Genomic DNA, 56642 nt, shown 5'->3' on the forward strand with positions numbered 1-56642 from the left:
ACCTTTGCGAAGAAAAAGCTGTTCGGCTACAAATCGATGGTGTATGCCATGATGATCATCAGTATTTTATCGTTTCTTGTATGGGCGCATCACTTCTTCACGATGGGCTCCGGCGCAGATGTCAACGCCTTCTTTGCGCTCACGACGATGCTGATCGCGATCCCGACGGGCGCCAAAGTGTTCAATTGGCTGTTTACGATGTTCCGGGGAAAAATCACCTTCGAGACGCCCATGCTGTGGACGATCGGTTTTATCGTGTGCTTTATCATCGGTGGGCTGACAGGAGTGCTTCTGTCGGTTGCGCCTGCGGATTTTCAATTCCATAACAGTTACTTCCTGATCTCGCATTTTCACAATACGATCATCGGCGGCGTCGTGTTCGGTTATTTCGCCGGCTTGTATTATTGGTGGCCGAAGCTGTTCGGCTTCAAGCTGAACGAACGTATCGGCAAATGGGCGTTCTGGTTCTGGAATATCGGATTTTACGTCTGCTTCATGCCGCAATATGTGCTCGGGTTGATGGGGATGACACGGCGGCTTGTGACATACGGTTGGGATAAAGGATGGTGGGAGTTGAACCTGGTCTCCACCGTCGGGGCGGCTTTGATGGGCATCGCCTTCTTGTTCCAATTATGGCAAATCGTATACAGCATCAAGCATTTTCAAAAAGACGAAACCGGCGACCCGTGGAACGGACGCACGCTGGAGTGGTCAATTCCTTCTCCTGCGCCGCATTATAATTTTGCAACGCTGCCGCAGGTCTCGTCCCAGGACGAGTGGTGGGAGGAGAAGCAGCGCAGAGCGCGCGGGCAGCTTGCTCCGGTTCGGCCGAAGCTGGAGCCGATCCATATGCCCAAAAATTCGGGGATTCCTTTTGTGATGTCGATGTTCTGGTTTGCGGCCGGATTCGGTTTTGTATTCGACTGGCTCTGGCTGACGGTCTTCGGTCTGGCGGGGGTAGCCGTGTGCATGCTTGTTCATTCCTTCAACTACAAAACCGATTACTATATCCCTGTTGAGGAAATTAAACGCACGGAAGCTGCGATGAGGGGGTAACCAAGAATGGCTCAAGTAAACGCACATGCCCATGGTCATGTATCAAGCTCGGAGCATCACGACCATCCGGATCTGGAGGAAATGCGCACATTCGGCTTCTGGATCTACCTGATGACGGACGTGATTATTTTCGGCACCTTGTTTGCCACCTATATCGTTCTGCAGGGCAATCGAAACGGCGGGCCCGGGCCTGCCGAGCTGTTCCAGCTGGGCGGGATTATTGCAAGCACGTTCATTCTGCTAACGAGTAGCTATACAAGCGGTCTCGCCGTGCTTGCGATGCACAAAGGACAACTTAAAGCGCTCATGGGATGGCTCGGAGTGACGGTACTGCTTGGTGCGGCCTTCATTGTGCTGGAGGTCAATGAATTTATTCATCTGGTGCACGAGGGAGCGACCATTAGTACGAGCGCATTTCTGTCGGCTTTCTTTACCTTGGTCGGGACTCACGGGCTTCACGTCTCCCTCGGATTGGTCTGGATGATTGCCTTGATTATTCAGCTTGCGAAGCACGGCATTACGCCGGTAACCAAGCGTAAAGTGAACGTGATCAGCCTGTTCTGGCATTTCCTGGATGTCGTGTGGATCTTCGTATTTACGATTGTTTATTTGATGGGGGTGAGATAGATGGCGCAGCATGACCTAACTACTCCGCATGACGCCGAGAGCCATGGCACGTTCAAATCGTATACGACCGGCTTCCTGTTCTCCATCGTATTGACGATCATTCCCATTGCCGTCGTCCTGTCCGGCTGGCTTCAGGGGGTGGCGAACACCCTCGTTCTGATGGCGGCAGCCGTGCTGCAGTTCGCCGTTCAATTGATCTATTTCATGCATCTGCGGGAGGAGAAAAAGCCTCGCTATAACTTGGTGAGCTTGATTTTGGGCTTGATCATTTTGCTGCTTGTCGTCGCCGGTTCTATGTGGATCATGCTGTACAATATGGTGGCCACATGAGCAGGACGTCTGCAAATGCAGCGGCTTCGGTGAGCAGAGACAGGGGGAGCATAAGCGACTGGATTCAACTGACCAAGCCGCGCATCCTCCAACTCAATCTCGTTGCCGCGTTTGGCGGGTATTGGCTGGCTCCCCGATGGATGGCGGACTGGGGCCTGTTGTGTTGGATGCTGTTGGGCACCACGTTAACGATGGCTTCCTCGTGCGTCATAAACAATATTTGGGACCGGGAGCTGGATCGAAAAATGAGCCGGACGAAGGATCGGCCCCTCGCGACCGGCCGTTTGAACGTCAGGGGCGTGCTGGTGTACGCCCTGGCGCTCGGAATAGCGGGAGAAGCCGTCCTGTTCTGGAAAGTCAACGCGCTGTGCGGCTGGCTCGGATTGCTCGGCATGTTTGTCTATATCGTCATCTATACGATGTGGCTAAAGCGCACCTCGACCTGGAGCACGTCCGTTGGAGGCGTGTCCGGTGCCATGCCGCCGGTCATCGGTTATTGTGCGTTTACCCACGAGGCCGATGCAGGCGCGCTGCTGTTATTCGCCTTGTTATTCCTGTGGCAGCCCGCCCATTTCTGGTCCCTTGCCATTCGGCGCGTCGACGAGTACCGGGCGGCGGGCTTCCCGCTTTTGCCGGTTCGCAAAGGGGTGCCTCGGACGAAGCTGCAAATGATCCCTTATGTCGTTCTGCTTCTTCCGACGACGGTGCTGCTCTACGCGTACGGATATGCAGGCGTTATGTTCCTCACGGTCTCTTTGCTGGCCGGTCTTGTCTGGGTGTGGCACACGTTGACAGGTCCTGCAGCATCGGATAACAGGAAGTGGGCCAAAACCAACTTTCTGATTTCGGTGAATTACTTGACGGCGGTCTTTGTCATGATGATTCTGGACACTGCGGGCCGCCCAATCTAATGAGGATGAATGGGGAGGGGATCGTTTTGAGGGTGTCGCTTCCGTTTTTTCTGATTGTTGTCATGTCAGCAGTTGGCCTATCCGCGTGTGGCAGTCAGGCAACCGATCAAGGGATGACCGTTTCGGCAGATGCAAATGCAGAGGCGATCTATAAGAAGCAATGTGTGTCCTGCCATGCTGCCGATCTCAGGGGAAAAGTAGGCCCGGGCTTGCAGGAGATTGGCTCCAGGATGACGGAGCAGCAGCTGTTCGCGATCATACAGGACGGCGCGAGAGGCATGCCGGCCTTCAACAAAGTGTTAAGCGCCGAAGAAATTCAGGCTTTATCGCAATGGCTCTCGACAAAGAAATAGGGTAAGGGGGGATTCGGTGAAAAAAGCGTTCTTTTTCGTCATATTGGGATTGATCCTTGTCGTTGTCTCCGCGTGCGGCAGCGGCAAGTCCAAACAGCTTAATTACGAGGTTAAGTCTTTCGAGGCCGTCAATCAAGACGGGAAACCGGTGTCCTTGTCCGATTTGAAAGGCAAGGTCTGGATTGCGGATTTCGTATTTACGTATTGCGCAACGGTGTGTCCGACGATGACGGCCAATATGTCGGAACTGCAAAAGCGGCTGAAGTCGGCGGGCGTGAAGGCGGAGTTAGTCTCCTTCTCCGTTGATCCGGAGCGCGATAATCCGGAGGCGTTAAAGGCTTACCTCCAAAAATTTGACACCGATTTCTCGAATTGGCATGCATTAACCGGATATAAATTCGACGAGATCAAAACCTTCGTCCTGAGCTCGTTTAATACGGTTGTGGCGAAGGATACGTCCTCCGATCAAGTCATTCACGGCACTTCGTTTTTTTTGGTCAACCCGGCAGGCACGGTTGTGGCGAAGTACGACGGAATGACGGATACGCCATACGATAAAATATTAAAAGATATTCAAGCGCTGCAGCAGTAGGGGCTCTGGCGGGGGAGGAGCTGATCGGGTTGGAAAGAGTCCTACGCTCTTCTTGGACGCGGGCACTAATGCTTGTCCTAATCCTGTTCGCCATCGGCTATGCGGTATTCCAATCGCAGGCGGATAAACGCGAGGAGGTGGAGGCGGGCAAGAAGGCGCCGGATTTTGCGTTAACCAATTTGCAGGGGCAAACGGTGCGATTATCCGACTACGGCGGGACGGGAGTTCTTCTGAACTTTTGGGCCTCCTGGTGCGACCCGTGCGTCAATGAAATGCCGCTGCTCAACGAAGCCTACGGACGGTTGCCGGGCGTTGAAATCGTTGCGGTCAATATGGGAGAAACGAAGGAAAGGGCCAGCGAATTTGCCGACCGTCATCGCTTAAAGCTCCCTATCCTGCTTGATTCCCAAGGCGAAGTGAAAAAGCAATATAAAATTAGCGGCTTGCCGGCAACGTTTCTGGTTGACGACAAGGGGCGAATCGTGCAGAAGTTCTCGGGGGAGCTAAGCCGTTCCGATATCATAAATTTCATGGAACGCATTCAGCCGAAGTCTGGACGCAACTAGCCTACGAATCAAAATGTCTTAAAAGAGGAGATGCTGCTCATGCATACGCATACGTCGCTCGGAACGGGGACTAGTATCATTTTGAGGTTGGAGTACGATCAAGGAGTTGTTAACTTTGGAGCTATCGCATCGGCATTAAGCGATTCCGGTGGCGACATCGTAGCGATAGACACCAATCGGGTGAGCTCTGCGAAAACCGTAAGAGACATTACAGTCAATCTGAACGACTCGCATGATGTTGACCGCGTCGTTTCCTCGGTTGAACGGCTACCCGGGGTTAAGCTGATCAACGTATCGGACCAGACCTTTCTCATGCATTTGGGCGGCAAGCTCGAAATGCATCCCAAGGTGCCGATCAAAAATCGGGATGACCTGTCCCGTGTCTACACGCCCGGTGTAGCCCGGATTTGTATGGCGATCCATCATGACCCCTCCCGGGCCCATACGCTGACGATTAAGCGGAATACGGTAGCCGTCGTCTCTGACGGCTCTGCCGTTCTCGGACTCGGAAATATCGGTCCGGAAGCCGCCATGCCCGTCATGGAAGGCAAAGCCGTACTGTTTAAGCAGATGGCCGGCGTCGACGCCTTCCCGATCTGTCTGGACACGCAGGATACGGACGAAATTGTTGCCATCGTCAAAGCGATCGCTCCGTCATTCGGCGGTATCAATCTCGAAGATATTTCGGCTCCCCGCTGCTTCGAGATCGAAGAACGGCTCCAGAAGGAGCTGGATATCCCGGTATTTCACGACGATCAACACGGAACCGCCGTCGTCATTCTGGCCGCCTTGTTAAATGCCTTGAAGGTCGTCGGCAAAAAGCTGGAGCAGTGCCGGGTTGTCGTGTGCGGGGTCGGAGCGGCAGGAATGGCCTGCTCCAAAATATTGCTGGCCTCCGGGGTGACGGACTTGATTGGTGTTGACCGTCAAGGAGCCATCGTTCGCGGAGACGCTTATCCGCATGAGGTATGGAATTGGTTTGCCGAGCATACGAATCCGTTCATGGTTCGGGGCAGTCTCTACGAGGTGATCGAAGGAGCGGACGTATTTATCGGATTGTCCGGTCCGGGAGTACTGAAGGTCGAAGACGTGAAACGGATGGCGGCGGACCCGATCGTATTTGCCATGGCGAATCCGAACCCGGAAATTATGCCGGAGGAAGCCGAGCCCTATGTGCGTGTCATGGCGACAGGACGCTCCGATTATCCGAATCAGATTAATAACGTCTTATGCTTTCCCGGAATGTTTCGCGGCGTGTTGGATTGCAGAGCTTCGCAAATTACGGAAAAGATGAAGCTTGCCGCCGCCCAAGCGATTGCCTCCGTCGTTAGCGACGAAGAATTAAATGAGCAGTATATTATTCCAAGCGTATTTAATCATCTGGTGGCGGATCGAGTCAGCAAGGCGGTTAGCGCGGCAGCCTGCGAGGCCGGGGTAGCGCGTCGCAGCCGGGGTTCCCGCGATATCTGAAGCGTTTTGGTCCAAGTGCGTCACACGTGCAAATAAGGTCAGTAAAAAAGGTGAATGAAAAAGCTTGTATTCATGAATACAAAGCTTTCATTCACCTTTTTAGTTGGATTGGGCAAGAACGGTCCGAAGAGCTGCCGCAAATTTGGCAATGCCCGGAACGATTTCGTCTGCTTTCGGCCGTGCAAAAGTGAACCGCACATAACCGGAATCCGATCCGTAGACGCTGCCGGGAACAAAGATGACGCCATGACGAATCGCTTCTTCGAACAGCTTGTTATCGCTCACTTCGGGTATGATTTTACACCACAGATGCAAGCCTCCTTGCGGAATCGAGAAGCTGACCAGATCCGGAAGCTCTTGCCGAAGCGCGCTTATCACTAAATCCCGCTTGTAGAGCAGATGCATTCGCAAACGGTCCAGATGAGGCCGGACATACGGAGACTTCAAGAACTGCGCGGCCACCTGCTGCGGAACGACGCTAAGCCCGAAGTCCATCTGCTGTCTGGCATCCGCCAGCCGCTCGACAACGGAATGAGGAGCGACCATCCATCCGACGCGCAGCCCGGATGCCGCGATCTTGGAGAAAGAGCCGATATAGAGGACTGAGCCGATCGAATCCATCGATTTGAGCGGCTGCGGCGGCATCCCGCTATAAGCTGTCAAGCTGAAAGGATCGTCCTCGACGATAGGAAGTCCCAGCCCGCTCGCAACGTCAAGCAGCTCGATACGGCGTTCGGCATCGAGGGCTATGCCTGTCGGATTCTGGTAATTCGGATTGACGAACACCATCTTGATCCGGTGCTTTTTGTAAAGGGAGCGAACATCCTCGGGCCGGATTCCTTTCGCATCGACGGGAAGACGGAACAAGCGAAGTCCGGCCGATTGAAATATAGGCAGCGAATAGCAGTAGGAAGGGTCTTCGATGGCCACCGCATCTCCGGGAGCCAGCAAGCACTGGGTAATTAAATATAACGATTGCTGGGAACCGGATGTAATAAGAATCGACGATTCCGTCGTTTGAATTCCCCGGTATTGACTTAAATACGTGACGAGCGCTTCGCGGAGCGGCCCAAATCCTTGCGGATTGGCATATCCGAGATAGGGCGTATAGTGGTTTTCGTCCATAAGCGTATTAATCTCTTCCACCGGAGAGATGTCCGCGCCAAGCTCCCCGCTGGCAAAATCAATCAACGTATTGTCTTGTTGAAGTGCTTCCCGGACCCGGCGTAAAAAAGGCAGATTAGGCAGGAAGCTTCCGCCTTCAACATACCGGTGCCAGTTGGGGGTATGCTTCGGTGTGGCCTCCCATTTATACTTGCTAACCCGGGTTCCGCTTCCCGTACGGCTTTCCACGATCCCAAGCGCGCGCAGCTCCGCATAGGCGAGAATCACGGTGCTTCGATTGACTCCCAGTTGCTCGGCTAACTTTCGTTCGGAGGGCAGCAGACTGCCTGGCGGAAACTCGCCGTATGAAATTCTCCGTTCGATGTCATCGGCAATCTGCTGATACAGAGGCTGGGTACTGTGACGATCAGGCTGCCGCATGAGGTTCACCCCCTCTCCTGGTGATTATTATCACAAAATCATTTTCATCATAACATCGGACTTGTAAATAAAACGCCGCTCTTTTCATCAAAAGCATGGCGAATCTATAGCAATCTATTGAACATGGATGGGGACTTTGTCGATGAATTGGATGGGTTCGTTGTCGTGAGGACAATGCGGCTTCGGATAATGAAGTTTGATAGCAGGTATCGAGATCTCAGAAGAGCTGGCATCTCGGATGCCGATTCTATTCTGTACAAATATCCTACGCATTCATGATGGAAAACAGTTTTTGGGTTAAACCGCGAATAACAGGCTTCTGATCGTTGCGATAATTTTCTATTCCTATATATCCAAAAGTGTGTGAGAATTTACATTAAATAGAATATGAAGATGTCCGATATATATTAAGATAAGGAATCGGTTGTAAAAGCCAGGAGTAGTTAGCCGAAAGGGAGGTATGCAGTATGAGTATTTTATTGAGGGTTGAACGAGAAGCCGGCAGTCAGCCGATTGAGCTTGGCGATGGAAAAATTACTGGCTATAGCTATATCAACACAAGCCCGGCAGATTTTTTTGCCAAAGCTTATAATGCGGAGCATTCGATTCAGATCCGGGGAGAGATCCCACTTCAACTGCTTCCCCCTGTGGAACAAGATGCGGATAACTCCAATACGCTCTATGCATGGGCCCTTACCGAGTATAGGCCGGACAATGATTATTACCGAATCGTTACCGTACGAATCGTGAGACACGAGAAGACGATTCGAGAAGTCAAATTTACACATGCATACGTTCACGTATATCAAGAGCAAGTTAATGGTATGAAAGGTGTTTTGGATTTTGAGCTTGTCGTAAGACAGAAGCGGGATCAATTCGATAGCATTCAGTTTGGTTCGAATGATAATCAGAAGAGCGAAACAGTTTTAAGTTCTACGACATTGTTAATGTACAATGAAGTACAAAAGTCAAAGAGCGAAAAAAGGTTGCACATTGCTTCTGTCTCTGAGGTTGAGAGTTATACGAATTCTTGGGGCGAGAGTTATGCAAACCCGTTTAAAGATCGTGATCTGGATGGACCATTGGAGCCAATAGATCATAATGCTTATCGACTTTATACAAAAAAAGATAAAGAAGAGCTGGCGTTTTATTACAATGCATATGCTAGAGCTAAAAATGCAACCGAGAGACAAGCAGCACATGACACAGCAAACGGGTTAAGGCTAAAATACGTGGATTCTGTTATCCGAAAAGACTTTATTAATGGTGGGGAGTCAACAGTTTATAAGACAAAGAATGGTGGAATAGGGGATACAAAATCCGGTATAGTTGTAGAACCCTATGTAAAGGGCCAGTTTGCCATATCACTGGTTGGAAGTGTTGGATTGCAAGCGAAAATACAAAGTGGAGAGTTATCTGTATAAAAAGAATGGTGGTAAAATAGTTTTTTCAGTATTTTTATTTTTTTTGATGGCATGGGGACTTTTTACTGTTTTCAGACCTGAAATTAACTTGAAATATAATTTAGGAAATATTTTCAAAAATGTAAAAAACACTAAACTATTACTTATGAACAGTAGACTTTCAGGAGTTGTTTCAATTTTGCTAAGTATATATTTACTTTATCGGACATGGTCTGATTAAGTTTTTGAAGAGGGGCATGTAAATGATAAAAAAGAGTATTTTATTCGGTATTATCCTTTTGTTTTTCCTTAACCCTAAATTATCTTATTCGGAGTCGCTTGAGATTCCCATTACAGTTACTATGGACTACGATTTCTTGAATTTCGAGGAATCCCCTCCGAAAATGATTTCGGGAGTCACCCTCGTTCCAGTCCGGCCTTTGTTAGAGAAGCTTGGCTACAGCCTCGAATGGCATCGTGAGGATTTGACCGTTCGAGCGACTAAAACAGGAACATCCATTTTAATGAAAATTAATGAACCGAAGGTGCAAGTAAACGATAAAAGCTTAAGCTTGGAAGTTCCGCCTCAAACAATCAATAATGTTACCTATGTTCCATTAAGATTCATCTCCGAAATTAGCGGAGCTGTTGTATATTGGACTCCTAAAAATAATAATACCTCCGAACACTCCATAGAGATTCTAATAGACAAGAACTCTAAGCTTTATGGAGCGATCATTACCAGAGATCAGCAAGCGGTCAGTAGACTCTTACTTGAAGGAGCTGACCCTAATGCCAAGGCTCATACTGGGAAAACCATGTTAGAAACGGCAGTTATTTTTTATAAAGATGTAGAAATTGTAAAATTGCTGCTGGAAGCAGGGGGGGACCCTAATCAAACAAGCGGCTTTTCTCGCGGAGGATCTTTGCTTCATATTGCTGCGAGCGGAACAACACCCAAATTGGTTAAACTATTGATCGAATATGGAGCAAAGAAAGACTTTAAAGACGAAGAAGGGAACACTCCACTGCAAATCGCAAGATCGCAATATGATCATCCACACTTACTAAAATGGGCCAAGGATGCATATAAAGAAATAATTGATATTTTGGAGGAAAAATAGCGCTCTTTCTGTTCGTCGTCGGCTTTGTCGGTTTTTACTCGGCCTTATTCTTATTTGGCATCGGAACCGGACTGATGATGCTTTATGGCCGGCGCTTCCCTGGCGGTGGCCCGCGAGCAGCAAGGAGGCGTGGCCGGTCTTGTGGGATCGGTGCAGGGCATACCCGCCGTGATCGCTCCGATTCTCAGCACGAGTCTTTATCAAGTGGATAAGCATCTTCCCTTGTGGTTGTTGCCGGGGTTGTGCTGCTGATGGCGATCACGCTGCTTTCCGCGAAAAATAAGTCTGTCGGAAGCCAACTGGCTTCGGAACCTGTGGATTCAACAAAATAACGGAAAGCCGCTTTCTCCAGTATACGAAGGATCCATTGGCATTTTTGGCGAAGTCTTCTCGACTTCGCTTTATTTTGCGTTGGCGAGCTTGCTAGCTCAGGCATCGCATGCCAATTTGGAGGTTCCGGGGTATTTAGTTTAAGCGTCTGTCAGACGATGTAAATAAAAGGAGGAAATATGATGGCTGACAGCACAATAAAAGGATGATGAGCGATGTTCGAGCTTGTAGTTAAAGATGTATTCAAGATCACCGGTCGAGGGTATGTGATTGCAGGAGAAATTACCGAAAGCGGCACGATTTTAAGAAACGGAGACACTTTAATAAATAAAGAAGACAGGGAACAAAAAATTGAAGTAAACTCCATTGAAATGTTAAATTACGGATCGGCATCAAGAAAGTTGAACCATATTGGGTTTTTGACCGATATTTCAGATGAGACGGCAAAAGCCTTAGTCGGAAAAAGACTGTGCAAACAATAAAAGACTACGCTGTATTCACGCGGCGGAACAAGGAGAAGGCAAATGGAAATCCACCAAACTATCTTACGAAGATTGCTGCCCGATCATAAAGAGTTAATAGATGCATCCGCTGATGAAATTATGGATCACGTCGGTATAAACAGGTACAGACAGGAAAACATTCAACTGAAGGATGAAGAGGTCTTCTTTAGGCTTCCGGCTCTACTTCAGGACATCGTGCTGCTTATCGATTTCGATACGGAACTAATTATGAACGGCATTCTGGGATTTTTGGAAAACTCGACTGGAAAATATCTCAACGAGACAATCGAGGCGCTGGAACGCATCGGAGCGGAACATGATGCGAACGCTTTGAAAGACATCAAACGGATTCTTGAAAACTACAATTTGAGCACCGGACAGCTGCATCGCGATCTGCAGGACTTGGAGCCGTATGAAATCAATCATTTCAGGCAAGTCCATGCGATTGGGGATGATGAGTTTTTTGAAGAAATCCAGCACGCGGCTGAGAAATTAACTATCAACAGTCAGGAAGAAAATATATTCGATCATTTAATTGTTTACATCGAGACTAATAAAAGGAGCTTCGTCGAAGACGTGCAGGCTATGCTCTCCGAAAATAAAGCTTGAAGGTGACGTGACGTAACCGGATATAATCGCTTTAGTGTTTATGAGGGTTATGGTGGAGGGGGCTATTGTGAAAAGCGGCGACTATGCAACGACAGGACAAATTGCAAAAAAAACTGGGATCACGCTGCGAACGCTGCGGTACTACGACCAGATCGGTCTGCTGTCTCCTTCTCAGCACAGTCAGACGTCGGCGAGGCTGTACAGCAAAGAAGATCTGATTCGGCTGCAGAAGATTCAGACGTTGAAGTATATCGGTTTGACCCTTCAAGAGATCAAGGAGGTGATTCGCGAAGAATCGCTGTCCGGACATGACCTCCGAAGCTCGTTGACGGCGCAAAAAGAGACGCTCCGGCAGAAGCTCGCGCACATGGAAGTTGTGGTCAAAGCGATAAATCAAGCGTTGGTAATGATGAAGAACAAGCCTGAGGACGTGGAGTGGAGCAGTCTGATCGAGCTCATCCATGCGGTCCATTCGGAAAAAGATTGGGTCGAGCAGTACCATACCGCGACGCGTCTGCAAACGAGAATCCAGCTCTACGACAAATGTAGCGTCAATCCGATCGGCTGGCATCGCTGGCTGTTCGGGCATTTGATCGAGCAGTCCGGATGCACGGTGCTGGAAGTCGGCTGCGGCGACGGCGCTTTATGGACGCGGAACGTGGACCGGATTCCTGAAGCCTGGAAGGTAACGCTCTCGGACTTTTCGCACGGGATGCTTGAGGAAGCGCGAAGCAGCTTAGGGGAATGTAAAAAGCAATTCAAGTTTGTGGTGGCCGATGTGCAGGACATTCCTTTCCATGACGAACAGTTCGATATCGTTATTGCTAACAACATGCTTTACCATTTGCCGGACATGCCACAAGCGTTTTCTGAAATTCATCGCGTCCTAAAGCCCGGAGGAAGGTTGTTCGCTGCGACGATGAGCGAGCGGCATTTGCAGGAAGTCGAGCAGCTCGCTGTGGCGTTCGATCCCGAGATCCGTGTGCTGGACCCCGTCATCGAGCGGTTTAATTTGGACAACGGTGAGCGGATGTTATCCCCTTGGTTTTCCGAGGTTCGGCTGTATACATATGATGACCACCTGCTTGTGAGCGAAGTCGGGCCGCTCCGGGATTACATCACTTCGACTCCGATGAATGCCCGCCAGCGCTTGACGGGAGCTGTGCTGCATCATTTTGAAAGCTTTTTACATTCCATGATCGAACGTGAAGGGAAAATCCGCATTTCGAAGGATTCCGGATTTTTCTTAGGGAGGAAGCGATCCATATGACAAGACAGGGCAATCCAAAAGTACGTATTCTGAAAGAAGAGTTGTTATCGGACAACTGGTACGTCTTAAAGAAAATGACCTTCGAATATCAAAAAGAGGATGGTACTTGGGAGACCCAAGCGCGTGAAGTATACGACCGCGGCAATGGAGCGACGATCCTGCTGTATAATCGGGCGAAGCAGACAGTGGTGCTGACCAAGCAGTTTCGGATGCCGACCTATGTGAACGGAAACGAAACGGGAATGCTTATCGAAACGTGCGCGGGCCTGCTGGACCGGGAAACCCCGGAAGCGAGCATTGTACGCGAGACGGAGGAGGAGACGGGGTACCGCGTCAGCGAGATTGTCAAAGTCGGCGAGGCTTATATGTCTCCCGGTTCCGTGACGGAGATTTTGCATTTTTATACGGCCGAATACAGTCCGGGCATGCTGGCTGGAGAAGGCGGAGGGATGGAAGAAGAGCAGGAGCATATCGAGGTTCTTGAGCTCCCGTTCATCGAGGCGCTCGAAATGGTGCGAACCGGCGAAATCTGCGATGCCAAAACGATCATGCTGCTGCAGTATGCGCAAATTCACGGACTTCTTGAGCCGGAGGTCAAGCCGCTGCATATTCTTATCGCCGGACCGTATCGCTCGGGAACCGGGGACGATCCGGAGCTTCTGGAGCAAAACGTCCGCTTGATGAACGAAATCGCTTTGCAGGTATACGAAGCGGGACATTTGCCCGTTTTAGGCGAGTGGTATGCGCTCCCGTTGATCGCGACCGCAGGGTCGAAGACCATCGGAGACGATGTGTTCCATCGCATTTTTCATCCGTCTTCCATTCGGCTGCTGGATTGCTGCGATGCGGTGCTCCGGGTTGGAGGACCGTCTCAGGGAGCGGACGAGATGGTCAGAGTGGCCGAGGAGAAAGGCAAGCTGGTTTATTGGCATCTGGACGAATTGCCGAGCGTCGGGTGAAGCTGAAGAGGCCGAGATAATTTAAAGGAGTTGGCGATGAAACGATTGATTTCTCAGTACCTGTTTTTAATATTGGGCGGCGCCATCATCTTATTGGGGATGGTGTTTGCCGGGATTAACTTCTTGAACCATAATCCCGTAAACGATAGAGTCATGATAAGCGTTCCCGGCGCCAAGGAAGTGTTTTTAAAAGCAGGGAAGCATCATTTGTTTTACGAATTCGATTCGAAACAGCTTAATTTGGAAGTGCTCCAGCTTAAAAAAGAAGAGAAATTCAATAACGTATCGAGTCTGGTCGCGGTAAAGATAGTTAGAGTATCGGACAATAGCGAAGTTGTGCCGGCAAAGGATTCTTCCATGAATTTTACATTTAACGATACGAGAGGCGAATCGCTGTACAGCTTCGAGGTCGTCGAAGAAGGAGATTACAGGGTTGAAATTAATCCTACGATCGAATTGCCGAAGGCGATTACGTTTAGTCTCGTAGGGGATTTGGCAAACAGTTTGCTTGGCGTCTTTAAGCACGCGGGGATCGTTGTGTCCATATCGATTCCATTTCTGCTGATCGGGTGGTACATGTACGCCAGAGAAGCAAGAAGGAACAAACTTTTAACACGTTAAGCCGGTTATAGATTATAATAATGACAGAAACTAGCAAACAGGTGTGCTTTCCATGATGTTTTTTATTGCTTGGAGGTGCAATCATGGAAGAGATAAAGCTGCAAACGACTACCGTAAAGGTACTCCAAGGAGATATTACCAAAATCGCCGCAGATGTCATCGTGAATGCCGCCAATACAAGCTTGCTCGGCGGTGGCGGAGTTGACGGGGCTATCCATAGAGCCGGCGGCAAGCAGATTTTGGAGGAATGCAGGAAGATCAGAGCTCAGCAAGGCGGCTGCCAGGTCGGAGAAGCCGTTGTGACGACGGCGGGAAATTTACCGGCGTCTTTTGTGATTCACACTGTAGGGCCGGTCTGGAACGGCGGAAAGAGCGGCGAGGAACAGAAGTTGACGAACTGCTATGTAAACACATTGAATCTGGCCTGCAAAAATCATGCCCTCAGCATCGCTTTTCCTAATATCAGTACGGGCATTTATCGATTTCCGAAAGCTTTGGCTGCAAAAATTGCCTTAGAGGCAGTCTCCGATTTCATCCGCGGCCATCATGAGTCGAATCTGGAGCAGATCTTGTTCGTCTGCTTTGATGAGGAAAATTACCGGATTTATCGGGAGCGTTTGCGTGAGGGCTTGTGATATAAAAGGGTTAGAGTTTTTTGAAAGGGAGTAAATATGAAGGACAATAAGACAACCTACCTTGTTAAAATAGGTTATTTGCTTGACTTGACGGATCAAGAAGATGAAGAAGATATTGAGAAAAACATCTTGAGAGTAGTTTCCGATGACATCATGATAACCAATGGTAAAACCATGAAATGGGAAAGCACCTCCGCAATCAAGCTCGATCCTGAAACCATGAATTGCGGGAGGTGCTGTAACTGTAATAACTGGGTAACCGATCGGGAAAAACCTAACCCCATTTCCGAGCTAAATAACGGTGCTACAGTTGATGGGAATTTGCTGTGCGACAAGTGCTTGCCGGAAGACCATAGGTGGTCGTTTTAACAAGAGCGTGTGTGGACTATAGGCTAAGGTTAGTCGCCGTCAATCAATTGGATATCCATGCAATAGAGTAAAGATATTGCTTCGGGCAGCGTAAATTTGGCTTTCCGGATTGGATTAAGCCCCGGGTCGATCATGTAGTTGGTTGCAAAGGAGAAGTCCGCGGCCGTCAAGTTCGTCCGGTCAAACAGACTTTCGGAGAAATCCGTATAGCTCATGTCCGCTTCGGTAAAGTCGGCTTCCCTGAAGTCTACGTTTTTTGCTGTGCATTTGGTAATTACGATCTTCGGCAGCGTCAATCCGATGAAAGTGGAATGACTTAGGGTACATTCTTCGAACCGCAGCAGACCGGACGTGATTTTTCGGGGCGGAGCCATCTCGGACCAATTGATACCGATCAATTTGGAATGGGTAAAAGAAACCTGAGAGAAATCGCAGTCGAGCACTTGAATTAAACTTAAATTACAGTTTTCAAAGGTGCATCCCGAAAATTTGCAATCCTTAAAGACCGTCTCGCTGAAATCGCATTTGGTAAATGTGCAATCGTAGAACCGGACCGAGGTTACTTCCTTCTGCGAGTATTGAGCCTCCAAAAAGCGCTCGTCGTAATATTCTTCTTCTATAAACAAAACGCATCACGTTCCTTAAAGGTGTTAGAATCCTAAATTCTTCCCCAGTATATCATACTTTAATCCATCTGGAGCAGACGGGCTCTTCGTATGAGTATACCTTTAACTGAATTGCCCTAAGAGGAGAAAATGATGTCAGAATATTATTAGGATCATAAGATTGAATATCTGAGAAATACTCGTTGGTTATATTACAATGATGATTATTTGGAGTTCTTAGTAAAAACGGTCTGGAAGATCAATAAACCGGTGAACGTAATTGATTATGGCTGTGGATTCGGATATCTTGGGCTGAGGGCCTAGGACAAAAACCTGAAGGATTACAGGAAAATGTACAGCTGCCACCGTGCTCACATCTGCAGCTAACTTAATGGAGGAATTATGGAAGAGTCCGATTTTATCTCTTATGGAGGCGATTACAGAGTCCACGACAGCACGATTGTCAAGATTCAGGATAATGGACAGGAGCTTCTCATTACATTACATGGCATAGAAGGCGAAAATTTGACCCTTTATTTAAGGGACGTTTTAACAATAAATATGCATGAAGCGGAAGGCATGATGCTGTACGCGATAAGTGAATACAAGTATCCGGCACCGTACAGAAAGTTTATTTTTGCTAATTGGAAAGACAACGATGACGCCTTCTTGGAAGTGATCGCCAAAGATCTTGTATTAGAGCCTGAATTAACAAATCCGGTGGAAGGGTGATGCCGATGTCGGACAAAACACGGTAAACATGGAAGATCTTTGGACAACCAGAAGAGTGAAAGAAGGCTAAAGGCTTTTCGTTGGAGTACAAAATCAACTGCCTCAATCCTACGAGGATGAACAGCGGCTTTTCGCTACGCTCAAGACCCCATGGAATGACGGAGATTTATTTCCCCAAAGCATAGAATGAAGGAGACAACATGGAAACCTAAAGCGATCATTTTAGACTTTAGGGAAGGTTATTTATTATAATGGCGCATGGTTCCATTGCAAAGCTCCGGCCGAGACATTCATTTTGCAATTCCTGAAGCTCAAGTAAAAGATGTCGTAGAGTATTGTCATTCGTTGGATGCCGACTGGAATCTTAGCATCGAGGTCCGAAATCAATGGTTCAGTAGCAAGCCGCTGGATTATCGAGAGAAACTCGTGCGTAAAATATTGCTGGGGACAGCTGCGCAACTAAGAGGAAAAGGAATATTATGGTATTTAATAGGAATATATAGGGGAGAGGCCGTTCATGAGAGAGAGCAAAATATTACAGCAGGTTCCTCCTTCCATAGCTGCGTCATCGAAACGTACCACGATGAGCCCCCGTATGGCTGGTACGGATTGGTTTTTCAACATGTCGAAGACCGTAGGAAATCAAGCTCTTCAACGGTATCTGATTTCCGGATTCTCGAAAACACCGCGACAAGGTACTGTCATTCAGCGGGCCATTGGGGTTGAACTGGAGGTCCCTGATTGGGAAGTGAGAACTCCAAAAGGAAAGCCGTTTAAGAAATATGCGCCGCTGGTTCGCGATGACGAAAACGGTTTCACGCTATCTTCGGATGAATACGTGATGCCTACTGAAAATAGCTCGAACCTGGAATTTGTGTCCGATGCGCACGCTGACAAAGATGATTTTCTTAGATCCGTAGGGAGTATGGACAAGTTAGCTCGGCACTTGGAACAACAGCACCAAGAGAACCCTATCGTGCTAAGCGACTTGTTGAAGAGGGCTGGCGAATCGGAAACGACATCACCGTATAAGCTGAAGAATAAGGCGCATATTACGCCTCGGAAGAACCTCTTACCTTCGGTCCAAGTTACGATGGGTATTCCGCTTGGAAAGATGACATCCCTGTTCTATAAGTTGGCAAACAGACAAAAGAAACAGGAGATATCCGGCAACGAAGATTCTATGGAGAATCTGGAGACATCTAGTAATAAAGCTCCTACTAAGAAGCTGGATATTTCCTCCTATGAAGATCCTGTCGGGAAGCTATTGGCAAGATTCGAACTCATGAAAAGCACGTTTCAGGAAAGACGTACGGAGCTTGGATTTAGCGTTGAAGAGAAGATGAGTCCTCAGCTTGAGGGGCTTTCCGCCATGATTGCTTACTATCTTCGCAGCAGTTTCGTGCCGATGGGACTTCCGAGAAACCAGAAACGCCAATTTCCTAAGGGACTATTCCCTGTGCTGGCCAAGACACCTTTTCATCGAATGTTCGAACTGATTCCTGATCATGAGCTTCAAGCTATACGGGACATGAACGGCCAGATGAAGCCTGCATGGGTGGAGTGGTTTCTGGATGGAGCATTGGGGGAATATGTTACCAAAGTGAAGGGCGATGAGGACCGAGAAAAAGTACGGGAAGATATCTTTAACGGCCCGATGCTGCCGCAAAAATTTGGAGAACCGGGAGAAGAAGCGTACAGGATTGATTTAAAGCGTTCGGATTGGCTGCGAAACATGCCAACGGACGATCTTTTAACGGAACGAAACAATCCTAAGCTTAAGGGGATGGGTGTTTTTTCGGGAAAAGGGGATGTACTTGCAGAGGAGTCTGCCGATAATACGGAAGAGCTAGAAAAATATGCACCCGTTTTTGAACTGCGTGGTATTAACGGCAGTCCGAAGACAGGAACGTGGGAATCTTGGGCGGAAGATTGTTGGAGCTTCTACGAGGAGTTGGTTGGTCAAGGGGTTCGATACAAAACGCCAACGCTTAATAAACAGAAGGAGCGATGTATCCTTCAATAAGTTGGAGTTATAACCGGACGCATGGAGGCATTGATATGGGACTAGATTATAGCTATACCATTGTTATTGACGAGAAGGATGTTGATCCGCTAAGAGATTGTCTAAAAGAACATGGCGAACTATCCGGCGATTGCGCATGTATTCGATTTGAGGTAGATTCTTATGTCATGAAATATTTGGAAGGCGGCTACGATTGGACTCCGCATCACGATAGATCGGAAATCGAAAAATATATCGGGAATGACGGAAAAGCCAGAATCGGCTGTATTTATATCAAGGAACACAGATTGCCTAATGCGAGCGGAGAAGTATCCGTATCTTTTACAGCGGCTACGTCCAACATGAGTTTGCTGTTTAGGGATTCATATTCAATCCACCGATGGTTCATTCATCTGAGTAAGGAGTTTCATTCGATCCTTACCTATGTGGATTTAGAGCATGAAGGTCATAGAAATTGATTTACTACCGGGGTCAAGAAATAAATATTGAACTAAAGGGAGAAGGGCACTTAGAGATCGGCAAGAGCGAACTGCTGAGCATCATCCAAGATTTTACGGATCGTAGTCGTCATTTTTACGAGTAGAGTAGCGCAGAGAAGATTCAAGAATAGTGTAACGGAGGCATACCAGTGAAAATCCGATGTGAGTGCGGCGGTATCATTGTCGATCAAACCGATAGTTTGCCTTATAAGGGACATTTGATATCGGATCAAGATTGGTTTGATTTTTTGGATGCGATAGATCGAGCTATCGAGAAATCGGGACCGACGGATAAAGATAAGGAAAGAGCGGCAATGAGCATACGCCGACTGGCTGTGCATTTGACAAAATTGATTTATCAATGCACTAATTGCGGGCGGTTATACGTTACGAATGAAGAGGAAGAGCTTGAAACATTTCAAAATTTGAAACCGTTTGAAGGTAAAAGCATACTTGCTTCCGATAGTGGAAAAAACCAGAAGTAGAGGACTTATCTATCGTTCCAGAGGAGGAGAGCCGAAAGACTATGAAAATCGCCCTATTAATTGTGGATATGCAGACCGTCTTTCTGAAGGATAAAGAACAATCGAACATCGAAAAAGCATGCGAATACATCAATTACACGGCAGACCTGCTTCGGTCAAAGGGGCATCTTATTGTCCATATTCAAGACATTGAGGGACGGCAAGAATCCAATAAGGAGCTATTCGAAATCATACCCGAAATCAAAATAGAAGAGCATGAGACGAGAGTCACTAAGGTATTCTCCAATGCTTTTTGGAAAACAGATTTGGAACAGCTCTTATTGGATAACGAAGTCGGTCTAGTGATCGTGTCGGGATTTGCAGCAGAGCACTGCGTTCTGTTCACGTACAATGGGGCGAGGGAGAGAGGCTTTAAGACGGTCATCCTGCAAAACGGAATCGTCGGTGAGCGGGATGCCGCAGTTGAAGCAGCGTACCAGGATCGAAATATCATCTCCTATCCAGTCATCGAATCTTTCATAGGGAGCTAAAGCCATGCAAAACGAAAAGCAAACAATTTTCAGGAATCCGCAGTTGATGCCGCCTGCCAATGGCTATACACAAGTTGTGGAAGTGCGAAACGGAAGAACGATCTATGTTTCCGGGCAGGTTGCTATGAACCAAAACGGGGAATTGGTAGGGCCGGGAGATCTGGCTGCACAAACCAGGCAGGTGTTCGAAAACATCAAAGCTGCGTTGGAGTCTTCCGGCGTAAGCTTCAATGATGTTGTAAAATTAACCTTCTTTGTGACGGACATCGCCCAAATGCAGATTGTTCGCGACATTCGGGATAGCTATGTCAATACGAAAAATCCGCCTGCCAGTTCAGCCGTTGAAGTGAGCAAATTGGTGAATGAACATTTCTTGATTGAAATCGAAGCCATAGCCGTAGGCGAATAGTCTTTCATCAAGCCGAGCATCAAAGCCCTCATCTTGGACAAGATGAGGGCTATTTGACGCTTTGCGCAGCGTTCCAATCATACTTCCTTTAGGCCGTATTCTTTTTCAACTCGACAGATTCTTGTTATATAATTTTCGTACCAAATCGTTTTCCCCTTATCCTGTGCCGCCAAATGCTCTTCGTTTGCTTTCCAATTTCGAATGGCATCCAAGGACTCCCAGTATGAAACGGTTATCCCGAAACCATGGCCGTCCCGAACGCTTTCGACTCCCAAAAAGCCTGGTTGGTTGGATGCCAAGGATACCATTTTTTCTGCCATGTTCCCGTACCCGTGGTCCCCTTCCGAACGCTGACTTGAAAAGATCACGGCGTAATAAGGCGGTTGTGGTGTTTTTGCAAATGGTGTCATTTTCACGTTCTCCTTTTCTAACATAAAAAGTTTCATTCGTGAAAAGTATACATTTGGCGTTAAAATAAATAAAATGAATCTAATTTATGTAATACATAAAAGCTTTTTATGTAAGAGGGGGGCGATTGCGATAAACTTGACGAAATATGAAATATTTTGTACGGTAGTCGAATTTCAGAGTCTGACAAAGGCGGGGGAGAAACTAAACTTGACACAGCCGGCAATAAGTCACGCGGTTTCCAGTCTGGAACAAGAAATAGGATTTCCTTTGCTGATTAGAAACCGTTCCGGTATTAGTTTAACCAGTAATGGCGAACGAATACTGGAACCTATGCGCGAGATTGTCCGTTTGAATGAAAAATTGAAGCAAGAGTTTGCTTCCATCCGTGGTCTTGTAACAGGCACGGTATGCATCGGGACGTTCTCAAGTGTTTCCATCCAATGGCTGCCCGCGATTCTCAAAGAGTTTCAACAAAAATATCCATTGATTGAAATCGAATTACTAGAAGGAAATTACAACGATATTGAACAATGGATTCTCAAGGGTTCGGTCGATTTTGGTTTTATGGCATTACCCGTCTCGGGATCGTTAGAAGTGATGCCTTTAAAAAGAGATAAAATATTCTGTATTGTGCCTAAAGACCATGTTCTTCAGAAAGAGGATAAAATCAATATTGAGCAATTAAGAGAAGAGCCGTTTATCATGCCCAAGAAAGGGTGTGACTTGGATGTGAAGAGGATATTTTCAGAAAACAATATTACACCAAAGGTGAAATATGAATTAGAGGATGACCATGCGATTATTGCGATGGTGAACAGCGGTATTGGGGTAAGCCTGCTTCCTGAAATGATTTTGTCGCATATCCCGGGCAAGAAAAAACATCTCCCCTGCGGCTAAAAAGTTTATAGATTGTGTCCAATCTTGAGTAACACCAGCGGAAGCGGAGGAACACAAGAAATAACGATAAAATATGATCCTGAATTTGATGCGTAAAAACCGCCTTTAAGGGCGGTTTGCTTTATTTTATATCGTTTAAATTGGTAATTTTTAGTAAAAAATCCGTGGGGCGTACTCTATCATCAGAATAACTCATCGGAAAGAAAAAGTCTATTCTTTTTTTGCGCGATCTTTTATATTCTATATACCGCTTTTGTAGGGCATATCGCAAGCTCAAGCTCTGCTTAGGCTAACGATTCAAAAGGAGGCTGCACGAATGTTTAACGGTACGGAAGCGGAAGAGAGACGATATCTTGAGGTCATCGTTGGCAAGCTTCATCAAGCCTTGAAGGAGATGGACGATAAAGTATCGTCCACTTACGAAGCCGTCATTGAAGCCAAGAAGTACCTTTGGGACAATGCGGCTGTATTGGACCCGGCGGAGCGGGCGGCGAACCGGGTAGACGTGTCGCTAACCATCGACTTGGGGGAGAAAGCGATCGCCAAGCGCAGGCGAGTTCAAAAATTGCTGCAATCCCCCTATTTTGGGAGAGTGGACTTCAAGGAGGGGCAGCAAACGAAACCGGATTCGTTCTATATCGGGGTACATTCCTTCACCGAAGAAAACGGCCACGATAATTTGATCTACGATTGGCGCTCTCCTGTCGCCAGCATGTTTTATGATTTTGAGGTCGGCCAAGCGTTCTATTCGGCGCCCGTCGGCGAGGTGCATGGCGAGATCAGCCTAAAGCGGCAGTACAAAATCAATCAAGGCGCGATGGAATACATGATCGAAAGCTCGATGACCATCCATGACGATGTCCTCCAAAAAGAGCTCAGCGGCCCTTCGAACGAGCGAATGAAAAATATCGTAGCGACGATCCAAAAAGAGCAGAACGCCATCATCCGGAATGAAGCGGCTCACGAGCTGATCATTCAGGGCGTTGCGGGTTCGGGAAAAACGTCGGTCGCTTTGCACAGGGTTGCCTTTTTATTGTATCGGTACAAGGAAACATTAAGCTCCAGGAATGTCTTGATCATTTCTCCCAATAAGGTATTCTCCGATTACATCTCGAACGTGCTGCCCGAGCTGGGCGAAGAAAAAATTATGGAAGTGAGCCTGGAAGAACTGGCGGCCAAGGAGCTGTCGGAAATCGGCAAGTTTCAGACGTTTTACGAACAGGTGTCGGAGCTGCTGGGCGATACTGACGATGAAACGGACGAATCCGTGATCGAACGGATCAAGTTTAAAGCTACGGCCGAGTTTGTCCGTCAGATGGATGCTTTTATCCAATATGCGGATGAGCAGTACTTCTCGCCTGAGGAGTTGACCGTCGATAAGGTGACGATTTCTAAAGAGGCTCTATTCGGCAGTTATCTGGCTTCCGGAAGACTGCCTGTCAAAGCGAGATTGGAGAAGACCGCAGCCCATGTCATGGCCAACTGCAAAGACGAAGACGGAAATCGGGTCCCCGCAGCAGCTTCCAAAAAAATCAAAACGGCCGTCAAAAAAATGTTCAAATGCCAAGACGTCCTCTCCTTGTATAAGGAATTTTACCGATATTTGGGCAGGCCTGACATGTTCAAGCTAAAGAAGGGCAAGAAACTGGAATATTCGGATGTATTTCCGCTCCTTTATTTGAAACTTTATTTTGAGGGAGCGGCGCCGTTCGATTTCGTCAAGCATCTGCTGGTGGATGAGATGCAGGATTATACGCCGATTCAATACGCGGTTTTATCGAAGCTATTCAAATGCAAGAAAACGATTTTGGGCGACAGCAGCCAATCCGTGAATCCTTATTCTTCGTCTTCGCTAACCGAAATTAAGAAGGTGTTCCCCGAGGCGGACACGGTCGAGCTGTTAAAAAGCTACCGTTCGACCGTTGAAATTACAACGTTTGCCCAGAGGTTAAAGCCAAACAGCAAACTGATCCCGATCGAAAGGCATGGCGAGGAGCCGCTCATCCTGCGGTGTCACAGTCCAGAGGATGAAATGAATACGGTAGGGAGGCTGACCGGCGATTTCCTGGCGTCGGAAAATCATTCGCTCGGGATCATCTGCAAAACGCACGCCCAAGCCGAAGACGTGTACGCGAAGCTGAAGAATAGGGGGCATAAGATTCATTTGCTGGATTTCAATAGCGAGCAATTCCATGAAGGTATCGTCGTCACTTATGCGCATTTGGCCAAAGGCTTGGAGTTCGATCAAGTCATCGTGCCGTTTGCAGACGCATCGACATACCGGACGGAGCTGGATAAAAGCTTGCTCTATATCGCTTGCTCCCGGGCCATGCACAGATTGACGGTGACCTGCGCCGGAGCCATCACTCCTTTTCTAAAACCATAGGTGAGGCCTATGGTTTTTATTATAACAATTGAATTGATTGATGAAAGGGGCGGGATTATACTCTAGTCATGCAGCAAGGTGAAAGTCGGGGTGGTTAAAATGAAGCCTGTGGAAATCCTTTCGATCAATACGAGCAAGCCGGTAGAAGTGCACTTTAACAATAAAGACGTCTCCACCGGCATTTTCAAGACACCGGTCGACGGGGAGCTGTTTTTATCTTGGGTGAATTTCGAGGGGGACGGGCAGGCGGATCTTGTGCATCACGGAGGCAGGGAGAAGGCGGTATGCGTCTATCCTTACGAGCACTATCCGTTCTGGGAGAAGGAATTGCAAAGAACGTTGGAATACGGCGCATTCGGGGAAAATCTGACGGTTCGGGGACTGCTGGAGGAGGATGTTTGCATCGGCGATAGGTTTAAGCTTGGCGAAGCGATCGTTCAGGTCAGTCAACCGCGCCAGCCCTGCTACAAGCTGTCTGTACGGTACGGATTGCCCGACATGCCGCTGAAGGTTCAGGATACGGGGTACACCGGCTTTTATTTCCGCGTGCTGAAAGAAGGGGTCGTATCCCGGCGTGACGGGCTGACACGCATTTTTCCCCATCCGAAAGCCGTTTCCGTGGCCTATGCCAACCGGATCATGCACTGTGAGAAGGACCATATCGAGGGCATCAAGAAAATACTGGAAGTCGATGAATTGTCCGTCAACTGGAGAAGGACATTTCAGAAGCGCCTGGACGGGATCGAAGGGGATACCACGGAAAGACTGACCGGCAATAAATAATATAATACTCTTGAAAAGGAGGCGCTAGAGGGATTGGCGAGCGTGTGGAAAGACTGGATTTCTGTCATAAAGCCGAGAATTATGACCTCCAACCTGTTTGGCGCGTTTGCCGGATTTTGTCTTGCTTCGCGGTGGGAGTTCGAATGGCCCGGCTTGGCCTTCATGCTGATGGGGGCGGCATTAACCATTGCGGCGGCCTCGATCGGGAATAATTACTTGGACCGGTTCCGGGATGTCCACATGGAGCGGACAAGAAACCGGCCGCTGCCCGGCGGACGGCTGAACCCCCGGATCGTAGCGGGGGCCGGAATGGCAGCGGGCTTGGCCGGCTTGGCCGTTCTGTACGTATTCGTGAATCCGTTAAGCATGGCGCTAGGCTTCGTCGGCATCTTTGTCTACGTAGTGATCTATACGGCATGGCTGAAGCCGACGTCGACATGGAGCACATCCGTCGGAGGGATTTCCGGGGCGATGCCGCCCATGATCGGCTACTGCGGGTTTTCCAATGAGTTGAATCTGGGAGCATGGCTGTTATTTCTTGTCATGTTCTTATGGCAGCCCCCGCATTTTTGGGCGCTTGGGATCTTGAAGAAGGACGAGTACCGGGCGGCGGGCTATCCGCTGCTGCCCGTCGTAAAAGGCGTCCGCCGTACCAAATGGCAAATGCTGCCCTATGTCGCAGCTTTATTTCCGGTGACTTATTTGCTGTATGCTCACGACCGGGTCGGTGTCGCTTATTTACTGATCTCTATCGTTCTGCTCGGCATTTGGTTTTTGCAATGCCTCAGCGGCTTATTTACGAAGGACGACCGGGGTTGGGCGAAAGCCAGCTTCAAGTTTTCTCTGTATTATTTAACTTTGTCGTTTTTGATCATTATCGTCGAAACAGCTTGGCGATAGCCCCCGGAGGCGCTCTGAACGCTTGATCGCGCAGTCTATAAGAAGATCGAGATTGCGCTGTACAGCAGCAACAATCCCATGGCGATATGAAAGGGCCGTTCATAGTTGGCCAAAAACTTTTGAAACAACGAACCGAACACCGCCCACATGAACGTGGACAAGAATCCGACAAACGCAAGCAGCATAGAAAAGAGCAGCAAGCTTAGACCGGACTTGTAGAACGGAATGACGAAGGTGGAGATGGCCGTAATTCCGTACAGAATCCCATTGGGATTAATAAATTGCAAAATAAATCCCGTAAAGAACGAGTTTAACGTGTCGTTAGCTTGTTCTTTATTTTCCGTTTTACTAGATTTCATAATTTTGAAGGCGAGATAAGCCATATACAGACTCCCCAACAGGTTCATCACAAACTTAATCCGCGGGATGTAATTGTACAAAATGAGATTGAAAAAGCTCGACAACAGCATAATGGCAAAAAATCCGACGGTGACGCCAAAAATAAACCGAAATGTTTTTCGTAGTCCGTGTTGATTCGCGTTGGACATCGCCATGATGTTATTGGGGCCGGGCGTGAAGCTCGTCGCAAGGATGTACGACAGGAAAGGAAGGATAAGCATCAATCGCACCTCTTATGTATGTTATAGTAAATTAATTGTACGTTATGACATATTTACGTGCGTTATGATTATACAACAAGAATGCGATGTAACACAATCGTTATTTCAAGGGAGTTTGTTTGCTTGCGTTTTTTCGCGGTACATGCTATTTTTTAGTTAAATTTGTTTATTCAAATTTGAATAAAAATTGAGGTGACTGCGGTGATCCGCTTAATCGTGCTGGGCATGCTGGCAAGACAATCGATGCACGGCTACGACCTGATTCAGCAGTTGGAGAAAGACCGGGTCGATTTATGGTCGAATGTACTGCCCGGGTCGATCTATCATGCGCTGCGGCAGCTGGCCAAGGAAGGCTGCGTGCAAATCCGGGATACGGAGAGGAGCGGCAATAAGACGAGAGCGGTGTACGAAATCACGCCGCAAGGCAGCGAGCTGCTGCTGAGCTTAATCGCAGAGACGATGAGCGTCCCGTCCACCGAATTCCCTTCGGCCTTCTACGCGGCTCTGTTCATGCTGGGCCGGCTGCCGAAGAAGGAAGTGATCCGGTGCCTCGATCAGCAGATGGCAGGGCTGGAGCACAAAATTGCGCTTTGGAACAAGGGTGAGCCGGGTAAAGCGGAGCTATCCGGTAACCCTCGGCTTGTGCGGCAGGTGTTTGCCAACGGCATCGCCCATATGGAGCTGGACCTACAGTTATTGAAGCAAATTAAACAGGACTTGGAGGAGTCATGATGGAACCGGTATGGAGCATCGGGCAGGCGACGAACAGGATCGACGGAACTTTGGAGCTGGGGATCGGGTATTTAACCCCTGGGCAAAAGATCATGTTGGAAGCATTCGCGCAAGACGATCTGGGGCAGGCGTGGCGTTCCTACGGCATATTTCGGGCCGACGATCAGGGGACGGTGGATACGGCGAGGACGGCTCCCGAAGAGGGCACCTACAGCGGAATCGATGTGAACGGATTGCTTTGGTCGATGCGTCAGGACGGTTCCGTCCCCGGTTACTTTATGAAAAGCAGCAGTGCGCCGCATGCGGTCATCTTCCGGTTGTCCTCCGACGGCGTCTTGCTTGGTGAACGCACCGTCGACCTTCATTTTGTATCCGCCGATGTTCGGGTAACGGAAATTACGGAGCCGTTCGCGGGCAAATATTTTTGCCCCGAGGCTTCGGAACGCGAACCGCTTCCTGCCGTACTGGTGCTGGGCGGATCGGCCGGCGGCTTGCTATGGTCCGAGCAGATGGCCGCTCTCCTGAGCGCGCATGGCTTCGCGGCGTTGGCGCTGGCCTATTTCGACTGGCAGGGCCGCTCGGGCCTGCCGAACCAGCTTGCGGAGGTGCCGCTTGAGGCTGTGGACCGCGCGATGCGCTGGCTGCAGGCGCAGCCGGGGATTGACTCCGCCAGAGCCGGAGTCATGGGCCTTTCCAAAGGAAGCGAGCTGGCGCTGCTCCACGCTTCCATGCACCCGCAGGCTGTCCGGGCCGTCGTCGGCTATTCGCCTGCGTCTCATGTATTTGAAGGCATCAGTATCGCGCCTGTCAGCCGCCGATCCTCCTGGACGCACGAAGGCCGGCCGCTTCCGTATCTTCCGTACCCCGGCGGGCCGAAGAGCTGGACCCCTGCCGAGCTTGCGCAGTTGCGGAAGCTCCACGAGCAGGCGTTGGAGATTTCGACGGACGAGGAGCTGGAAGCGGCCCGTATCCCGGTGGAAGCGATGCGCGCCCCGGCGCTGCTGATTACGGGCGCGTATGATGCGACATGGCCGGCCGCCGAAATGGCAGAGGGAGTGCTGCAAACGCTGAAGAAGTGCGGATACCGCTGGGAAGCGCGTCACGAGCATTTTCCGGAGGCGGGCCATCTCATTGACATTCCGAATCTGCCGGTGACCGCAGAGCATGGAGTTCGGGCCGAAGCTGCGGCTGCTGCGGCCCGCGAAGCGTGGCGGACTGTGCTGACCTTTTTGCAGAGACACCTTGCCTGATGGGGCAAGGTTATTTCTTATTCATACTCCCGTCCCAACTGATAAGCGCGTTCCAGCAGACTCGCAATATGCTCCTCGGATTCCGACAGGGTGTCGTATAATAGCTCAACCCTGGATTCCTGCACTCGGGCGTAGCCGGACACCAGTACATTGAGATAATGCTTCAACGTTCCCTCGCGGTTGTATTTTGACATATGCTCTTGATCCCCGCCGGTCAGGCAGATCCACAGCACTTTTTTGTTACCCATTTTCCCGAACAGCCCCATGTTCCATACTTTGTCCAAGTACCCTTTAAGCATCGAGGGTACGCTGTACTGCCATAACGGGAACACGAAAACGAGCGTGTCCGCCGCCGCAATCCGGTCCATTTCCTTGCGAACCTCGGGAGCGTAGATTTTGTCGGGATTGATCCAATCTTTCTCATCTTCAGCCGTATACAAAGGATTGAATCCGTCGTGGTCCAAGTCCAGCAGATCCACTTCGTGGTTGTTTTGCTTCAAGCCTTCGACAAAACGGTTCATCACAGCGTGCGTAAGAGAATTTTTGCGGGGGTGAGTGACGGTGACAAGAGCTTTCATGGGTTAACGACCTTCCTTTGTGTCATATTTCCCGGCGGCTGCTATGGATCACGGTTGACGCGGTAGTCAATGGCCGGTTACAGGTGCTATTATGAGTGATATAAAATATCATGTGAAGTACGCACTTCAAAGTACAGTAGGTACTTTCAGGTTCTGCAGTATTTTTTTTATACTGATCGTATTATCTTGGGAATTCGGGGGAGTGCTACCTTGAAGAAATATCGCATTGGAGTAGAGGTCACGCTGGAGGTCATCGGGGGAAAATGGAAGAGCATCATCCTGTATCATTTGACAACCGGAAGAAAGCGCACCAACGAGCTGAGAAAATTAATTCCCGCCATCACCCAAAAAGTGCTGACGCAGCAGCTTCGCGAGCTCGAAAAGGATGGCATCGTCAACCGGACCGTTTATTATGAAATTCCGCCTAAAGTGGAGTATGAGCTTAGCGAATACGGCTTGAGCTTGAAAACGGTGCTGGACAGCTTCTGTATGTGGGGAGAAAATCATTTGGACAAAGTGTATGGAGACAAATCGGCCGTCTTGGAGTGCTGGCCGGACGATGCTTATGAGCACATTTAACGACAGTACCGTGCGGCAATGGAGAGCCAGGGTCGCCTATATCGCGGCCGTTTTCGCCGCCATGGCATTGGGCTTAGGGTCCAGAGCGTTCGCCGACCGGCTGCCGGTCTTTGTGGCAGAGCATGTTGGCGATGCCTTGTGGGCCTGCATGATCTACTTCGGTTTTCGCGCCTGCTTTGCGCATAGGAAGATCTCATTCGCGCTGTGGTGCAGCCTTGCCTTTTGCTTTGCGATCGAGTTCAGCCAGCTGTATCAGGCCGATTGGATCAATCAGATCCGGGCGACAACTCTTGGGGCTCTGGTATTGGGAAAAGGCTTTTTGGCGGCGGACCTCGTCCGGTATAGCGCGGGAATTGCCGTCTCTTCCCTGCTCGACGTTGCTTGGCCCTGGCGCAAGCGCTCGTGATTATGGCGGATGTCCGATTTGTTCAATCTTTTGGCTGCCGGATGAGTTACAATACCGGTATGGCTTGTTAAAGCCGAGACGCCAACCGAAAGGAGAACGTGATACACAATGACCCTGCTGTCTTCCAAAACAATAAGCATATCCATTGAGCGCCGGCCCGAAGAGGTGTACGATTATATAACGAACCCGGTGAATTTTCCGGAATGGGTAACGTCCTTTGTGCAATCGATCCGGAGATCGGGAGAGGACTGGATCGTCGAAACGACGGAAGCTCCGATCACGCTCAAGTTCGTGGACAACAACGATTACGGCGTGGCGGATCATTGGGTAACCGTCGCCACCGGACAAACGATCCTGAATCCGATGCGGGTCGTTCCCAACGGCTCTGGCTGCGAGGTGGTCTTCACGGCGTTCCGGCAGCCCGGGATGTCGGACGAAAGCTTCGCGAACGATACGGCGATGATCGAGAGCGACTTACGAACGTTAAAGCGGATCATGGAAAAGTAATTTTTTGAACGGGAGATAACCGCCCATCGATGGCATGATGCGTCGAGGAGCGGTTTTTCTTTTTGGTTCATTAGGCAGGAAAACCGAATCATAAGGAGAAACTTTCCATATGGTATATATAGTTGAAAGTGCTGAGATGATTAAATAGGCGAGGGGTTTTTATTATGGCAGAATTAATCAAAATTAGAGGCAGTGTGTTTATCGGCGGTATGCTCTATCTGCCCCCAATTCAAGATCCGTCAACAGGCATGATTTATGAATATCAGGCGGATGCCAGGGAATTCACTCCGCACGCGGTAAACACCGGGCGTTGCCGTGTGGAGCAGGAAGTCGTCATCGACTTCGTGAAACAACGGATTACATCTTTTGCCAATACGGGTATCACCGTGCTCAAATTGACAGCGCCGGACGGTTCCGTCGAGTACAAACAAGGAAAAGCGTCTACAGACGGTATTCGTGTTGAAGACGAGGTGTGGAACGGGGATACGGTATCGTTAACCATGCGTGCGAGCGCAAGCAATCCGCTTCGTCTTGATGCGCCGACGGTAGACTACTCTCTGCAGATTACCGCGTATAAGGATGGCACCGTGCAGGTGAAGGGCAGCCATGACGGGTTTCCTTGCTACGAGTTCTATAAACAAGTGGATTTTGGGGATTTTCAACTCCTATACGCCCATGACTTTCGGAAGACGGGCGATACGCCAGCCGCAATGGCTGGGGAGATGGAATATCATTTTGAAAAATGAGGTGGGTAAGCAGCGGGCCATTACTTTAAAAAAGAACTATCCGGAGGATGTCACTTATTATATCAGCCCCATGGAAGGACAGGATTATATAGCAGCGGCAACTGCTCATAAGCGAATGATGTTGATTGACAAAATATGTCCCGGCTTTGTGGATGAAATACAAGGATTTGCCGATGAAGTAGGTACAGAGCCGGAAAAAATGATTTGCTATGCGAATTCATATCACAGCTCCCATCATTGCTGTCAAACTGCAGTGCTTCCTTCAAATACAAGCGATGGCCATTTTTATGTCGGAAGGAGCTATGAATATTTTGTAAGAGATGAAAGAAGCTTATGCATCACCCGGGTAACGGGAAAACCAAAACATATTGGTTTTTCGCTGCAAAATGCGGGGAGAATGGATGGGATCAATGAATATGGACTCGTAGTTTCCATGTCCAGTACTGCTTATTTGAAGCCTCTCGCTGGGGATGGATGCGAGTTTTGGGTCGCCATTCGCGCCATTTTGGACCGTTGTAAAGATGTGTATGAAGCCCAGTGTCTGCTTGAAGAAATACCGTTATGTACGAATGCGAATTTTTTGGTCGCGGATGCCTCTAATCATGCTTCTGTATTCGAGGTGGCGAGCTTTTCATCAGACAAAAAAAGAATTTCTGTGCGGAAACCAGTTGGTGGTTTATTGGTCGCCACAAATCATTATGTGAGTCATGAAATGAAAGAATTTGATGAACATCACTTTTGGCATTCCGAAATGCGCTATTCTTCCGTGTGGAATTCGTTATTGCGGGATGCTCCTTATATCAATGATGAAAAGATGAGGAAGTTACTGTCCACTCCATATCCATATGGTCCATGCTGTCAGGTTAGCTTTGGACCGCCGGATAGGAATCCATGGTATGAAGTTGATATGGACGCACCAATCGGGCTTGAAGAAATAGTATGCAAATATGATGATGTAGAAATAGACAACCCAGAACAATTTTGGAGAGAAATGAATTAATGGAGCAGTGTGCACTTGCATGGTTTGCCGAAACGAAACCAAAAAACTAACTTTGCGTTTGTATAAAAAACGAGGCCGGAATGTGCATTGTCAGAAGCAAACGGCGGGCGCTACAATGGACGGGAACGAATTGAGAATGAGAATCATTATATATTCGAAGCTTTATTCGTTACATTGCAGCTTACTTGGGAGAGGATCGGAGTCATGATAAGGCAATGTCGCGCAGCCGCTGCATGGATGGCCGTATGGCTGGTCCTGATGGCCGCTTTAGCCGGATGCGGAGCCGGGCAAGGGGGGACGGAGGGAGAACCGCTGCCGAAGGAAAAGCAAGAGAATGCCAAGCCGAATGCGGAGCAAACGGACAAGGCTACTGCCGGCGGCAAAGACGCGAAGGAGCAAGCCGGCAAGACCCGGAAGGTGAAGGATCACTTCGGCGAAGTGGAGATTCCGGTGAAGCCGCAGCGGGTAGCGGCTCTTTATTTGGAGGACTATGTGACGGCGTTAGGCGTGAAGCCGGTTGTACAGTGGTACCATCCGAATTGGGGCAAGCAGGATTATTTGAAGCTGGATGCTCCGACCTTCGACTACAGCGGCAATATCGAAGCGCTGCTAAGCTACAGTCCGGATTTGATTATTGTGGATGGCGGGGCGGATGCCGCCAAGTATGAGATGTTTTCCAAAGTGGCGCCGACTTACCGGCTGCCCGATTCCATCCTGCAGAACACGCCTGAAATTTTGAAGACGGTGGCCGATCTCCTGGGTGTTCCGGAGAAGGCGGAGTCGCTTCTGGAAGCTTACAAGAAAAAGCTTGCCGATGCCAAAGGGAAGCTGGAGAAGGCCGTGGGGAAAGAAACGGTGGCCGTTCTGCGCTTGAATGTAGGAGAGAAAACGATCAATTTTCTCGGCATCGAGAACATGTTTGTCGGCTTGACTCTTTATAAGGATCTTGGCTTGACGCCGCCGAAGCTGGTGAAGGAAATGAAGTCGCCGATCGATTATATCTCGATGGAGAAGCTTCCCGAATTAGGGGCGGACCACATTTTTATTTTGCCCTCGAACGGGACTTGGGGCTCCGATGAAAATAAAGAAGCGGTCAAGCTGCTGGACAACCCCATCTGGAAGTCGATCCCCGCGGTCAAAAACGGGAAGGTATATCAGGTGGAACGAACGTATTGGCAGACGGGCGCTTATCAAGCCAATCTGTTAAAGATCGACGACGTTCTCCAATCGCTGGTGAAATAACGGGCATTGCAGGTATGGGGATCAAGTGATCAAGCAAGAAAGCGGAAAGCTCTTCGGCGGGGTTGAAGAGCTTTCTTTTTTGATTTATACTCGAATTTGACTAGTGATAATGATTCTCAATTGAGGACGGTCGACATGCAGGAACAAGCGGGAGAAAGACCGGTGGATAAAATGTCGGACAAAGCGGTTCGTCCCGCTTTAACGTATCAAATGACGGATATCCGCTATCGTGCCGGTGCTTCGGATTGGCAGCTGGACGGCGGCGATCATACGATGCTGGTCGTGACGGGCGGAGACGGACGGATCGTGATCGACGGAGCGGGCTTCAAGCTGGAGCGGGGGAAGTGCTTTATTGCCGCGCCGGACATGACATGCAGCGTACTGTCAGGCCGGAATTGGCTTACCCTGTATGAGCTGGCCTTTGAGCTGCGGAGAAATGCCGAGGGCCAATTGCCGTCATCCGAAGCCTCCCCGGCGGGTGACCGGTTTCCTATTTTAGGCGAAGCCGCCTGCGCGCCTTTCTCCCAATGCATCGAGCTGGTCGAAGCGATTTACGCTAACCGTCATGCGGGAGACGGCCTAGAGCCGTTTTATAATCACGTCCGGTTTCTGGAGCTGCTTCGGTTTATATTTCAGCAAAACGGTTCCGCAGCGGCAGGCGGGAAGAGCCTGCGTCAGCAGGTGGAAAGCTCGATCGAGCAGGTACGGCGGCATTACAGCGAACCATGGACGGTAGAGCGGCTGGCTGCGGCAGCGGACGTTCCCCGTGGACAATATACGCGCATGTTCAAAGCGATTACGGGACAAATTCCGCTCGATTATTTGAACGGAATCCGCCTCGACCGTGCCAAGCAGCTGCTGCTGATGACGGACGACCGGCTCTTCGAGATTGCCCAGCATGTCGGCTATGCGAATGAGTACTATTTTGGCCGGAGGTTCAAACAAAGCGTCGGAATTTCGCCCGGGCAGTACCGCCGCAATCACCGGGACAACGTGCGGGTCGTTGCCCCGTTTCTCGAAGATTTTTTACTTGCCCTGGGCATAACGCCGGTCGTACAATGCTCTTACGCCGGATGGGGCAAGCAGGACTATTTGGGGCTGGACGAGGTTCCCGTCTTCGATCTTACGGCAGATGGTCTTGAAACGTTGTCCCGGCACCGGCCGGATTTGATTATGACGGACGGCGGGTTCGACAGGTGGATGACATCCGATCGATGCAACCGGCTGGCGCCGACCTACCAGTTGTCCCATCGGGGAGAAGACTGGCGTTCGATGCTGCGCACGATGGCAGAGCTGTTCGGGAAAACGGAAGCCGCCCGGAGCGTCATCGCAGCCTACGAAGACAAAGCAAGCGCGGCCAGAGCTTTATTGAGCCGACCGCTTCGGGGGCAGACGGTGGCCTGCCTTCGAATCTCGGCTGCACAAATCTGCATATATGCCGGAGCGGAGCACGGATACACGGGCCCCATATTGTACGGGGATCTGGGGCTGCGGCCGCATCCTCTCGTCCTCCAATTGACCGGCCATGCCCGGCGGATCCCCCTGACACGGGAGTGGTTGGCCCGGCTGGATACCGATCATCTGTTTGTCGCCTTCGACAAAAGTGAGTCGGTCGTTGAAGGACAGGAGAGGGAGCGACTCCGGGACGATCCGGTATGGCGGGCGCTCCCCGCGGTACGTAGCCGGTGCGTGTACGAGGTCGATTTTTTCAGTTGGATGAACTACGGCGTCATCTCTCACGGCAGGAAGATTGACGATGTGCTGCGGGTGCTTGCTTAAAATAACTTAAACTAAAACGGGAAGCGGGGAACTTCCATGCGCGACGGCCGCAAATGCAAAGGTATTATTTTCGATATGGACAATACGCTGCTGCAATCCCGCATCGATTTTGCGGCGATGAAGGAAGACATTTGCCGGCACTTGATTGGGCACGGCATGTTGACGGAGCGGTTCCCGCTCCATGAGCATACGACATCCACCATGCTCGAACATGCCAAGCAAGTCGGTATGGATCATGCTTTGTACCTCTCCTGTCTGAATATTGCGGAAAAGCATGAAGTACGCGGGATGGAAGGCGCGGGGCTGGAGAAAGGGGTGCCTGAGCTGATCGAATCGTTGCACGGCAAGCTCGTATTGGTCGTGGTCACGAACAACTCGCTTTCCGCCGCCCTGAAGGCGCTCGAAGTAACGGGTATCAAGTCGTATTTCGACTCCATTATCGGAAGAGAGCAGATGGAGGCGCTAAAGCCGTCTCCCTCCGGATTTATCTATGCCTTAAATCAATTCCGCACCATTGCGGCGGACGAATGGATATCGGTGGGAGATTCCTGGATCGACGGCAAAGCATCCGCCGGAGCCGGCATTCCGTTCATCAGCTACAGGACGAGCATGGAAGCAATGATGGATAAAGGGGTTAGGCCGATCGCGAGAATCGAGCATATTTCGGAGGTTCGGAATTTTATATGCGGATGAACATTAGGCTGAATGTGACGGAAGTGACCGAAGAGACGCAGGAGCAGGCAAGACGGATCGTTTGCGCGGGGCTGGAGGAAAGGTTCGGGGAATTGGACCCTTCCTATAACAAGGACCTCGACGATATCGTGAGTTGGTATGCCGGTCAGGGGCATCTTTTCTTGACGGGTGCGCTTGAGGGCCAAATGGTCTGTACGGGAGCTCTCATCCGGGAGGGGCGCGACGTCGGAAGAATCGCCAGAATGTCCGTGTGGAAGCCGTACCGGAGAAGAGGCATCGCGCGCTGCATGCTGCAGGAGCTGGAGCGGAGGGCGAGGCAGAAGGGCTATGCGAAGCTCGTGCTGGAAACGACGGCGGATTGGCTTGACGCCGTTCAATTTTATAAAGCCAACGGCTACGTAGAAGTTCAAAGAGACGAAGAGGAAGTGCATCTGGAAAAAGTTTTAGCGTACTATGCGGCGCGCTAACGATAGCTTCTCCCTATGCAAACGATAGAAAAATCGCAATTGATACTGCCGGCGGCAGTTTCTATACTAAATATGTAGCAATGCTACATAAACAAAAGAGGAGCTGATTGAAATGGCAAAAGCGGTATTTTATCATGCAGGGTGCAAGGTTTGTGTAAATGCGGAGCAGATGGTGCTGGACTACCTTGACCCATCCAAGGCGGCTGTCGAGATCGTGCACTTGGGCGAGCAGCGGAACCGCATTGCGGAAGCGGAAGGAGCGGGTGTCCAGTCGGTACCGGCGCTGGTGATTGACGGGAACGTGTTCCACATGAATTTCGGCGCAAGCCTGGAAGACGTGAAAAAAGGATGAATCAAAAGTGCAGGGTGTGTGCAGGCGCCCTGCACTTTTTGCGTAAGCTTTATATTCGCGGGACGAGCGGTTACAATGGAGGATAAGGCTAGAAAGGAATGGAAGGAAGAATCCAATGCGCTACGATCCCCAGCATCGGAAGGAGAACCGGGCTGCCCGAGTCAGTATGGCGCTTTTTCGAATGGCTCAGGCGGTCAAGAAAATCGGCCAGATGGAGAGCGATGATACCGGACTGTCTCCCGTGCAAATCCAGTCGTTAATGTTTACGGCGCATACGCGCGGCGATGTGGCATCGATCGGTAACCTTGCCGATCATCTCGGAACCACTCACGTGACGGCAGTCAAAATCGTCAACGGCCTGGTGGCCAAAGGGTTGATTGCCAAGTACGCGAAGCCCGAGGATCGCCGGATCACGCTGCTTCAATTGACTTCGCAAGGACAAGAAGCCGTATCCAAGCTTGACCGATGGGGAGAGGCCTTGGAGGAAACCGTCCAAAGCTTGCCGGAGGAAGCGCTGGCTTCATTGGAAACGGGACTCGGAGCGGTTCTATCCGCGCTTCAACGCGGCGGCCACCTTGTTGTGGCGGAGCCGTGCCTGGGCTGTGTTCATTTCAGACCGAACACCGGTCGGGACGAGACGCCGCACTACTGCAATTTGATTCGCAAATATTTGTCCCATGAAGCTACTCTTAAACAATGTCCGGAGCACAAGCCCTCGTTCTCTGCGCCGTAGCGGACGGTCGGCGGATGCCCGGTGTGAAGCAACCGTGAATGGAGGAAGAAGCATGCATCCTGTTTTGGCTGAACACACGAAACCATTTCCCCGAACGAATCGGCTTCGGGACGACGTCCAGAGCTTTCTAAGCTCGAACGGATGTGAGAAGACGGCGGAGCACTGTATGGACGTCGGGACGGAGGCGCGGCGCATCGCGCTGCGGTTCGGAGCCGATCCCGAGGCGGCGGAGACGGCCGGTTGGCTGCACGATATCAGCGCGGTCATTCCGAACGGGGATCGAATTGCGGTGTCGCGGGAGCTTGGCATTGAGGTGCTGCCGGAGGAAGAAGCGTTCCCGATGATCATTCATCAGAAGCTGTCGGTGGTCATGGCGCAGCAGCTATTTGGCATAACCGATACGGCGATTCTGGATGCGGTAGGCTGCCATACGACCTTGCGGGCGGGCTCCACCTTGCTCGATCAAGTGCTGTTCGTCGCGGATAAAGTCGCATGGGATCAGCCAGGTATACCGCCATATATCCACGAGCTGCAGGAGCAATTGAACCGCTCCCTTATTCATGGGGCGTTCGCTTACATCAACTACCTGTGGGAGCGAAAGCATACCTTGAAGGTCGTGCATCCGTGGCTGAAGGAAGCTACGAAGAGCTTCAGCATCGGGTATAGGAACGCAGCGATTTGACGGTAGACGCGTGACTGGTACATCATACGAAATAAGGCTTTTGGACAGGCAATATCTCATTTTATAGACATAAGGAGTTCGGGCGGAATGGCACGAAACAAAGGAGCCAAAGGGCAAGAAAGCCGGGCGAGGTTGCTGGCGGCGGCGGCGGAGCAGTTTGCCGGACTTGGCTTTTACGAGACGAAGATCAGCTCGATTGTCGCTCAGGCGGGGCTGACCCAGCCGTCGTTTTACCTTTATTTTGAAAGCAAAGAAGCGGTGTTCGAGGAATTGGTCGGCCACTTCCGGTCCAAGCTTCGGGAGTTGGTCGCGTCGAGCCGCCTGGAATCCGGGCTGCAGCCGGGCGAAGTGAATGCGCGGGTGCTCGGCGTGCTGGAGACGCTTTTTCGTTTTTTTACGGAAGACCCGCACTTGACGCGCATCGGATTGTTTCAGGCCCCGCAGGCCGGGAGCATTAAGGCGGAGCTGGCCGCTCTGATTCGCGACAACCTGCTCGAAGAACAGCGGTCCGGTTACTTTCGTTCGACCCTCGATATGGACGTCGTAGCGCAGTGCTTCGTAGGTACGCTTGAGCGGTTGACCTTTGCGTATTTGTCCGAAGGCGCGGGCAATCCGGAGCAGTTGGCCGCTCAGGTGGTCGAGCTGTTCATGCGCGGCATGCTGCCCGAAAAGTAAAATGGAATGCGAAGGAGGGCCGGATGAAAAAGCTGCATTCTGGAAAGTTTGTCCTCTCCATGGGACTGTTGTCTCTGATCTGCACGGCGCTTTATTATGCGTTCCGCAATAAGACGTATTTCGACTTCCTCTTGTGGAATTTGTTCCTCGCCTGGATTCCGCTGCTGCTTGCGGTCGCCGTGGCGGAGCTCGGAAAGCGGCTGGCTCCCGGATGGGTCCGCTCCGCGGTCGTCATCGTGCTGGGAGCGGCTTGGCTGCTGTTTTTCCCGAATGCGCCCTATATCGTTACGGATCTTATTCATTTAACGCTTCAGAAAGCTTGGTATGTCGAGGCTGGCCGGTGGACGTTCCGCTACTGGTATGATTTGCTGACGATGCTGCTGATCTCATGGAACGGATTTTTGCTTGGTGTCGGCTCCGCCTATTTGGTTCAATATCAGGTTATGAGAAGGTTCGGGGGCGCTGTTTCGTGGCTGTTTGTGGCTGCGGTGTCCATGCTGGGGGGCTACGGGATCTTGCTCGGACGCGAGTACCGGCTGAACAGCTGGGATGCGCTAACCGACGCGAAAGCGCTCTTGAGCCTCATCGGGGAAAGCTTGAACGGGCAGTCCGTGCTGTTCTGCTTGTTGTTCGGCGCGGTTATTCTGATCGTTCATGGAACGTTCTATGTTGTCATGAATGGGGGTTGGCACGCGGAAGACCGCGACTACCCTTCGACTTACCGCTTATGATACCGGCTTGCTGCGGCAAGGCGGTTTTTTTGCATGCGCGGGCGAAGAAGCCGGACGATGGCGCCCGGCCTTGGCTCGCAGATGGGGAATTATGCCAACGGGCCTGCCGGCTGCCCGGCGGTCTCTTCGAGCGGCATCTCCCACTCCAGCCGGTTCCACAGGCTGTCGGCATTCAGGAGCAGGCTGCGGACATAGCCCGCCATTTTCTGCGCGCTTGCCGCCGTGGGCTGCGCCCACCAAAATTGCCTTCCGGCCAAATAGGCGGTTCCGTATTCGCGCCAGCCGGAATACGACTGCTGAGCAGCGGCAATGATCGGTTTCACAAGCTCAAGCGATTGCTCCTGCGAGATGTAGCCCATGACAGCGCCTTTGCGGCTCAAATACGCATATCTGCCCAAGTCCCAGGCGGCGATCCCCGCAGCCGGGAGCCGGTTCATGTACGCTTTTACAATTTGATGCTTTCGGTACCCTCCCGTCGTTTTCGGGATCGAGTCGATATATTTCGTTTGTTCGGCTTCAGACAATGCGGACAGAAAGGACCGGATCTGATTGAACGACTCGCGATGCCCCTCTTCGGCCAGCCACTCAAGATTTTTCCTTAAATCGTCCGCATTCTCGATCCCCCAGTCCCGTTTAAAAGACTGCTTATGCATTTCGATATTTTTTGCGGATTCCCATTCGTCATCGTCTCCGGGATCGAGCCCGTTCATTTTGTATAACACGGCGCATAACGAGATACTCCATAGTTCGGTCAGGTTGGATCCGCTTTGACTATCCCTATTCATCTTCTTCATCCCCATCCTCATCTTCATCCAGCATAAAATGCAAGGCGTGCACGTCGCCCACATCCTGATGCTTCAGGAAAAGCGTCCTAGGAATGCGGAACTTCTTTTTGATGCCGAAGAGCCCCCAAAGCGACTTTTTATCAGCCGATTCTTGCAGCCGGTTATAAAACAACCGGTACTCCTCGTTATCCGGATCTTCCTGACAAGCCTGCAGGGCGTAGGACAACGCTTCCGCCATCCGTTCCAGCTTGACGTGCGCCATGCTTAAGTAAATGCTGACGGTTTTTCTTTCTCCAAGCTCATGCGCGCGTTTCAAGCTCTCGATGCTTTCCGCATACTTTCCCTCGTGGTAATAAGCCACCCCGGAGTATAGCCAAATCAAGGAATCATAAGAAGGGTCGTCGCTGCAATTCGCAAAATAAGTTTTCACCAGTTCGGGGACATGTTCCCATAAATCCGTGTTGATCATAAACTTGAGGCGTTCCAGCTGCGCCCATGTATCGTTCGGCCAGCCAGCGGCAAGACGGCGGATAAAGGCAGTCATTTGCTTGCCTGTCGTCAATTTCCATTCCTTCAGAAGGTAATACAGCGCCAATTGGGTCGGATAATAATCGTCCTTAAACAATTCCGCCGCTTCGAAATAGATTTCCTTCGCCTTGGCCTCATCTCCCATGGCACGGTAAATATCGCCCTCGATCATATAGCCGATTGCATCGTCGGGATGAGCCCGTTTATATGTACAGATCGCTTCAAGAGCGGCCGTGTAATCGCGATTCAGAAAACACGCGCCGGCCACATAATAGTAGGAATCCTCCTCATGATTCCAAGCCATCTCGGTTTCAAAGCATGTAATCGCTTCGGGATATTGGCCCAGACGCAAATGCAGCATCCCTTTCCGGAACCACGCTTCGTCAAAATCATATTCATGCTCCACCACCACGGCATGGTCGTTAAGAGCTTCCCTGTTGTTATTCAAATGATAGTGGCAGAGGCCTCTGACGGAATAATAATGCCAGTTGGTCGGATCGATGGCGATCGCGCGATCGGCGAACCCGATCCCTTCGTGCCACTGCTTCTCCTTCAGGCAGATGCTCGCCAAATGACCGAGAACGGCAGCGTCATACTCGTTCATCCGCAGCGCCGCAGACAGGTCGCGGACCGCAAGCTTCGTGTTCTTCGCTTTCAGGTAAGCTATACCTCGATGAACGAGGATTTCGTAGCCGTTGACGCCTTCGCTCTGCGCTGCGGTCCATGCTTTTTCGAATAATTCGGAGGCCTTGTTCTTCAATCGCCGTTTGAATGACGCACGAGCCCATAGCAAATACATGTCGGAGTTCAATGCCGTCAAAGTCTGAATAGTGTCAAACACCTTGCAGCAGGGGTCAAACTGTTCCAAATCAAAGTAAATTTGGGCCAGCGCAAATTGCAGCTCGGCCTGTTCGGGCGAAAGGATCAATTCCGTGCGTATTTTGCCTGCAAGCTGCTTGTTCACATCCATCAGCCGGATACGGGAATCGAGGTCGAACGGATGCTGTGCGACGGTGAGCTCCAGAACCGCTTTGGCTTCGGGCAACCGGTCATAGGCTGCGTAACAGCGTGCCAGTCCGCTGAGGGCTTGCAGATCGTCAGGCATATGCGACAAAAGATGCTGGTAATCGGAGAACGCCTGTCTTAGATTTCCCCCTTCCAGCGACAGGGCGGCGCGGTGGATAAATCCGTCCAGATCTGCGGGATGGAGTTCGATCAAGCGGCTGTAAGTCTGGAGCGCATGCTCCAAGTCGCCTGTGCGAACATAAAAATTGCCGATCAACCGGAGCAGGTCCGGGTCATCCGCGAACAAATCCCGGGCCGCGGCCAGATACGGCTCGGCATCCTCGAGATTGTTCTGCATCAGCGCATGCTGGGCCGCGTTCCGGTATCCGATAAATGCGTCATAATCAATTGTTTCCGGAATAAACTCGTAGCGCAGCTCCCAGGGCTTGGTGACTTCCATCAACAAATAACCGACGAAATCTTCCGGGTAGCGTTTAGTTAATTCCCTTTCCTGACTTGTCCAACAGAAATGCTCGTCCAGCAGTGCCCAAACCGGCTTGGGCAGGTGGTTATGCTCGGCCAGAAAAGCTAACAGCCGTTCGTGCAAAGCGGCCTTTACATTCATATTCCAGAGCTCTTCTTGAGCAAACAGCTCTCTCCATAAGCTTACGTCGATCCGCGTCGGCAGATTGGCGTATAAAGCTTCGATCCGCTTCATCGTCTCTTCGACAAACGAGTGGGAGGGAGAGGAAGCTGCCGGATCGCCATCAACCCATGAAGCGGGTTCGCGATCCGGCGTGTCCGGTTGAACCGGTTCGTCCTGCGGATCGCTTGCCGGTTCCGTGGAGTCGGGCCGCAACGGCTGCTGCGCTTCCTTGAGATATTTCGCTTCATTCAGCGCTTGTTCGTACGCTTCCCGCAAACGTTGGAAACCGTCCGGATCGTCTTCGGGATGGTAGACCTTTAGTTTCCTGGCATAGGCGCGTTTAATGACGCTGACTTCAAGTGTGGGGGAAATTCCTAGTAATTCCCAAATGTTCATTTCAGAGTCCTTTACCTTTCCTTGATGTCGAGGATGTCGAGAAAACTTTCCAAATGTTTTCAGTTTTTAATCTATTATAATATCGGCGCCTCTCTAAAAAATATTAGATTATTTTACAAAAAAAAGGTCCCGGGCACCGGGACTTGCCGTAGCTGTCTTTATGACTGCTTGCCGGATAAGCTGCGTTTCAGGAAGGAAACAGTTTTCTCCAGCTTTAATAAGTGGGTGCCCTTGACCAGGATTGCGGTATCCGGCTTGATCGTTCCGGCAAGCGCTTGATGAAGCTGCGGTCGGGATGCGAAGCTGCGGATGCGGGTTGCGGGGAAGCCCGCTTTTTTGGCGCCCGCCGCGATGTGCCGTGCGAGCTTTCCGACCGTGTAGAGCCGGGTGAGTCGTTTTCGGGCGGCATATTTTCCAACCTCATCGTGAGCGCGGACAGCGTATTTGCCCATGTCCTTCATATAGCCGATGATAGCGATTTTGTGCTTTCGGTTTACCGAGGCGAGCGTGTCGAGGGCAGCCTGGGTCGCATCGGGATTGGAGCTGAACGTATCGTCGATCAAGGTGATTCGCCTCGGCAGCTCCGTTCGGACCAATCGGCGGTACGGAATCGGATACTTCGCCAACCCCTTGCGGATTTCGCCCGCCGTGAATCCCAAGCTGTGCGTAATCGCGATCGCGTTCAGAGCATTGTACACGTTATGGACCCCGAGACACGGAATGAAAAATCGCTCCTCTTTCCCGTTCAGCCGAACCCGGAAGGCAATTCCCCGGCCCAAGAACCGGATGCCGCGCGCCTTGTAATGGGCTTTGTTGCGGATGCCAACCTTCAGCAGCTTTCCTTGAAATCCTTTGACGGACAGCAGTCTGGAATTCGCGTTATCCGCATTCAGGACGAGCGTTCCGCTCTTCCGCATGTGCCGGATCAGCTCCGATTTCGCGGCCGCGATGCCTTGGACCCGGTGCCCGACATTGCCGATATGGGCCGTTCCGACATTGGTAATCACGCTGTAGCCCGGTTTGATCAAGCGGCAATGCTCGCGAATATGCCCTTTGCGGAGCATCCCGAATTCGAGGACGGCCGCCCGGTGACGGGCACGAATCTGCTTGGCGTACTTGCGCGTGCTAGGCGGCAAATTCCAGTTCGACGCCGATTTGAAAATGGTCCATCGTCTCCGCAGGATGGAAGCGATCATTTCTTTTGTGGTCGTTTTTCCCGCGCTGCCTGTCACAGCGATGACGGGAATGTTCCGAGCCGGCATGCAAATCCCACCTTTTCACAGCGAATATATGCTTTAGTCTACGCCCGGTGTAAACGGATGGAGTGGGTATACCAGGAAAAATGGGCGTTTGTACGAGTCCGGCGGGCGGGATCACCCATATGGTGTAAGATGACTAACCCTTGAATCTGTAAGTGGAGAGTGAGACGAGTGAAATCATTAGTGCGGATGCCGAATCTGACGAGGTATGAATCGATCGGCATCAATCAGCTGTTCAACGTAGCCGATGGCCATGCCCATCAGCCCCAAACGGATACGCAGCGCCAAATTATCGGGCGGCTGCCCGACTTGTTCGATCAGGCCGAAGCGGCAAGGCAGGCGGAGTTGGAGGACGAGTTCCGCCGTCTGTTCTACACCTTGGCCGGACAGCCGACCGCCGCCGGTCTTACCCGGACACTGTTCTGTTACTCGGCTTCGCTGTCGACCGACTTGATCGCTACTTTTTTGGCTTCGCGGGGGTTGACGACCGCGCTGCTGCATCCCTGCTTCGACAATCTGGCGACACTGCTGCAAAGAAGAAACGTAGCCTTGACGCCGCTGCATGAGGAGGGGCTCAGGCTCGACCGGATGGAAGAGACGTTCGCAGGGCTTGCGGCGGATGCGGTGTTCGTTACGCTTCCCAACAACCCGACGGGCTTCGAGCTGTCGCGGGAACAATGGGAGAGGCTTGTTGCGCTGTGTGGTGATTATGACAAGCTGCTTATCGTTGACTGCACGTTCCGATTTTTTTCAAGAATGCCTTTATGGGATCAGTACGAGCTGCTGGAGAGGTCAAACATCAGCTATTTGATGGTGGAGGATACGGGAAAGACATGGCCGACCCAAGATCTGAAATGCAGCATTCTCGCGATGAGCGAAGATTTGGCCGATGACGTGCTTGAGCTACACAACGATATTTTGCTGAACGTTTCGCCGTTTATCCTGCAGCTGCTGATCGAATATTTGAAGGATACCGCGCGGCACGGATTGCAGTCCGTCGTATGGGACACGATTGACCGGAACCGCCGGACGCTGCGGGAAGTTATTCGCTCCTCCGGGCTTCTCTTGAACAATCCGGCTTCGACGATCAGCGTCGAATGGCTCCGCATAACCGACCCCAACGTCCGCAGCTTGGACATGGTGGACCGTCTGCAGCGGCTGGGGCTCGGGATTTTGCCGGGGGACCATTTCTACTGGCACGACCACGGAGAGGGGGAGCGCTATATCCGGATTGCGCTTGCCCGATGTCCGGATATGTTCGCGGAGGCCTGCAAAATTTTGCAATCGGCATTCATGACGAACGGGATGGATACGACATGAGAATCATTTATCTGGATCAACCGACTTACCTGCCGGACCATTTCGTGCAGGAGATGGAGAAGCTCGGAGAATTTGAAGTTTATTATGACCGGCCGGACGTAACGACTGCCGTTCTACGATTGTCAAAAGCGGACATTGCGATTGTGGAGTGGACGCGGCTTCGGGAATTGGCGTTCGGGAAGCTGCAGAGGCTGAAACATATCGCTCTCGTCATGACCGGATACGATCTGGTCGATATCGAGGCAGCGGGAGCCGCAGGAATTTCGGTGTCGAACTGCCCGACCTATTCGGCGCAAGCGGTGGCGGAGCATGTGTTTGCGCTCCTGCTCGCGGTCAATCGGCGCATCCTCCGGGCGGATCGCCTTGTTCGACAGGGAGAAAGCCATATATATGGCCCTTTCCTCGCAGGCGAACTGGCAGGCCGAACGTTAGGGCTGATCGGCACGGGCCGCATCGGGCAGGCGGTGGCGCGGATCGCCCGGGGCTTCAGGATGCATGTGATCGGCGCGAACCGGTCCGGAAGGAGTGTGCCTGGAGTGGAAACGGTGGATATCCATGAGGTGATGCGGCGAAGCGACGTCGTCTCGCTGCATGTGCCGTTCCATGCCAGGACGAAAGGCATGATCACCTCGGAGCTGTTGTCTTCGATGAAAAGGACGGCCCTGTTCATCAACACGAGCCGGGGCGGTCTGGTGGACGAGGAAGCGTTGTTCGCCCTGCTTCGGGACGGAAAAATCGCCGGCGCGGGCCTTGACGACCTGGTGCAGGTGGCCGGCAACCCCTTGTATAAGCTCGATAACGTTGTATTTACGCCCGGCACGGCGTGGTATACGGATACCGCCCGGGAAGCCAATATGAAGGAATTGCTGGATAACATCCGGGGATATATAAGCGGAACGCCGCGCAATATCGTGAATGAGGAGTTTCTGGCCTCGAAGAGGCCGGAAAGCGAATGATCGCGTGTTGTCTCGGCTGAACCAATCCGGAGGCATTGCATATAGTGAATGGAGAATTTTAAGCCCAGCTATAGTGAGGACGATTGCATGTCGCGCGAGATTATCATTGCCGCTGTTGGCGATCTTTTGATGAAGCCGCTGCTGATTCGGCTGATGCGTACAGGTGACGGACAAAGGGACTCCGCCGGCCATAAAAGGGGGCTTTATGACTTCGGGCAGGCGTTTGAACCGGTTGCCCGCTTTCTGCAGGATGCGCATCTGACGATCGGCAATCTCGAGACCACCTTCGCCGGGGGACCGGACGACGGCTACACGAAGACGAAGCGCAATCCGAAGAACGGCTGCCCGTCCTTCAATTGTCCGGATGCCTTCGCCTCCGCGCTGAAGGCGGCCGGCTTCAATGTGCTTGCTACGGCAAATAACCATTGCATGGACTATGGCATCCGCGGGCTCAGACGGACGCTCGAAGTGCTCGACAAGAACGGGATCGCCCACGTCGGAACGTTCCGGAACCGGCAAGAATCCCGATCGCTCTTTGTTCAAGAGGTCGAGGGGGTTCGTATCGGCATTTTAGCCTATACGCGAGATACGAACGGGATTCCGGTTCCGAAGAGCCAGCCGGCCGGCGTCAAGAAGATTGTCCGTACAAGTATGAAGAAGGACCTGAAACGGTTGCGGGCCGTCGCGGATTTCATCATTGTGTACGTGCATTGCGGCTACGAATATCACCAAAGTCCGGCCGTCCCCCAGAAAGAGCTGGTCCGGTTTTTGTTTCGTCAGGGGGCCGATGTGGTGCTTGGATCGCATCCGCATGTTCTTCAACCGGCCGTGTGCCGCACGGTGAAAGACATCGACGGCCGGACGCGAGACCGGTTCGCGATTTATTCGCTGGGCAACTTTATTTCCACCCGGCTGCACGGCAAGGATGCCGCCTTAACCGGGTTGATCGTCCGTATCAAAATCCGCAAAACATCCCGCGGTTCCGTCCGGCTCGCAGGAGTCGAGTACATCCCGACATGGGTATGCATTGCGAGGAATGGCGGGCAAAAAAAGTGCCGGATTGTGCCGCTTCGGCAGGCCCTCTCCAAGCCCGAGCCCTTTTTTGCCGGGCAGCTGGACCGGATGAAACGGGCCTACCGCAGCACGCTTCGCATGTATAACCCGGAGAAGTAAGCCGCCACCGGGCTCCATTGCCCTGTCCGGCAGTCCGATATGCCCGGCCGCTTCTGCCGTTTGACATCCCCCCAGCGGCACGTTACCATAAAACAATAAACAACACAAACATTCAACAATAAGCATGAATCAAAGAAGGGCGGGGCGGCGGTGTCATTAACGTTCGAGGAACGCAAGAAAACGATTATGGGGCGGCTGCTGCAGGACGAAAAAGTGCAGGTGCATGCGCTGGCCGAGCAGCTGAACGTGTCGCCGGAAACGATCCGGCGGGATCTGGACAGGCTGGAGAAGGAAGGCCTGCTCAAAAAAGTGTACGGCGGTGCGGTCAAAACCCGCATGGATAGCTGGGAGCCGCCGTTCATCCAGCGGGAGCAAATGAACAACGACGCCAAGACGTCCATTGCCAGGCTGGCGGCTTCGCTGATCAAAGAAGGCGAGACGATCATGATCGACAACGGAACGACGACGATGGAGATCGTCCGTCATTTGCAGAACCGGCCCGACGTGACCGTCGTGACCCATTCCGTACCGGTGCTGCTGCTGGCGATGGAGCTGTTCAAGGGCCGGATTATTTTTGCCGGCGGCGCGGTCAACGTGAATCAGCAATCCGTCGGGGGAACGCTGACCGAAGCGATGCTGCAGCAGTTCAAAGTGCACAAAGCGTTCATTTCCGTCGGTGGCATCTCGCTCGTCGAAGGGATTACGGACTATGACTTGAACGAAGCGGGCGTCTCGCGCAAAATGATCGAGCGGGCCGAAGAATCGATCGTCCTGGCCGACCATTCGAAATTCGGCAAAACGACATTCGCCAACATCGCGGCGCTGCAGGACATTTCGATGATTATCACCGACAGGGAATGTCCGGCCGACTGGATTCATCAGCTGAGAGAGAAGGGCATCGAGATCCTTATTGCGGAGGACTAAACGTAGGATCGTGCGGAACCTGGAGCGAGCGGCCGGCTTGCTCTATTTTTGTTGCGGCAACTTGTTGAACCTGCGTTATGAATGCTTAATCTGCGTTATTTCAACATCGGGGGAAATCGTTTAGGCTTGAGCTATAGCGGGAACAACTTATTATGATAGCGCTTACGAACGAATCCCGCCGCCATGTACATTATGAGGGAGGTCGAAATATCATGAACCAAACCATGAATCGCGCGCTGAAAACCGGACTCGTCTCCGTCCTGTCGGCGGGTCTGCTTGCCGCCTGCGGCGGCGAAGCGAAACCGGGCGAGGTCAAGCAGGGACAAAGCGCGGACAAGCCTTTCGCAGGGCAAAAGCTGTCGATCGTCACCGCCAACCACCCTTGGGGAGACGCGATCAAAGAGCTGCTTCCGCAATTCGAAGCGAGCACCGGGATGAAGGTGGACGTGCAGAGCTTTTTCGAGGACCAGTTGGCGCAAAAGCTGACCGTACAGCTGACGGCTGCGTCGGAGACGCCGGACGTATTCATGATGAGCCCGCTCCAGCAAGCGCGGATGTTCGTCAAGAACGACTGGATTGCCCCGCTTGACGATTACCTGAAAAAGGACGCCGCCTACGATTTCAACGACTTTTCCAAAGCGTCCGTCAGCTCCAATACGGTCAACGAAAAGCTGTACGGCATACCGATTATTACGGAGCAGCACATCTTGTACTACCGCAAGGACCTGCTGGAAAAAGCGGGCATCCCCGTTCCGAAAACGATGGACGAGCTGCTCGCCGCCGCCAAAAAGCTCCACGATCCGAAGAACGAATTGTACGGCTTCGCCGCCCGCGGGCAGCGTTCTCCGCTCGTCTCGCAAATCTCGTCGTTCATGTACTCCGAAGGGGGCGACTTTATGAACGGCGACAAGGCGACCGTCAACACGCCGGAAGCGATCAAAGGCATGACCACCTATGCCACGCTGCTGAAAGACTTCGGCCCTCCCGGAGTGCTCAACATGTCTTGGCCGCAAGCAATCGGCGTGTTCGCGCAGGGCAAGGCCGCTTTCTTCGCGGACGCGAATTCGCTCTTCAAGAACACAACCGATCCGGAAAAATCGAAGGTCGCCGACAAGGTCGGCTTCGCCAGCTTCCCGGCGGGCAAGGAAGGTTCGAAGCCGTTCAACGTTACTTCCTGGAGCCTGGCGATGAATGCCAAATCCAAGAAAAAAGACGCCGCATGGGCCTTCATCCAATGGGCGACGAGCAAAGAGACCGTGACGGCCACCCAGAAAAAAGGAAATCCTGGGGCGCGCATGTCGGTATGGAACAGTCCGGAAGGCATCACCGCCTTCCCGAAAGAGCTTGCCGAAGTGACCAAGGAAACGCAAAAAGGCGGCGTCGACCATTCCGTGCCGTCCGTCGACAAGGTCAGCGAGGCGCGGGACATCATCGGGGCCATCGTTCAGAAGGCGATTACCGGCGAAGACATCAAAGCTGCTGCCGAGCAGGCGAACAAGGAGTTTCAAGCCCTGATTGACAAGGAGAGAGGAAAATAAGCGTGCGGAATGGAGGATGCGCCTATTTGGCGGGCGCATCCTTTTTGCTTGACAAGTCGAAGTGGAGGAGATGATGCATATGCCGACGAACTGGTTCGACCGGAACCTGAAATGGATTTACACGATGCCCGCCGTTTTGTTCGTCCTGCTGATGATGGTTTTCCCTATTTTGTACACGTTCCGCATCAGCTTCTACGAATGGAGCATGTCGTCGGCGACGCCGCCGAAATGGGTGGGGCTTGCCAATTATACAACGCTGCTTTCCGACTCCCGGTTCTGGCAGGCAGTTCAAAATACGTTCGTGTTCTCGGCCGGCGCGCTGATTTTTGAAACGGTGCTCGGCGTCGCGATCGCCATGCTGCTGTACCGCGATTTTCGCGGCAAAAATTTCGTCAAAACGTTGTTTCTGCTGCCGATGGTGGCGACGCCCGTCGCGATGGGGCTCGTCTGGGTGCTGATTTACGAGCCGTCCATCGGCCTCGCCAACCATGTGCTTAAGGCGTTCGGTCTGGAGCCGCAGCTCTGGATCGCATCGCCGACGCAGGCGATTCCTTCGCTTATCGTGATCGACGTCTGGGAATGGACGCCGATGATCGCGCTCATCGTGATGGCCGGGCTGTCGACACTTCCATCGGAGCCTTATGAAGCCGCCGATGTGGACGGGGCAACGGCCTGGCAAAAATTCGTTCATCTTACGCTGCCGATGCTGCGCCCGACGATTATGGTCGCCTTTATGCTGCGTCTGATCGACGTGCTCAAGACGTTCGACATCATTTACTCCACGACGCAGGGCGGCCCGAACATGAAGTCCGAAACGCTGAACATTTACGGCTATACGCTCGGCTTTCAGTATTTCAAGCTTGGGCTGGCCTCGTCGCTGCTGGTCGTATTTTTCGCGCTTGTGATGGGATTCACGCTGCTGCTGATCTGGTTCCGCAAACGTCTGGAGGGAGCGACATGAAGAAGAAAAAACAAAAGATCACCAATGCCGTCTTATCGGGACTGACGCTGCTCGTCGTGCTCGTGTTCTCGTTCCCGTTCATCTGGATGCTGCTCGCTTCCTTCAAGACGCAGTCGCAGATCATGTCGACCGGCCAATTTTTCGTCTTCGAGCCTACCGGCAAAAATTATGCAAGCGTATTCGGTCAATACGATTTCTTGATCTTCATCTGGAACAGCTTCTTCGTTGCGGCGGGCTCGACGATCGGCTCGCTTCTTCTGGGACTGCCTGCGGCTTACGCGATCGCCCGCTACCGCCTGCAGGGACTCGGCCTTGTCATTCTTGTCGCGCGAATCATTCCCGGCATTACGTTCCTGATTCCGTGGTTTATCATTTTTTCGAAGCTGGGTCTCGTTGACAGCTTTACGTCGCTCATTTTAAGCCATATGCTGGTAGGACTGCCCTTTATCATCTGGATCATGATATCATTCTTTGAGGGGCTTCCGACCGAAATCGAGGAGGCCGGGCTGATCGACGGCTGCACCCGTTCCCAAGTGTTCCGGCGCGTCGTGCTTCCGATCTCGGGGCCTGGCATTATTACCTCTTCGCTGCTATCCTTTATTTTTTCATGGAACAATTTTATGTTCTCGATCATTCTGGCCGGCGATCGTACGAAAACGCTTCCCGTCGCCGTCTACAACTTCATGTCCTACTCCGAAATCAATTGGGGGGCTCTCATGGCCGCAGCCTGCATCATTACGCTGCCCGTACTGATTATTGCGCTGCTTGCGCAGCGGTATATCGTCAGCGGCCTGTCGGCGGGGGCGGTGAAAGGGTAATACCTGCGGGGAACGGCCAGGGCGGAGAACGGCGCTTTTATCGTTATGGTTGGGAATCGGATGGCTGGCGCATACTACAATTCCGCAAGGAGCAGTGACATCATGACGGGAAAGCCAACGATATTCACCAAGGTATTAGTGCTCATTGCATTGCTGCTTACGCCCGTGCTTTTTCTCTACATTTACACCAATCAAGTCAGCGTGAACGTCGTGCGGGAAGAAATTCAGTCGTCGAGTCTCAACCGACTGTCCTTTTTCCTGCAGCAGTTTGATTCGACGGTCGAACAGCTTGCGATGCTTCCCATTATTCTGAATTCGGACCCTTACCTGCGCGAATTTGTCGACCGCAGATCGGACAAGCCATACGATAAGCTGAAGGAACAGACCCGCCTGATGCAAAAAATCAGCCTGCAGAGCGTTTCCGCCGCCTGGACGAACGATTTGACGGTTTATTTGCCCAAAGACCAGCTTGTCATATCTTCCAATATATTTAAGTCCTATGACCCCAGGGATATCGACAAATTCGCACCGCTTAAAAGCTGGACTTACGACGGGACCGTACGGGGCGACGCCCGGACGCCGGGGGCCCGCTTCACCCGCCAGATCGTCGATCCGCTTGGGGCAACCGATCCATCCGCGATCCAGGCGATGATTCAGGTCAGCTTTCCGGTTGCCAACATCTCCGCCATGCTCGATCAGGTGAAAACGGGCGGCAAAGGCGATCCGTTTTTGTACCGGGGCGGCTTTGGCCCGATCGGCAGCGCCACGCTGAACGACGGCTCCGTGCAGGCCATCGTTCATATGCTGGAAGGACAATCGCTGGAAGAAAGCGGTCACTTCGTCGCGACGGTCGCCGGTCGGCAGGTTGCCGTCTACTATGTCAAGTCGAGACAGCTTGGCTGGTACCTGGTCGATTACGTGCCCGTCGACAGCATTTTGGCGCCGATCCGCAAGACGAATCTGCTGTTCTACACAGCGCTCGGCTTGCTGCTAGGCATGAGCTGTTTGGCCGCTTATTTGCTTTACCGGAACGTCCAGAAGCCGATCGGCAAGCTGCTGAACGGCGTGCGGCTGCTCAAGAAGGGAGACTTGTCCGCACGCATCCGTTACCGGCCTAACAACGAATTCGACTTCCTGATCGACCGGTTTAACGAGATGGCCGAACAGATTCAAGATTTGGTGCAGCGGGTATACGCCGAGAAAATCCGGCTTCACGAAGCGACGCTCAAGCAGCTTCAGGCGCAGATCAATCCGCATTTTTTGTATAACAGCCTGTTCTTTATCGTCAATACCGCGATGCTGGAGGATACGAGGTCGGTCGTGGCGATGGCGCACAATCTTGCCGAATATTACCGCTACACCACGCGTATGGAAAACCGGACGGCGGCGCTTGGCGAAGAAATGAAGCTCGTGGCCAATTACTTGACCATTCACAATCTGCGGCTCGGACGGCTTCACTGCGAGCTGGACGTCCCGGAGACGATGCTGGCGCTGCATATCCCGCGCTTGCTGCTGCAGCCGATTGTGGAGAATGCCATCGTTCACGGCATCGAGAACAAGCCGGGGGAAGCCGTCATCCGGGTATCCGGAAGCGTATGCGAAGGCTCGTGCCAGATCGTCGTGGACGACAACGGCCTCGGCATGACGGATGAGGCGATCACCCGTATAGAGCAGCAGCTTGCGCTGCCGCAGGAGGCCTCATCGGGCTTCGGGATGTGGAACGTGCACCAGCGCTTGCGTTACGTCTTCGGCGAAGGCGCAGGGCTCAAGCTTTCGCACAGTCCGCTCGGCGGGCTGCGCGTCACGTTGACATGGGGGAGGGATTCGGAGCATGGCGCAGCTATTGATCGTGGATGACGAGGCCCACGTGGTGGAACGTCTCGCCGAGCTCGTCCCATGGGAGCGAATCGGCATCGCCGCCGTGCATAAGGCCTATTCGGCGTTCGAAGCGCTCGATCTGCTGAATGCGCATGCGTTCGACATCGTCATTTCGGATATCCGGATGCCGGGAATGTCTGGCCTTGAGCTTTCCCGGCAGGTGCGGGACAAATGGCCCAAAACAAAATGCATCCTGCTGTCGGGCTACGCCGAGTTCGAATATGCCAAGGAAGCGATTGCCAACGGTACCGCAAGCTATTTGCTCAAGCCGGTAACCGACGAAGAGCTGCTGGACACGGTTTCAGGCGTTCTGGAGACGGTTCGGGAGGAATGGAACGCGGTAATTTCCCAGGAGCGGATCGCCCGGACGCTGCGCGAAAACTTGCCGCAGCTGCGGAGCACGCTGCTTGGCGAGCTGCTCCTTGGCAAACGCTACGCCGAGGCCGACCTCCGGGACAAAATGGAGATGCTCGGCGTGCCCGATTTGTTCGGGAAGCCGGTTTCGCTGCTGCTCGTCCGTCTCGAAAAGCCGTTCTACGGCTACGATCCGCGGGGCCTTGCGCTCGTAGAATACGCGGCGGGCAATATCGCCGGGGAGTTATTCGCGCCGGGCTTTCAGCTTTGGGCCGGCAAAGACACGTACGATTATCTGGTATTCGCCGTATCGCCGGAAGCTGGCGAAGGGGAGGAGGAGCGGCAGCAGGCGCTCGAACGTGCGGCCGAGCAATTGCAGGAGGCGATCCACGCCTATCTGAAAGGCGAAGCAACGATTGTCATCAGCCGGGAAGGAACGTTCCCCGGCGATGTGGCTGCGCTGTACGACGGCACGTTGTCTGCTTTGCGGAGAAGGGTCGGGAACGAGCAGGACCTGATTCTGACTGCGGCGGACGGGCTGCCCGCACGGACGGAGCTGCGCTCCCTCGCATCGCTGTACGAGCTTCCGTCGCTTGCGCAGCTGCTTGAGGCCGGCCAATGGGATGCGGCGGAACAGCGGATCGAGCGTATTTTCGGCGAGCTGCAGTCGAGGAGCGGCTGCATTCAGGAGCTGCTGCTCGAAGCTTATTTCGCCATCGCCTCGGCAGTGTCTTCCTATGCGCATAAGAACGGCCGGCCGCTCTCCGGGCTGATCGGGCCGGGCTACGACCAATTGCTGCAGGGCGTGCCGTACCGTTCCATCCGGCATCTGCAGGATTGGTCGGTGGCGCTCATGAACAGCCTGCGCTGCGAAACCGAAAGCGAAACAAAGCGCTCGCGGGCGAAGCTGATCGCCGATGTCCGGCAGTTCGTCGAGCGGCGGCTGGCGGAGGATGTTTCTTTGACGGCGATAGCCGAGCATGTGTATATGCATCCGGTTTATATTTCCAAAATTTACAAACGGGAAACCGGCGAAAACGTAAGCGATTACGTCCATCGGCTCCGCATGGAGAAGGCGGTCCATCTGCTGCTGCACACCCCTGGCAAAATTTACGAAATTGCAGCGGACGTCGGCTATCAGCGGGCGCATTCGTTTATCAACGTATTTAAAAAGCATACGGGACTGACGCCCCAGGAATACCGGGACAAGTATGCTTCCCCACAATCGGATTACGAGGTGAAACGTCATGACACAACAACCTGAAGCGCTTTATCCGGCTACGCCGTATGCGTTCGTCGACCTCGACACGGTCGAGCGGAATATCCGGCGAATGTCCGACAAGCTGGCTCTATACAGGATCAAGCACCGGCCTCATATCAAAACGCACAAATCATTGCGCTTCGCGGGCATGCAGCTCGCTGCCGGAGCGGTCGGCATTACCGTGGCGAAGCTTTCGGAAGCAGAAACGTTCGCGGAATTGGGCATCGACGATATTTTGATCGCCTTCCCCGTCATCGGAGAGCGCAACCTTGAACGGCTGGAGCGGCTGCACCGCCGGATTACCGTTGCGGTAACCGTCGACAGCTGGGAAGGGGCGGTTGGCCTCTCCGCCGTCGGGGTCCGATCCGGGAAGCCGGTGCCCGTCCTGATCGAGCTGGACGGCGGACTGCATCGCGGCGGCCGGCAGCCGGGCAAGGATATTGTCGATTTCGCCGTGCGGCTCCGTGAACTGCCGGGCATCGACATCGAAGGCGTGATGGCTTATTTCGGGCTGATCTACCGGAGCGGGGACCCGGGTGCGGTTGCCGCTGCGGTGCAGGCCGAATCGGAGACGCTTGGCCGGGTCGTTGCGGATTTGCGCCAAGCGGGCTTTGCGGTCAACACGATCAGCTCAGGCTCCACGCCCACCGCCAAAATGTGCGAGCATGCCGCGGGCGTGACGGAGGTGCGGGCAGGCAACTATATTTTCAACGACGTATCGGCCGTCCAAATGGGGCTTGCGGAGGAAGCGGATTGCGCGCTGCGGGTCGCGGCTACCGTCGTCAGCTTGCCGCTGCCGGGCATGGCGACGATCGACGCGGGAACCAAGGCGCTGACGAGCGATCGGGCGCACCATGGTGACGGCTTCGGCATCGTCGTCGGGAAGCCGGACGTTACGATCGCCGCGCTCAACGAAGAGCACGGCATGCTGCGGTTCGATCCGGATAAGGTGTCCCTGTCCATCGGCGAGCGGATCGACATTATTCCGAACCATTCGTGCGTCATTCCGAATTTGAACGATGCGATTTACGGCGTACGCAGCGGCATCGTGACAGAACAAATTAAGGTCGATGCCCGCGGCTGTAATTATTAACGCGAAGGATCGGAGGGAGCCGCAAGATGAGAGTAAAAATAGACGAGCAGCGCGTTGCC

At 51.9% G+C, this 56642-nt stretch carries 62 protein-coding genes and 1 pseudogene (2 of these 63 only partly in view); 55 read left to right on the forward strand and 8 right to left on the reverse strand.

Annotated elements, in window-relative coordinates:
* The 8 genes in view from KQX66_RS15875 to KQX66_RS15910 are tightly spaced (at most 39 nt apart) and all read left to right on the forward strand, a layout consistent with a single transcriptional unit that may run on beyond the window.
* On the forward strand, nt 1-1056 hold the 3' portion of the coding sequence (locus KQX66_RS15875) for a cbb3-type cytochrome c oxidase subunit I (RefSeq protein WP_216793822.1). Its footprint begins 909 nt before the window's first position; 1056 of the gene's 1965 nt are visible here — the last part of the coding sequence; the start codon falls outside the window, past its left edge; its stop codon occupies nt 1054-1056.
* Between the two features lie 6 nt (nt 1057-1062).
* The gene (gene cyoC, locus KQX66_RS15880) at nt 1063-1683 is read left to right on the forward strand and encodes a cytochrome o ubiquinol oxidase subunit III (RefSeq protein ID WP_216793823.1); all 621 of its coding nucleotides are present in this window, start codon (nt 1063-1065) and stop codon (nt 1681-1683) included.
* Nucleotides 1684-2013, forward strand: coding sequence for a cytochrome o ubiquinol oxidase subunit IV (gene cyoD / locus KQX66_RS15885; RefSeq protein ID WP_216793824.1), 330 nt, complete (start codon nt 1684-1686; stop codon nt 2011-2013). It begins immediately after the preceding gene.
* Nucleotides 2010-2924, forward strand: coding sequence for a heme o synthase (gene cyoE / locus KQX66_RS15890; RefSeq protein ID WP_216793825.1), 915 nt, complete (start codon nt 2010-2012; stop codon nt 2922-2924). The genes cyoD and cyoE (KQX66_RS15890) overlap by 4 nt, the downstream gene beginning before the upstream one ends.
* A gap of 32 nt (nt 2925-2956) precedes the next feature.
* The gene (locus tag KQX66_RS15895; protein ID WP_308647243.1) at nt 2957-3277 is read left to right on the forward strand and encodes a c-type cytochrome; all 321 of its coding nucleotides are present in this window, start codon (nt 2957-2959) and stop codon (nt 3275-3277) included.
* Nucleotides 3278-3293: 16 nt separating this feature from the next.
* On the forward strand, nt 3294-3869 hold the full coding sequence (locus tag KQX66_RS15900; RefSeq protein WP_216793826.1) for an SCO family protein: 576 nt from the start codon (nt 3294-3296) through the stop codon (nt 3867-3869).
* A 29-nt stretch (nt 3870-3898) separates the two neighbouring features.
* On the forward strand, nt 3899-4435 hold the full coding sequence (gene resA / locus KQX66_RS15905) for a thiol-disulfide oxidoreductase ResA (protein WP_216793827.1): 537 nt from the start codon (nt 3899-3901) through the stop codon (nt 4433-4435).
* A 39-nt stretch (nt 4436-4474) separates the two neighbouring features.
* The gene (locus KQX66_RS15910) at nt 4475-5905 is read left to right on the forward strand and encodes an NAD-dependent malic enzyme (protein ID WP_216793828.1); all 1431 of its coding nucleotides are present in this window, start codon (nt 4475-4477) and stop codon (nt 5903-5905) included.
* Between the two features lie 99 nt (nt 5906-6004).
* On the opposite strand, the gene pdxR is transcribed toward KQX66_RS15910, so the two are convergent.
* Nucleotides 6005-7450, reverse strand: coding sequence for a MocR-like pyridoxine biosynthesis transcription factor PdxR (pdxR, locus tag KQX66_RS15915; RefSeq protein ID WP_216793829.1), 1446 nt, complete (start codon nt 7448-7450; stop codon nt 6005-6007).
* A gap of 467 nt (nt 7451-7917) precedes the next feature.
* On the opposite strand from pdxR, the gene KQX66_RS15920 reads away from it, so the two are divergent.
* From KQX66_RS15920 to KQX66_RS15960, 9 genes are all read left to right on the forward strand, one after another.
* The gene (locus tag KQX66_RS15920; RefSeq protein WP_216793830.1) at nt 7918-8874 is read left to right on the forward strand and encodes a hypothetical protein; all 957 of its coding nucleotides are present in this window, start codon (nt 7918-7920) and stop codon (nt 8872-8874) included.
* Nucleotides 8875-9116: 242 nt separating this feature from the next.
* Entirely contained in the window at nt 9117-9977 is an 861-nt protein-coding gene (locus KQX66_RS15925) for a stalk domain-containing protein (protein WP_216793831.1), read from the forward strand.
* A gap of 545 nt (nt 9978-10522) precedes the next feature.
* The gene (locus KQX66_RS15930) at nt 10523-10789 is read left to right on the forward strand and encodes a hypothetical protein (RefSeq protein WP_216793832.1); all 267 of its coding nucleotides are present in this window, start codon (nt 10523-10525) and stop codon (nt 10787-10789) included.
* A gap of 42 nt (nt 10790-10831) precedes the next feature.
* Entirely contained in the window at nt 10832-11419 is a 588-nt protein-coding gene (locus tag KQX66_RS15935) for a DMP19 family protein (protein WP_216793833.1), read from the forward strand.
* Nucleotides 11420-11486: 67 nt separating this feature from the next.
* Nucleotides 11487-12689 carry a MerR family transcriptional regulator gene (locus KQX66_RS15940; RefSeq protein ID WP_308647241.1) on the forward strand — a complete coding sequence of 401 codons (1203 nt, stop codon included), beginning with the start codon at nt 11487-11489 and terminating at the stop codon, nt 12687-12689.
* The gene (gene nudK, locus KQX66_RS15945) at nt 12686-13648 is read left to right on the forward strand and encodes a GDP-mannose pyrophosphatase NudK (protein WP_216793834.1); all 963 of its coding nucleotides are present in this window, start codon (nt 12686-12688) and stop codon (nt 13646-13648) included. The genes KQX66_RS15940 and nudK overlap by 4 nt, the downstream gene beginning before the upstream one ends.
* A gap of 36 nt (nt 13649-13684) precedes the next feature.
* Complete coding sequence (locus tag KQX66_RS15950) at nt 13685-14269, forward strand: hypothetical protein (protein WP_216793835.1); 585 nt, start codon at nt 13685-13687, stop codon at nt 14267-14269.
* Nucleotides 14270-14352: 83 nt separating this feature from the next.
* Nucleotides 14353-14904 (forward strand): O-acetyl-ADP-ribose deacetylase, encoded by a 552-nt coding sequence (locus tag KQX66_RS15955; RefSeq protein ID WP_216793836.1) that lies wholly within the window; start codon nt 14353-14355, stop codon nt 14902-14904.
* A gap of 36 nt (nt 14905-14940) precedes the next feature.
* On the forward strand, nt 14941-15273 hold the full coding sequence (locus tag KQX66_RS15960) for a hypothetical protein (RefSeq protein ID WP_216793837.1): 333 nt from the start codon (nt 14941-14943) through the stop codon (nt 15271-15273).
* 29 nt (nt 15274-15302) lie between these two features.
* Here the strand turns inward: KQX66_RS15960 and KQX66_RS15965 are convergent, their stop codons facing one another.
* Nucleotides 15303-15899, reverse strand: a complete 597-nt coding sequence (locus KQX66_RS15965; RefSeq protein WP_216793838.1) for a pentapeptide repeat-containing protein — start codon at nt 15897-15899, stop codon at nt 15303-15305.
* A gap of 159 nt (nt 15900-16058) precedes the next feature.
* Here KQX66_RS15965 and KQX66_RS37425 point away from each other — a divergent pair.
* The 7 genes and pseudogenes from KQX66_RS37425 to KQX66_RS15995 form a co-directional block, all read left to right on the forward strand.
* Nucleotides 16059-16196: pseudogene (locus KQX66_RS37425) on the forward strand (methyltransferase); the annotation flags it as partial.
* Between the two features lie 84 nt (nt 16197-16280).
* Complete coding sequence (locus KQX66_RS15970) at nt 16281-16610, forward strand: hypothetical protein (RefSeq protein WP_216793839.1); 330 nt, start codon at nt 16281-16283, stop codon at nt 16608-16610.
* Nucleotides 16611-17127: 517 nt separating this feature from the next.
* Nucleotides 17128-18636 (forward strand): hypothetical protein, encoded by a 1509-nt coding sequence (locus KQX66_RS15975; RefSeq protein ID WP_216793840.1) that lies wholly within the window; start codon nt 17128-17130, stop codon nt 18634-18636.
* Between the two features lie 35 nt (nt 18637-18671).
* Complete coding sequence (locus KQX66_RS15980; protein WP_216793841.1) at nt 18672-19094, forward strand: hypothetical protein; 423 nt, start codon at nt 18672-18674, stop codon at nt 19092-19094.
* 170 nt (nt 19095-19264) lie between these two features.
* Complete coding sequence (locus tag KQX66_RS15985) at nt 19265-19600, forward strand: DUF8617 domain-containing protein (protein ID WP_216793842.1); 336 nt, start codon at nt 19265-19267, stop codon at nt 19598-19600.
* Nucleotides 19601-19641: 41 nt separating this feature from the next.
* Nucleotides 19642-20130, forward strand: coding sequence for a cysteine hydrolase family protein (locus KQX66_RS15990; RefSeq protein WP_054971723.1), 489 nt, complete (start codon nt 19642-19644; stop codon nt 20128-20130).
* Nucleotides 20131-20134: 4 nt separating this feature from the next.
* The gene (locus KQX66_RS15995) at nt 20135-20539 is read left to right on the forward strand and encodes a RidA family protein (protein WP_216793843.1); all 405 of its coding nucleotides are present in this window, start codon (nt 20135-20137) and stop codon (nt 20537-20539) included.
* Nucleotides 20540-20616: 77 nt separating this feature from the next.
* Here KQX66_RS15995 and KQX66_RS16000 read toward each other — a convergent pair whose 3' ends face one another.
* The gene (locus KQX66_RS16000; protein WP_216793844.1) at nt 20617-20949 is read right to left on the reverse strand and encodes an antibiotic biosynthesis monooxygenase family protein; all 333 of its coding nucleotides are present in this window, start codon (nt 20947-20949) and stop codon (nt 20617-20619) included.
* Nucleotides 20950-21022: 73 nt separating this feature from the next.
* On the opposite strand from KQX66_RS16000, the gene KQX66_RS16005 reads away from it, so the two are divergent.
* From KQX66_RS16005 to cyoE (KQX66_RS16020), 4 genes are all read left to right on the forward strand, one after another.
* Entirely contained in the window at nt 21023-21847 is an 825-nt protein-coding gene (locus tag KQX66_RS16005) for a LysR family transcriptional regulator (protein ID WP_253957194.1), read from the forward strand.
* Between the two features lie 316 nt (nt 21848-22163).
* Nucleotides 22164-24233 carry a HelD family protein gene (locus tag KQX66_RS16010; protein ID WP_216793845.1) on the forward strand — a complete coding sequence of 690 codons (2070 nt, stop codon included), beginning with the start codon at nt 22164-22166 and terminating at the stop codon, nt 24231-24233.
* 99 nt (nt 24234-24332) lie between these two features.
* Nucleotides 24333-25016 (forward strand): MOSC domain-containing protein, encoded by a 684-nt coding sequence (locus KQX66_RS16015; RefSeq protein WP_216793846.1) that lies wholly within the window; start codon nt 24333-24335, stop codon nt 25014-25016.
* A gap of 42 nt (nt 25017-25058) precedes the next feature.
* Nucleotides 25059-25916 (forward strand): heme o synthase, encoded by an 858-nt coding sequence (gene cyoE / locus KQX66_RS16020; RefSeq protein WP_308647244.1) that lies wholly within the window; start codon nt 25059-25061, stop codon nt 25914-25916.
* Between the two features lie 35 nt (nt 25917-25951).
* Here the strand turns inward: cyoE (KQX66_RS16020) and KQX66_RS16025 are convergent, their stop codons facing one another.
* Nucleotides 25952-26536, reverse strand: coding sequence for a LysE family transporter (locus tag KQX66_RS16025; RefSeq protein ID WP_216793848.1), 585 nt, complete (start codon nt 26534-26536; stop codon nt 25952-25954).
* A gap of 201 nt (nt 26537-26737) precedes the next feature.
* Here KQX66_RS16025 and KQX66_RS16030 point away from each other — a divergent pair, with 201 nt between their 5' ends.
* A complete protein-coding gene (locus KQX66_RS16030) occupies nt 26738-27268 on the forward strand; it encodes a PadR family transcriptional regulator (RefSeq protein WP_216793849.1) in 531 nt (176 codons plus the stop codon).
* Complete coding sequence (locus KQX66_RS16035) at nt 27268-28518, forward strand: acyl-CoA thioester hydrolase/BAAT C-terminal domain-containing protein (RefSeq protein ID WP_216793850.1); 1251 nt, start codon at nt 27268-27270, stop codon at nt 28516-28518. Before KQX66_RS16030 ends, KQX66_RS16035 begins: the two co-directional genes overlap by 1 nt.
* Nucleotides 28519-28535: 17 nt before the next feature.
* Here KQX66_RS16035 and KQX66_RS16040 read toward each other — a convergent pair whose 3' ends face one another.
* Nucleotides 28536-29096 carry an NAD(P)H oxidoreductase gene (locus KQX66_RS16040; RefSeq protein WP_216793851.1) on the reverse strand — a complete coding sequence of 187 codons (561 nt, stop codon included), beginning with the start codon at nt 29094-29096 and terminating at the stop codon, nt 28536-28538.
* A 210-nt stretch (nt 29097-29306) separates the two neighbouring features.
* Here KQX66_RS16040 and KQX66_RS16045 point away from each other — a divergent pair, with 210 nt between their 5' ends.
* The 14 genes from KQX66_RS16045 to KQX66_RS16110 all read left to right on the forward strand — a co-directional run bounded on the left by KQX66_RS16045 (nt 29307) and on the right by KQX66_RS16110 (nt 39688).
* On the forward strand, nt 29307-29675 hold the full coding sequence (locus KQX66_RS16045) for a winged helix-turn-helix transcriptional regulator (RefSeq protein WP_216793852.1): 369 nt from the start codon (nt 29307-29309) through the stop codon (nt 29673-29675).
* On the forward strand, nt 29662-30081 hold the full coding sequence (locus KQX66_RS16050) for a ribosomal maturation YjgA family protein (protein WP_216793853.1): 420 nt from the start codon (nt 29662-29664) through the stop codon (nt 30079-30081). Before KQX66_RS16045 ends, KQX66_RS16050 begins: the two co-directional genes overlap by 14 nt.
* A gap of 108 nt (nt 30082-30189) precedes the next feature.
* On the forward strand, nt 30190-30588 hold the full coding sequence (locus tag KQX66_RS16055) for an SRPBCC family protein (RefSeq protein WP_216793854.1): 399 nt from the start codon (nt 30190-30192) through the stop codon (nt 30586-30588).
* 164 nt (nt 30589-30752) lie between these two features.
* Nucleotides 30753-31334: a DUF3238 domain-containing protein gene (locus tag KQX66_RS16060; protein WP_216793855.1), complete on the forward strand. Its 582-nt coding sequence runs from the start codon at nt 30753-30755 to the stop codon at nt 31332-31334.
* A complete protein-coding gene (locus tag KQX66_RS16065; RefSeq protein ID WP_253957195.1) occupies nt 31324-32334 on the forward strand; it encodes a C45 family autoproteolytic acyltransferase/hydrolase in 1011 nt (336 codons plus the stop codon). The genes KQX66_RS16060 and KQX66_RS16065 overlap by 11 nt, the downstream gene beginning before the upstream one ends.
* A 204-nt stretch (nt 32335-32538) precedes the next feature.
* Complete coding sequence (locus tag KQX66_RS16070; protein WP_216793856.1) at nt 32539-33576, forward strand: ABC transporter substrate-binding protein; 1038 nt, start codon at nt 32539-32541, stop codon at nt 33574-33576.
* 171 nt (nt 33577-33747) lie between these two features.
* Complete coding sequence (locus KQX66_RS16075) at nt 33748-35355, forward strand: helix-turn-helix domain-containing protein (RefSeq protein WP_216793950.1); 1608 nt, start codon at nt 33748-33750, stop codon at nt 35353-35355.
* A gap of 36 nt (nt 35356-35391) precedes the next feature.
* Complete coding sequence (locus tag KQX66_RS16080; RefSeq protein WP_216793857.1) at nt 35392-36048, forward strand: HAD family hydrolase; 657 nt, start codon at nt 35392-35394, stop codon at nt 36046-36048.
* The gene (locus KQX66_RS16085; protein WP_216793858.1) at nt 36039-36515 is read left to right on the forward strand and encodes a GNAT family N-acetyltransferase; all 477 of its coding nucleotides are present in this window, start codon (nt 36039-36041) and stop codon (nt 36513-36515) included. The genes KQX66_RS16080 and KQX66_RS16085 overlap by 10 nt, the downstream gene beginning before the upstream one ends.
* Nucleotides 36516-36627: 112 nt before the next feature.
* Nucleotides 36628-36867, forward strand: coding sequence for a thioredoxin family protein (locus KQX66_RS16090; protein WP_216793859.1), 240 nt, complete (start codon nt 36628-36630; stop codon nt 36865-36867).
* A gap of 115 nt (nt 36868-36982) precedes the next feature.
* A complete protein-coding gene (locus tag KQX66_RS16095; protein WP_216793860.1) occupies nt 36983-37600 on the forward strand; it encodes a MarR family winged helix-turn-helix transcriptional regulator in 618 nt (205 codons plus the stop codon).
* Nucleotides 37601-37652: 52 nt separating this feature from the next.
* Nucleotides 37653-38282, forward strand: a complete 630-nt coding sequence (gene yqeK, locus KQX66_RS16100) for a bis(5'-nucleosyl)-tetraphosphatase (symmetrical) YqeK (RefSeq protein ID WP_216793861.1) — start codon at nt 37653-37655, stop codon at nt 38280-38282.
* 87 nt (nt 38283-38369) lie between these two features.
* Nucleotides 38370-38957: a TetR/AcrR family transcriptional regulator gene (locus KQX66_RS16105; protein WP_216793862.1), complete on the forward strand. Its 588-nt coding sequence runs from the start codon at nt 38370-38372 to the stop codon at nt 38955-38957.
* A 23-nt stretch (nt 38958-38980) separates the two neighbouring features.
* Nucleotides 38981-39688: a DUF1361 domain-containing protein gene (locus KQX66_RS16110; protein WP_216793863.1), complete on the forward strand. Its 708-nt coding sequence runs from the start codon at nt 38981-38983 to the stop codon at nt 39686-39688.
* An 89-nt stretch (nt 39689-39777) separates the two neighbouring features.
* Here KQX66_RS16110 and KQX66_RS16115 read toward each other — a convergent pair whose 3' ends face one another.
* From KQX66_RS16115 to KQX66_RS16125, 3 genes are all read right to left on the reverse strand, one after another.
* Entirely contained in the window at nt 39778-40473 is a 696-nt protein-coding gene (locus KQX66_RS16115; protein ID WP_216793864.1) for a DUF1266 domain-containing protein, read from the reverse strand.
* Complete coding sequence (locus tag KQX66_RS16120; protein WP_216793865.1) at nt 40466-43048, reverse strand: tetratricopeptide repeat protein; 2583 nt, start codon at nt 43046-43048, stop codon at nt 40466-40468. The genes KQX66_RS16115 and KQX66_RS16120 overlap by 8 nt, the downstream gene beginning before the upstream one ends.
* Before the next feature lie 158 nt (nt 43049-43206).
* Nucleotides 43207-44310, reverse strand: a complete 1104-nt coding sequence (locus KQX66_RS16125; protein WP_216793866.1) for a UDP-N-acetylmuramoyl-tripeptide--D-alanyl-D-alanine ligase — start codon at nt 44308-44310, stop codon at nt 43207-43209.
* 168 nt (nt 44311-44478) lie between these two features.
* Here KQX66_RS16125 and KQX66_RS16130 point away from each other — a divergent pair, with 168 nt between their 5' ends.
* The 11 genes from KQX66_RS16130 to KQX66_RS16180 all read left to right on the forward strand — a co-directional run.
* On the forward strand, nt 44479-45627 hold the full coding sequence (locus KQX66_RS16130) for a pyridoxal phosphate-dependent aminotransferase (protein ID WP_216793867.1): 1149 nt from the start codon (nt 44479-44481) through the stop codon (nt 45625-45627).
* The gene (locus KQX66_RS16135) at nt 45624-46583 is read left to right on the forward strand and encodes a 2-hydroxyacid dehydrogenase (protein WP_216793868.1); all 960 of its coding nucleotides are present in this window, start codon (nt 45624-45626) and stop codon (nt 46581-46583) included. The genes KQX66_RS16130 and KQX66_RS16135 overlap by 4 nt, the downstream gene beginning before the upstream one ends.
* 87 nt (nt 46584-46670) lie before the next feature.
* Nucleotides 46671-47756, forward strand: coding sequence for a CapA family protein (locus KQX66_RS16140; protein WP_216793869.1), 1086 nt, complete (start codon nt 46671-46673; stop codon nt 47754-47756).
* A 150-nt stretch (nt 47757-47906) separates the two neighbouring features.
* Nucleotides 47907-48680, forward strand: coding sequence for a DeoR/GlpR family DNA-binding transcription regulator (locus tag KQX66_RS16145; RefSeq protein WP_216793870.1), 774 nt, complete (start codon nt 47907-47909; stop codon nt 48678-48680).
* A 212-nt stretch (nt 48681-48892) separates the two neighbouring features.
* Nucleotides 48893-50218, forward strand: coding sequence for an ABC transporter substrate-binding protein (locus KQX66_RS16150; protein WP_216793871.1), 1326 nt, complete (start codon nt 48893-48895; stop codon nt 50216-50218).
* Nucleotides 50219-50297: 79 nt separating this feature from the next.
* Entirely contained in the window at nt 50298-51179 is an 882-nt protein-coding gene (locus KQX66_RS16155) for a carbohydrate ABC transporter permease (RefSeq protein WP_216793872.1), read from the forward strand.
* Entirely contained in the window at nt 51176-51997 is an 822-nt protein-coding gene (locus KQX66_RS16160) for a carbohydrate ABC transporter permease (RefSeq protein ID WP_054971748.1), read from the forward strand. The genes KQX66_RS16155 and KQX66_RS16160 overlap by 4 nt, the downstream gene beginning before the upstream one ends.
* A gap of 102 nt (nt 51998-52099) precedes the next feature.
* The gene (locus KQX66_RS16165; protein ID WP_216793873.1) at nt 52100-53854 is read left to right on the forward strand and encodes a sensor histidine kinase; all 1755 of its coding nucleotides are present in this window, start codon (nt 52100-52102) and stop codon (nt 53852-53854) included.
* Nucleotides 53829-55493: a response regulator transcription factor gene (locus KQX66_RS16170; RefSeq protein ID WP_216793874.1), complete on the forward strand. Its 1665-nt coding sequence runs from the start codon at nt 53829-53831 to the stop codon at nt 55491-55493. Before KQX66_RS16165 ends, KQX66_RS16170 begins: the two co-directional genes overlap by 26 nt.
* Complete coding sequence (locus KQX66_RS16175) at nt 55477-56583, forward strand: alanine racemase (protein ID WP_216793875.1); 1107 nt, start codon at nt 55477-55479, stop codon at nt 56581-56583. Before KQX66_RS16170 ends, KQX66_RS16175 begins: the two co-directional genes overlap by 17 nt.
* A gap of 26 nt (nt 56584-56609) precedes the next feature.
* Nucleotides 56610-56642: the start of a M20 family metallopeptidase gene (locus tag KQX66_RS16180; RefSeq protein ID WP_216793876.1), read on the forward strand. Its footprint extends 1134 nt past the window's final position; only the first 33 of its 1167 coding nucleotides appear in the window; it begins with the start codon at nt 56610-56612; the stop codon falls past the right edge of the window.

This window comes from Paenibacillus oleatilyticus (assembly GCF_018998565.1).
Lineage (GTDB): Bacteria > Bacillota > Bacilli > Paenibacillales > NBRC-103111 > Paenibacillus_G > Paenibacillus_G oleatilyticus.

Excerpts from the sequence above, each read along its gene's own strand:
- cyoC (WP_216793823.1), top strand. The coding sequence starts at position 1,063 with ATGGCTCAAGTAAACGCACATGCCCATGGTCATGTATCAAGCTCGGAG.
- cyoD (WP_216793824.1), top strand. The coding sequence starts at position 1,684 with ATGGCGCAGCATGACCTAACTACTCCGCATGACGCCGAGAGCCATGGC.
- cyoE (WP_216793825.1), top strand. The coding sequence starts at position 2,010 with ATGAGCAGGACGTCTGCAAATGCAGCGGCTTCGGTGAGCAGAGACAGG.
- KQX66_RS15910 (WP_216793828.1), top strand. The coding sequence starts at position 4,475 with ATGCATACGCATACGTCGCTCGGAACGGGGACTAGTATCATTTTGAGG.
- pdxR (WP_216793829.1), bottom strand. The coding sequence starts at position 7,450 with ATGCGGCAGCCTGATCGTCACAGTACCCAGCCTCTGTATCAGCAGATT.
- KQX66_RS15920 (WP_216793830.1), top strand. The coding sequence starts at position 7,918 with ATGAGTATTTTATTGAGGGTTGAACGAGAAGCCGGCAGTCAGCCGATT.
- KQX66_RS15925 (WP_216793831.1), top strand. The coding sequence starts at position 9,117 with ATGATAAAAAAGAGTATTTTATTCGGTATTATCCTTTTGTTTTTCCTT.
- KQX66_RS15930 (WP_216793832.1), top strand. The coding sequence starts at position 10,523 with ATGTTCGAGCTTGTAGTTAAAGATGTATTCAAGATCACCGGTCGAGGG.
- KQX66_RS15935 (WP_216793833.1), top strand. The coding sequence starts at position 10,832 with ATGGAAATCCACCAAACTATCTTACGAAGATTGCTGCCCGATCATAAA.
- nudK (WP_216793834.1), top strand. The coding sequence starts at position 12,686 with ATGACAAGACAGGGCAATCCAAAAGTACGTATTCTGAAAGAAGAGTTG.
- KQX66_RS15950 (WP_216793835.1), top strand. The coding sequence starts at position 13,685 with ATGAAACGATTGATTTCTCAGTACCTGTTTTTAATATTGGGCGGCGCC.
- KQX66_RS15955 (WP_216793836.1), top strand. The coding sequence starts at position 14,353 with ATGGAAGAGATAAAGCTGCAAACGACTACCGTAAAGGTACTCCAAGGA.
- KQX66_RS15960 (WP_216793837.1), top strand. The coding sequence starts at position 14,941 with ATGAAGGACAATAAGACAACCTACCTTGTTAAAATAGGTTATTTGCTT.
- KQX66_RS15970 (WP_216793839.1), top strand. The coding sequence starts at position 16,281 with ATGGAAGAGTCCGATTTTATCTCTTATGGAGGCGATTACAGAGTCCAC.
- KQX66_RS15975 (WP_216793840.1), top strand. The coding sequence starts at position 17,128 with ATGAGAGAGAGCAAAATATTACAGCAGGTTCCTCCTTCCATAGCTGCG.
- KQX66_RS15980 (WP_216793841.1), top strand. The coding sequence starts at position 18,672 with ATGGGACTAGATTATAGCTATACCATTGTTATTGACGAGAAGGATGTT.
- KQX66_RS15990 (WP_054971723.1), top strand. The coding sequence starts at position 19,642 with ATGAAAATCGCCCTATTAATTGTGGATATGCAGACCGTCTTTCTGAAG.
- KQX66_RS15995 (WP_216793843.1), top strand. The coding sequence starts at position 20,135 with ATGCAAAACGAAAAGCAAACAATTTTCAGGAATCCGCAGTTGATGCCG.
- KQX66_RS16000 (WP_216793844.1), bottom strand. The coding sequence starts at position 20,949 with ATGACACCATTTGCAAAAACACCACAACCGCCTTATTACGCCGTGATC.
- KQX66_RS16005 (WP_253957194.1), top strand. The coding sequence starts at position 21,023 with ATGAATCTAATTTATGTAATACATAAAAGCTTTTTATGTAAGAGGGGG.
- KQX66_RS16010 (WP_216793845.1), top strand. The coding sequence starts at position 22,164 with ATGTTTAACGGTACGGAAGCGGAAGAGAGACGATATCTTGAGGTCATC.
- KQX66_RS16015 (WP_216793846.1), top strand. The coding sequence starts at position 24,333 with ATGAAGCCTGTGGAAATCCTTTCGATCAATACGAGCAAGCCGGTAGAA.
- KQX66_RS16025 (WP_216793848.1), bottom strand. The coding sequence starts at position 26,536 with ATGCTTATCCTTCCTTTCCTGTCGTACATCCTTGCGACGAGCTTCACG.
- KQX66_RS16035 (WP_216793850.1), top strand. The coding sequence starts at position 27,268 with ATGGAACCGGTATGGAGCATCGGGCAGGCGACGAACAGGATCGACGGA.
- KQX66_RS16040 (WP_216793851.1), bottom strand. The coding sequence starts at position 29,096 with ATGAAAGCTCTTGTCACCGTCACTCACCCCCGCAAAAATTCTCTTACG.
- KQX66_RS16050 (WP_216793853.1), top strand. The coding sequence starts at position 29,662 with ATGAGCACATTTAACGACAGTACCGTGCGGCAATGGAGAGCCAGGGTC.
- KQX66_RS16055 (WP_216793854.1), top strand. The coding sequence starts at position 30,190 with ATGACCCTGCTGTCTTCCAAAACAATAAGCATATCCATTGAGCGCCGG.
- KQX66_RS16060 (WP_216793855.1), top strand. The coding sequence starts at position 30,753 with ATGGCAGAATTAATCAAAATTAGAGGCAGTGTGTTTATCGGCGGTATG.
- KQX66_RS16070 (WP_216793856.1), top strand. The coding sequence starts at position 32,539 with ATGATAAGGCAATGTCGCGCAGCCGCTGCATGGATGGCCGTATGGCTG.
- KQX66_RS16075 (WP_216793950.1), top strand. The coding sequence starts at position 33,748 with ATGTCGGACAAAGCGGTTCGTCCCGCTTTAACGTATCAAATGACGGAT.
- KQX66_RS16080 (WP_216793857.1), top strand. The coding sequence starts at position 35,392 with ATGCGCGACGGCCGCAAATGCAAAGGTATTATTTTCGATATGGACAAT.
- KQX66_RS16085 (WP_216793858.1), top strand. The coding sequence starts at position 36,039 with ATGCGGATGAACATTAGGCTGAATGTGACGGAAGTGACCGAAGAGACG.
- KQX66_RS16090 (WP_216793859.1), top strand. The coding sequence starts at position 36,628 with ATGGCAAAAGCGGTATTTTATCATGCAGGGTGCAAGGTTTGTGTAAAT.
- KQX66_RS16095 (WP_216793860.1), top strand. The coding sequence starts at position 36,983 with ATGCGCTACGATCCCCAGCATCGGAAGGAGAACCGGGCTGCCCGAGTC.
- yqeK (WP_216793861.1), top strand. The coding sequence starts at position 37,653 with ATGCATCCTGTTTTGGCTGAACACACGAAACCATTTCCCCGAACGAAT.
- KQX66_RS16105 (WP_216793862.1), top strand. The coding sequence starts at position 38,370 with ATGGCACGAAACAAAGGAGCCAAAGGGCAAGAAAGCCGGGCGAGGTTG.
- KQX66_RS16110 (WP_216793863.1), top strand. The coding sequence starts at position 38,981 with ATGAAAAAGCTGCATTCTGGAAAGTTTGTCCTCTCCATGGGACTGTTG.
- KQX66_RS16115 (WP_216793864.1), bottom strand. The coding sequence starts at position 40,473 with ATGAATAGGGATAGTCAAAGCGGATCCAACCTGACCGAACTATGGAGT.
- KQX66_RS16120 (WP_216793865.1), bottom strand. The coding sequence starts at position 43,048 with ATGAACATTTGGGAATTACTAGGAATTTCCCCCACACTTGAAGTCAGC.
- KQX66_RS16125 (WP_216793866.1), bottom strand. The coding sequence starts at position 44,310 with ATGCCGGCTCGGAACATTCCCGTCATCGCTGTGACAGGCAGCGCGGGA.
- KQX66_RS16135 (WP_216793868.1), top strand. The coding sequence starts at position 45,624 with ATGAGAATCATTTATCTGGATCAACCGACTTACCTGCCGGACCATTTC.
- KQX66_RS16140 (WP_216793869.1), top strand. The coding sequence starts at position 46,671 with ATGTCGCGCGAGATTATCATTGCCGCTGTTGGCGATCTTTTGATGAAG.
- KQX66_RS16150 (WP_216793871.1), top strand. The coding sequence starts at position 48,893 with ATGAACCAAACCATGAATCGCGCGCTGAAAACCGGACTCGTCTCCGTC.
- KQX66_RS16155 (WP_216793872.1), top strand. The coding sequence starts at position 50,298 with ATGCCGACGAACTGGTTCGACCGGAACCTGAAATGGATTTACACGATG.
- KQX66_RS16160 (WP_054971748.1), top strand. The coding sequence starts at position 51,176 with ATGAAGAAGAAAAAACAAAAGATCACCAATGCCGTCTTATCGGGACTG.
- KQX66_RS16165 (WP_216793873.1), top strand. The coding sequence starts at position 52,100 with ATGACGGGAAAGCCAACGATATTCACCAAGGTATTAGTGCTCATTGCA.
- KQX66_RS16170 (WP_216793874.1), top strand. The coding sequence starts at position 53,829 with ATGGCGCAGCTATTGATCGTGGATGACGAGGCCCACGTGGTGGAACGT.
- KQX66_RS16175 (WP_216793875.1), top strand. The coding sequence starts at position 55,477 with ATGACACAACAACCTGAAGCGCTTTATCCGGCTACGCCGTATGCGTTC.